Origin of the sequence: Methylomagnum ishizawai, from assembly GCF_019670005.1 — a bacterium.
GTDB classification, from domain to species: Bacteria; Pseudomonadota; Gammaproteobacteria; order Methylococcales; family Methylococcaceae; genus Methylomagnum; species Methylomagnum ishizawai.
Genome location: NZ_AP019784.1, coordinates 57672 through 115342, shown reverse-complemented (window position 1 = coordinate 115342; position 57671 = coordinate 57672). Strand labels below are relative to the sequence as shown.

Sequence of the window (57671 nt, the reverse complement as noted above, 5' to 3'; positions counted from 1 at the left end):
CACACCGGTTCCGCGCCGACGGCGGGCAAATTCCGGGGGGTGTTCTATGGCTATTTGCCCTGCCAGGAGGAAGACTGCAACGGCCTGAAAATGACGCTGTCCCTGAATCCCAAGAATAATTATCTCCTGGTCACCCAACCCGCCAAGCTACTGAACCGGGAATCCTTCGAAAAAGGGAAGTACGAATGGGACGAAGGCAAGGGCATCGTCGTGCTGACCCCCAACAAGGACGCCCCCCAGCGGCGGCTCGCCATCCAGAACGAATCCACCCTGCGCTATCTGGCCACCGACGGCGGCCCCCTGCCGGGCGACCAGGATCAATATCTCCTGCAAAGGAGCGACAAGGCGGGCAACCGGGAAATGCATATCCACTGATTTTTCCATCCCGTCCGGCGGGATTCGCGGTCCACCGGACCCATGGGCGGATGGGGCGCTACACTTCAAGGAAACCCATCCCATCCATCCGCCGGAAAACCCCCATGACCCACACTCCAGACCTCCCCCTCAACACCGTGGCATCCTGGACCCCGCGCAGTTGGTGCGCGGCCTTGATCCGCGTCACCGCGCCGGCTCCCGGTCGGCAGGACGCGCCCATGGACGGGCAACTCAGCTACTGGATCGGATTCCTCTGGCAACCCACCACGCCCCGGTTGCCCTTCGTCTGGCCCGATAAATATTTCCTGACGCGGACCCCCATGGCCTATCTCGCGGGCGAACTCGGGCCGGCCCCCGTCTACCTGCTCAAGGACGACGAATACGAGGGCGCGCCCTTGCTCTCCATCCCCTTGATCCGGGCCAACCTGCCGCCCTGGCTGCGCCGGGCCATCGAATCGCGCCGCCACCAATTGCGGCGGGCGCACCGCAACCGGATTTGGGAACTGTATGACGAACCCCCCGGCAACGCCTTCATGGCGGATGTCCGCCGCTGGGTCGCCGAGGCCCTGGAAACCCGCGCCGGCGACCTGGACTTCAGCGATCCGGCCCTGGAATAGCGCCCGCTAACCGGCGGTGAACATGGTGTAGACGCCGTAGGCCAGTCCCAGCCAGGCCAACATCTTGACGATGGGCAGGCCGAACAGGACCAGCAGGCAAATCACCACCAGGCTCAGGCCGCTCCAGGTGCTTTTTTCCCGTAGCCGGTTCCAGAGCCAGGGAAAGGCGGTGGCGGAATCGTGGGGATTCTGGGTGGTATTCTGTGGCATCTTCCCTCTCCTGGGGTTCCGGGCATAGCGCCCGGCGCGGTCCATCGCGATGGCGTTCCCCCGCCGGGGAACAGGCGGCCGGCCTTTGCGGCCGAGTGGATGGCACCGGCCCCGGACGCGGCGGCCCCGGACGGAAACCCCGGAGCCGCGCCCATCCGGACGGGCCATGATCCATAGACGGCGGACGGCCGGGATTTATCCCGGCCCCGGCCCGTCCCGCGGGAATTAGGCGGCCAGCGCGTCCAGGTATCTCTGGACGCCGGTCGGCTTCTTGATCGAAGCGGCCAGCGTGTCCAGGTATTGTTGGACGCCGGTCGGACCCTGGCGGGGAGCGGGGCGGGCCACTTGCCGCTGGGAAGACAGGTAGCGGTCCACCCCGGTCGGCGGCTGGGGCCGGTTGCGGCGGTTGAAATCGTCCCGTTCCACCTTGACCAGGTACTTCGCCACACCGGTGGCCGGGGCCGGTTCCGCCGCCAACCGCTCCAAATAGGCCTCGACCTTGGTCAGGCCGGGGGTGGCCTGGAAGGCGGGGGCGGGAGCCGGCGCTGCTTGGAGGGCCGGATTCTTCTGGGCCGGGGGGGTGGCGTTGAAAAGCCTGTGCAGTAATCCGCTCATTATGGGGGTTCCTCTCTCGGTAGTTGTGAAAAGGCGGGGGGATTGTGCGGCATCCAGATGGACACGTCCAGAATCACCGCGCGATGGACAGGCCGGACCGGGCGAAAACCCGCCGCTCCCGGCCCCGGCAGTCCCGGCAGTGGGTTTCCACCGGATCGAGACCGTGCGAATCCACGCGGATCCGCTACGGGAAGAGCGGACGGGATCGATGGTCGACCAGATCGCCCGGCGGTTGTCCCAGTCCTTCCGGGAACCGCCCTAGCGGCGGTTTGACCGGCCAGGGAACGGCCCACCCGGATACCGCGCCGCCGATAGCTCCGCCCCTGGCGATGCCCCCATTACGGATTGATGCGGGCCGACAGCGCGTGTTCGCCATAGGCCACGTGGTCGGCCAAACCATGGATTTCACAATAGCCACCGTGCGCCAGGCGGTCGGCGCGGAAGCGGTCGATGAACTCCATCACCGTATGGTCGATCAGGTAGGCGTCGGACAAGTCGAAGATCACCGTCTTGCCGTGCGGCAGGTCCGCCAACTCGCTCTTGAGGGAGAGGAAGTTGGAAAAAATCGCCGACCCCGCCACCCGGATGACACAGGTGCCGGGGGCCGGATGTTCCACCCGGTAGGAGATCGCCAGCAGGTTGCGCAGCGGCACGCCCCGCCCGATATGGAACAGCAGCTTGGCGGCGATGCCGATCACGACCCCCGCCAATAGATTGGTGGCGAGCACGCCCACGAGGGTGATGACGAACAAAGCCAATTGTTCCCGGCCCAAATCGAGGGTCCTGGCGAAACCGGCGGGCGAGGCCAGCCGGAACCCGGTGTAGACCAAGAGCGTGGCCAGGGAAGCCAGGGGAATGGTGCCGATCAGGCCGGGCAGGGCCACCACGAACAGCAGCAAAAACGCGCCGTGGAAGAAATTGGACCAGCCGGTCCGGGCACCGTGGTCGATATTGGCGGAACTGCGGACGATTTCGGCGATCATCGGCAAGCCGCCGATCCACCCCGCCAGCGTGTTCCCGACCCCCACCGCCAACAAATCCCGGTTCAGGTTGGAAGAGCGCTTTTCGGGATCGAGTTTGTCCACCGCCGCCGCGCTGAGCAGGGTTTCCAAGCTGCCCACCAGGGTGATGGCCACCACGCTTTCCCAAAAGGCGGGGGTGGAAATCTTGGAGAAATCGGGAAAATACAGGCTGGCCGAAAGGCTGGCGGGAATCGACACCAGGAAATCCGGGCCGAGGATCACATCCTTGGGCGCGATGAAATCCCCCCCCGGCACCAGGTGGTCCAAACCGGACATCCGGCCCAGGACCATACCGGAAACGACGACCAGGAGCGGGGCCGGGATTTTATTGAACGGGGAGTTCCGCAGCAGGGGCCAGCCGATCAGGATCGCCCAGGCCGCCAGCGAGACGAGGGCGGCTTGCGGCACTAAGAAAGCCAAGGCGTGGGGAAGCTGGGCGATATTGGATAACACCCCGCCCCCGGCGATCTTCACACCCACCATCACCGGAATCTGCTTGACCATGATGATGACGCCGATGGCCGCCAACATGCCGTGTACCACCGAGGCGGGAAAAACCGCCGCCCAACGTCCCGCCCTGAAATAGCCCAACAGCGCTTGCAGCACGCCGGACACCACGATGACCGCCAGGGTATGGCGGTATCCGGCCAGGGCGTCGCCTTGCCCCAGGGATTGCACCGCCGCGAGGATCACCACGATCAAGCCGGCGGCGGGGCCGGTGATGGTGACATGGGAGCCGTTGATGCGGGACACCAGCAAGCCGCCGATGATGGCGGACAGGATGCCCGCCATGGGCGGGAATCCGGAGGCCACGGCCACCCCCAGGCAGAGCGGCAAGGCGATGAGGAAGACCAGGAAACCGGCGGCGATATCCTGGCGCCAGTGGGCCTTGAGTCCATCCAGGCCCGTATGCCGGACGGAATTCCGTGCTGAAGGGTTTGTCATTGTTTCTCCAAAGGGTGTCGAGGCGTTGTGTTGATGGCGTGGGCCTCGCCCATTCCAGCACGGTAGCGGGCCGGTCGGCAATCAATTCGGTCGAAGCAGGCGACCACCCCAGGGAAACGGGGGGCCGCACCCGGCAAGCCCTGGCGGGATTTGGCAAACGATCTGGGGAAAACGGTCATCCTCGAACGGCGGCTTTCGGGAGCCGAACCATGACCGCAAAGGCCGGGGAGTGGCCGTTCGCGAATTTATGCAGGCAGGGACGCGGTCACGAGGATGCGCGGCCGCTTTGTGTCCAATCAGCGTTCGTCCTTGCAAGCCCGGGATCGGGTGGAACCCCCACCAAGGGCACGGTCCTCATCCGCGCCAATGGGGCGGCCAGGTGGCGTCGAGATAGGGCAGGGCTTCCATCCGCGTCCGCCAGTCCGCCAACCCCGGGGGAATCGCCCCCGCCAAGTCCAGGTCCGGGCGGCGGGTCCCCAGCCGGACCAGCAGGGCGGTCAAGGGATACACCGCGTAGTCGGCGAGGGTCGGCAGGTCGCCCAGGAAAAACGGCCCCCGCAGCGATTCCGCCAGCAGCGCCATCTTCTTGCCCGCGATGGCGCGGGCCTTGGCCAGCACCGCCTCGTCGGGCGGGCCGTCCTGGCGCAGCACCAGTTGCTCGAACACCTGGCGGATCGGCGGATAGAGGAAACCTTCGGCCTCCGCCGCCAGCCGCCGCCCGACGGCCCGCAATTGCGGATCGGCGGGCCAGAGCGGCGGGCCGGACTGCGGGAACGCCTCTTCCAGGTACTCCACGATGGCGGAGGATTCGTACAGCACGAAGCCGTCATGGACGATGGCGGGCACCTTGCCGTGGGGGTTGATGGCCCGGTAGGCGGGCGTTTTCAGGTCGCCCGCATCGACGCTCATCAGGCGGAGCGTGTAGGGAATGCGCTTGTGCTCCAGCGCCAGCCAGACTTTCCAGGCGAAGGGCGAACCGGACAGGTAATAGAATTCCAGGGACATGGCGGTATTCCTCGTGATCGGGTCCAGGCCAACGGGCGGAAAGGTAAACCATCCGGCGGCCGATGGGAATCTTGGCGGGGAAATTCAAGCGCGGACCGGGGCCGCCCCGTCCGGCCTGAGGCAGAGGATCAACCCCGTGCCGAGCCAGGCCAGCACCCCGGCCAAGGCGAACACCGGGAGATAATCGCCGAACTGCGCCCGCAGATAACTCGCGCCATAGGCGGCGAGGGCGGCCCCGGCCTGGTGCGCGAAGAAGATCCAGCCGAACACCACGCCGACGTTGCGCCGCCCGAAGCCATCCGCCGCCAGGGCCGAGGTCGCGGGCACGGTGGACAGCCAGTTCAGCCCGTACACCACCGAGAACGCCAGCAATTCCCCGGTGGAATCCACCCAGGGCAGGGCCAGCAAAGACGCCCCGCGCAGCAGGTAATAACCGGCCAAGGGCAAGCGCGCCCCGAAGCGGTCGCAAATCCAGCCCGAGGCGACCGTGCCGACCATATCCGCCGCGCCCATCACGCCCAGCGAGGCGGCCAGGGTCATCTCGGGGAAGCCATGTTCGACGCCATGGGCGATCAAATGGGTTTGGAACAGCCCCGAGGTGGTCAGGCCACAAATGCCGAAGCTCAGGGCCAGCAGCCAGAACAGCGGGCTACGCAAGGCCGCCCGCATCGGTCTGGGATCGGGGCGTTGGGGCGCGGTGGCGGGACCGTCGGCACCGTAGGGCCTGAGTCCTAGCGCTCCCGGATCGTCGCGCAGGAAAGCCCAGGCCAAGGGCCACACCACCGCTCCCAAGGCCACGGCCACGAACAGCGCCGCCGCCCGCCAGCCTTGCTCCAGGGTCAAGCGCATCAGGAACGGGGTGAAGACCAACTGCCCCGCCGACATGGCCGCGCCCAGTATCCCCAAGGCCAAGCCGCGCCGGGCCACGAACCAGCGGTTCGCCACCGCCGCCCCCAGGATCATCGAAGGCCCGCCCGAACCCAGCCCGACCACGCCGCCCCACAGCAGCAACATGTGCCAAGGCTCGCGCATCCACAAGGTTCCGGCGGTGCCCAGGGCGAGCAAACCCAAGGTCCACAGGGCGATGCGGCGCGGCCCGTACAGATCCATCCACCGCCCCAGGAAGGGACCGGCCAAGCCGAACAACAGCATATTGACCGACACCGCCAGGGTGATGGATTCGCGGCTCCAGCCGAACTCGCGTTCCAGCGACACCAGGACGATACCCGGCACCGAACGGGCCACCGCCGCCATCAACAGGACCACGAAGCACACCGCCAGGATGGTCCAGGCATGGTGCGGCCCCGTGTTGCCCGGCTTGCGCAGGGGCAGCGGGGGCGTTCCCCGCTTGCGTCCACGGCTACGGCGCATCTTCGATGGCATCCAGCAAGGCGGTCATGCGGGCGCAGGCTTGCAACAGGATGCCGCCCACCCCCAGCGCGAACCACACGCCGACCACGAAGCCATAATGGATGGGCGCGGCGAAGAACTCCTCGCGGAACCAGAAGGTATGGCCCCATTCGTTGAAGCCCACGCTGACCAGGATCATGAAGGGGCCGAACACCGCCAGGGTCAGCGGCAAGGACACTTCCCGCGCATACTGCGGCAGGCGGGTCCGGGCATACAGCCAAGCCGCGCCACCCAGCATGATGTACATGGGGAAGCAAAAATAAAACACCACGATGTGGTTGGCCGTGAACGGGGTGTCGCGCAGCACCACCTGGTGCCAGGAATTGTCCTGCTCGGCGAAATAGCTCCCGGCCCAGTAGACGGCGAAGGTGTAGATGCTGATCCACATGGTCAGGGCGAACCAACGGCGCAGTTCATCCTTGGGGGGCAAGGCTTCGAGGTTCCGGTCGCGGGTGAGCCAAAGATGGCCCCACAGCCCGGCGGCGGCGGCCAAGAGCGCCACGACCTCCACATAGAACAGCCGCATCCAGTAAATATCGTATTCGGGCAAGGTGGAATCCAGTCCGGTGGCGACGGCATGGGCCCCTTGATAGAGGCGCAGGCCGGTGTAAACCGTGGTCAGGAAGGCGAAAGCCCCCAGGTATTTATAGAGGTCGAGTAGATACCAGGGCAGCCGGGTTGGGGTTGCCGGGCGGGCCGGAAGGATTTCGGAGGTACTGGAGGTACTGATAGCCATGGGTTTGCCTGATGGGGTTGGGTGGGTTTGGGGAACGGCTTCAATCGAAACGCGGGATCACCGCCGCCGACACGCTGGCGACATGGCGCTGGCCGTCCTCCGCGTAGAGGAACAACAGGCCGCCCAGACGGCTATCGGCATCGCGGATCAGTCCATCGAGCTTTTCGGTTTCCCAGCCGGCGTCGCTGGCCGTGATCCGCAGTTGCCGGGTTTCGCCGGGCTGGATCGGCGCGGGTAGGTCCACGCTCAGGCCGTGCGGGGCCGTGAGGCTGTCGGCATCCACCGCGCCGACGACCTGGGGATCGAGGAAGCGCAGATTGGCGGTCGTGAATTCGCCGACCCGGACGGGCTGGGTGCCGCGGTTGTGGATTTCGGCGCTGAGGACCATTTCGCGCCGGGCGATGCGGTATTCCCCTTTGCGCAGCTTGACCTCGACCGCGCCGGTATTCACTTGCGGCGGCAAAGGCTCGATCCGATCCAGGGCCGCCTGCAAGGGAATCGCGCTGGGATAGCGGCTCTGGGCCAGGGCGTTGGCCCCCAGCACCACCACCGGCACCGCCACCAGGATGGCCTTGGCCAAATTGCGGTCCAGCGGGGTCACCAAGCCTTCTTCCCGGCCCGCTTCCACCTGCTTATAGCGCGGCAGGAACAAAGGCCGCCGCACCCACCACAACAGCCAAGCCAAACCCGCCGCCATCCAGAAGCCATGCCAGAGCACGCCGTTGGCGAGGCCGAAGCTTTCCATGTCGATGGTCTCGCCGGTCAGGGTGGTGACCCGGTTGCTGAAATCCGCCGCCGCGCCGCCGACCTCGATCCATTGCCCCGGCCCGGTCACAGGGCCGGCGTCGCGCAGGTTGAAGAACGGATGGAGGTGGTAGCGCCCCGGCATCCGGGCCTTCAGCACCACTTTGAATTCGTAATCGCCGCCCGGTTTGAGCGCCACCGAATTGATCCAGGGCTGGCCGTTCAGGCTGCGTTCGGTGCGGATGAACACCGGCCCCGGCGCGGACATGTTGAGGAACGCCGCCTCCGGCTTGGGCACCCCGACCGGCCAGTCCTCCGCCACATGGAAGCGCCCGGTCACGGTCACTTCGTCGTTGACCTTGACCTTCGGGTCCGACCAGGCCACGTCGTACCATTGGATGGTGCGGGTACGGATGAAGGGTTCCAGGGCCTTCTCGCCATGGGCGCAGGCGGTCGAAATTCCGGCCAGCAACAGCCCCGGCACGCACAAGCGTTTTGCCAATGTCTTGAGCATCGTCGATTCCTCCCTTCAGATTTTTTTCAAGAAGCGCACGGTGGCGAACCACTTGCCCAGGTACCACCAGATGACGTACATCAGCGAACACAACAGGGCCGAGCAGAACGCCGCCAAGGGCGCGGCATACTGGCCGTAGGTGCGCAGGGTGCCGCGTTCGATGATGCGCAGGTATTCGGGCATCCCGGCGCGGATGTATTGGAAGCCGAACAAATCGGCGACGGTGACCTGGGCGTGGCCATACTCCACCGGCAGATGGAACCCGGCGAAGATCGGCCAATTGCTGGGATAGAACAGCAGGGCGAAGGCCGAAGCCCCGAAGATGGCGGTGAAGGTCAGGCTGTTGCTCAGCATCAGGATGGCGTCCAACACCAGGGCGCTGGGCAGCAGGGTGGCGGGCAGCACCATGTTGACCGGGAAATAATTCCAGTAGTGGTAGGCGAAGACGCGGGTGATCCAGGTGCCGATCAGCAAACAGGCAATACACAGCGTCGCCCCCAGCGGCAGGCGGAAGCGCTCCCACATCACCGCTTGCACGGCGGCGGGGAAGGTGATCATCATCAACGGCGTGACCAGGGGCCACCATTGCCGGTCCTTCCAATCCTGCCAGAAATCCCAATCGCCCACGGTCAGGGCGACGTGCAGGTGGAAGGAACCGATGAACAGGAACAGGGCCAATACCAGGATGATGTAGTCGAAGGCGCGGCTGAGCCTGGCCTTTTCCCCGGTATAGGGCTGGGGCGGAAGATCGAGCAGATGGGCTGCCATAATGGTTTTCTCCTTGGAATCGTCCCGGTCGCGCCGGGATTCGGGATCGCCTCTTGGGTTTCGTAGCGCACGGCCCGTCCGCTTCCGGAACGGGGGGATTTGGGGCCGGACCGGGCCATGCGCTACGATGGCGAAACTTTAGGGAACCGGCCCAAGCCCGTGAAATGCTTAGTTTTCATGGCGGTATGGGGGAAATTAATAGGCCAAGCGACCATGTCCGATCTACGTCAATTCGACTTGAACCTGTTGGTGGCCTTCGATGTGCTGATGCGGGAGCTGAACGTCTCCCGCGCGGCGGAGAAAATGTTCGTCACCCAATCGACCATGAGCCACATCCTGCAACGGCTGCGGCAGCAGTTGAACGATCCGGTGTTGGTGCGCACCAACGCCGGGATGCGGCCCAGCGAGCGGGCCTTGGCCCTGGTCGAGCCGGTGCGGGCCATCCTCCGGGAAGTGGAACAGGTGATCCGCCCGCCCGCCGAGTTCGACCCGGCCAACAGCCGCCACCGCTTCGTCATCCACGCCACGGATTACATCGAGGTGTTGTTATTGCCGCCCCTGATGACGCGGCTCGGGGCCGCCGCGCCGGGGATCGATATCCACTTCAAGCGCACCGAGGCGGCGTTCCCGACCGGGAGTTTGGAGGATGGGGAGATGGACGTGGTGTTGGGCTTCGAGGCGGTGTTGAAACCGCCCGCCCAGTTCCGCTGTGAAAAGCTGTTCGACGACCGGATGGTCTGCGTGGTGCGGGAAGGGCACCCGAAAGTGGGCGACTCCCTCGGCCTGGAGGAATATCTGGCCCTGCCGCATATGCTGATCTCGCGTACCGGCGTCGCCACCGGCCTGATCGACGATTGGCTGGCGGAACATGGGCGGGAGCGGCGCATCGCCCTGGTGGTGTCGCACTTCCTGTCGGCGCCCCTGGTCCTGCCGGGGACCGACATGGTGCTGTCCTTCCCCAAGCGTATCGCCGAGCAGTTCGCCCGGCTGGCGCGTTTGAAGACCGTGCCCGTGCCGATCGACCTGCCGCCCTACAACCTGGTCATGGTCTGGCATCCCCTCAACGACAAGGAACCGGCCCATGCCTGGCTCAGGCGGCAAATCCTGGAGGTTTGCGCCGAGTTGTGCGCGGAAGAAGCGGTGTAGCCGCCCCCCGGCGCGAACACGTCGGCGATGGCTACCGGCCCGCCAGCCCCGGTGCCAAGGCATCCACCTTCAGCAGGAAATACGGCGGCTTCGAGGCGTTCTCCCCCGCGTTCAACACCGCCGATTGGTGCAGCCGGTTGACCACGGCGTAGAGCTTGCCGTCCGGGCCGAAACTCAGCGAATCCACCCAGGACAGGTTCGGGCATTGGGCCAGCCGCTTATATTTCCGGTCCGGGGTGATGACCCCGATGGCGTTCTCCGCCAATTCCCCCAGATAGATGTTGCCGTCGCGGTCGATGCTGATGCCGTCGGAAATCGGCTTGTCGGCATAGCGCTCGACCCGCTGGGCCAGGGCCGCGGGCGGCAATTGGTCGTCGGCCAGGTCGGCGGCCTTGACCCGGTACAGGCCGTGGCCGTGCATGGGGCCGAAATAAACCCATTCGTTGCGCACATCCTCGGTGATGGGATTGACGCCGATATGGGGCCGGACCCGGTTGCCCTGGGCGTCCTTCATCTCCACGGGCCGCCCGTCGATCACCAAATCGACGTTCTCCGGCAACACGGAGGGATGGCCCTGCAACACCCGCCGCGCCGCGCCGGTCTCCAAATCCACCACGATGATCCCCGCGTCCGCCCCGCCCGCCGGGTCGCTGATGAAGATGCGCTTATGCGCCAAATCCACCGCGAAATCGTTGACGAACTGGTCCTTGGGCGCGGCTTCGGACCCCAGGTAGATCACCCGTTGCAGCCGGTCCGAGACCGTATCCCAACCCACCAGCTTGGGCGTCATGCCGCCGCGCATCCCGTTGTCGAGCATCCACACCACGCCATCGGCGGCGGCGCGGAGGCCCAGCACCGAATCGAGCTTGAGCGCCGAGGGGCCGCCGCGGTCGTTCAATGCCGCGTTGGGGAAGGGCGTGGGCCCACCCCCGCCTTTGAGTTCCACCACCGAATCGGCGGGGCCATAGAAGGGATGTTGGCTGAAGATGACCCGGCCGGTTCCGGTCACGGTCACATTGCCCGGACCCTGGTCGAGCCGGGCATGGATTTCATAGTTGGAAGGCTCGGCATGGGCGGCGAGGGCCAAGGCCAGCGCGAAGGCGCTGCATAGGGACGATTCGAGGATACGCATGGAGGGACTCCCGTGGGGTGGACTGAAAGCTGTCATCGGCAGGGCCAACGGTAGCGCTCCCGGTCGCCACGGGTGAAATGGCCTTTATTCATGGCGTTATCGAAGGAATCGATAGGCATGGAGCGGTTTGGAAGATATCACCCGGCCTTCCGGTTTTCCCCGCCGCCGGGAAGGTGGCGATCCCGCCGGAGAACGCTGCCGCTGGAAAATACGGAGGGCTCTATATGGATTCCGGGGTCTTTTGCTAAGATGCCGAAATGCGCACATCCCCCATATCAATCAAGCGCTTGGCCGACGAAACGCCCTGCTATGGGACCCTCCATCAACCCCGCCGGCAAAAGGGCAGGGCTTGCCCCCGCCCGGACCGGCACCTACGGCGCTACGGATGCGAATCGCGCGGCAAGCGCTTCGACGACCCGACCCGCTCGCCCCCACAACCCCATTCCCATCGCGCGGCGCTGTCCCAACCGAAGACCCTGCTCCGCGAGTCCAGGAAGCGGACGGCCTAGGCGGCTTGGGAAAGCCGCCGCCCCGTTACCTGCGGGGCGCTGGCCACGCCATGCAGGCAAATATGAAAATGCCCTCAGCACCGTCTCCACCAACCCCACGCCGAACCCGCATGAAAAGCCCCAAAACCGCCCCCAAACGGCCCGCCGCCAAACCCGGTACCGAACCGGACGCGACACCCGCCGCCCATGACGCCCACCCGCCCGTGCTGCCGCCCACGGAGGCGGATTTCGGGAGCCGCCAGATCGACCTGTTCCGCTTCTTCCTCTGCAACGGTCCCGACGAACGGGAGCGGCTCTCCAACACCTTCGACCTGTGGGACAGCCTGCCGCGCTACGCCGTGTCGCGCCAGCAGATGACCAAGATCCGCAAGGAAAAGGGCTTCCTGGGCCTGCAACAGATCACCTTCCAATACCGCGGCCGCCCCTTCGAGGTCCGCATCCAGGCCGCCCGCATCTTCGACGAGAAGACCCGCACCGAGACCGACTACTACCCCAGCGCCAACGAGGAACTCATCGAGGACGCCCTGCGCAAGATCGCCACCGAGCAGCGCAACGCCTTCTTCGACCGGCCCAACTACCGCAGCGGCGTGGTGTTCACCCTGCACATGCTGCGCGAGGAACTCAGGAAGCGCGGCCACGCCCGCTCCTACCAGCAGATCGTCCTCAGCCTCAACATCCTGGCCCGCAGCAATATCGAGATCCGCGCCGTGGACGCCAAGGGCGGGGAAGGCTTCACGGTCAGCCCCTATTTCTCGGGGTTGTCGGCGGTGTCGCGCAGCAAGCTGTCGGAGGACCCGGAAGCCAAATGGATCGTCCAGTTCCATCCGCTCATCACCCAGGCCATGGACGCCCTCGACTACCGCCAATTCAACTACGCCCAGATGATGGCCTACACCACGCAACTGGCGCGTTGGCTGCACAAGCAGCTCTCGCTCAAGTTCACCTTCGCCAGCATGGTCACCACCTTCGAAATACGCTACGGCACCGTCAAGCGCGACAGCGCCCTGCTGGAGGGCTACCAGCAACAGCGCCAGGCGGTGGCCGCCCTGGACGCGGCCCTGGAGGAACTCAAGGCCGGGGGGGTGCTGATGGATTTCAAGAAGCAACCCATGACCGGCACCCGCGGCCGGCTGGAGGATGTGGTCTACACCCTGACGGCCTCCCGCGACTTCGTGGCCCAGACCAAGGCGGCCAACAAACGGCAGGCCTTGGCCCTGGAACCGCCCGCCGAAACTGTGGATAAGTCTGTGGATAACTTCGACGTTCCGGGCAAAAAGCGGTAGTTATAGCTGACGGATCGGGCCATTTTCCGGTAGTTATAGCTGACGGGTCGCGGTAGTTATAGGTGACGGCAGGGTTTTTGGAGGGGGGTCGCTGGTAGTTATAGCTGACGGGTCGCGCCGAAAAACGCTCGTAAGCTATTGATTTAAAAGATAAAAAAAACAAAAAATCCGCGCCTATTCTTCTTTATTCTTCTTTTATCCTTCTTCTTAACCTTCCGGCCAGGAGAAACCCCGGACTGTTGCGCAAGAACAACACGCGGGACCAGCGGGAACGTCCCCCACCAAGCGGCCAACGATACGCCAGCCCGATCCAGCCGGGTTATCCCCCATCCAAGGACGGACCGCCCAGGAAAATCGCAGGTCGGCGGCGAAGCCAGCCACAGAGTGCCTGGCTTCCAAACAGCCTATGGCCGGACCACTCGGCCAAGCCCAAACCCCCGGAATGCGCCACGCCACGCACTCCATAAACATTCCGCCGGTCATTTCGCACACTCCGCCATATCGCGGCATAAGCTACCGCCAATGCCCGCAGCATCGACCGGACCATCCTTCCAAGTCGTTGTTTAAACAAGCGGGTTCCGGCTGGCACGGGTTTTGTGATGGGTCTTGCCCATCCACCGGCCCGACCTCCACCCATGAAATCCAATTCCCACCGCCACCATGGCGGCGGTCCAAACCCAACCGCCCGTTCCGCAGAGCCACGGCGGAAACCCAAGCCCGGTCGCCCCCGCCGGACCGGAACCTTGTTGTGGACGGCTATCGCCTTGGCCGGTTCCATCCCGGCGGGGGCGACCGGGCCGGTGAACTATCCGGCCATCGACGGTCTGCTCAAGGTCCGCAGCCTCGATGTCGTGACCGAAGGCGGAGCGATCCACGCGCTGTTGGCGGGCCGGTTCTCCCAAAGACCGGCCGATACCCTGGCCTACGTGGTTTCCCACAATGGCGGCAAGAGTTGGCGGTCCCCGGTGTTCGTGACCGGCCAGGACGCGGCTCCGGTCCTCGCCCGGCGCGGCAACGACGCCCGCCTGGCGGTACGGGGGCGAAGGATGGTCGCGGTTTGGCAGGCCCAGGGTGAATTGCCCGGCACCGGCCCCTTGCATGCCGCCCTATCCATGGACGGCGGCAAGACTTGGCGATCCGGTACGAACCCAGCCAGCGGCGACAGCACGGGCAACCAAAGCTATCCCGCCCTGGCTTTGGACACAGCGGGCCGGGCGCATCTGGCTTGGCTGGACGACCGCGATGAGCAAGGCGATGCCCAAGGCCTACGCTACACGCAATCCAACGATGGCGGGCAGCATTGGCAGCCGGAAACCACCCTGGACCCGAAGGTCTGTACTTGCTGCTGGAACCGGCTACAGGTCTTACCGGACCGAGCCGTGGCGGTGCTGTACCGCGACACCGAGCCGCACGACATGCGCTTGGCCCTGCGCCCACCCGAATCCGCCCGCTGGCGGACGGACGGCGCGGCGGTGGGCGACTTCTCCTGGCATTTCACCGGCTGCCCCCATTGCGGCGGGGGCTTGGCGGCGACCCGGACCCATCAGGGAACCACGCTGCACGGTTTGGTTTGGACGGGGCGGGAAGCCGCGCCCGGCCTGTATTACCTGAATTCGACCAACGCCGGGAAAACCTGGTCCGCGCCCTTGCGGGTGGGCGACGGCGACAGCCACGGTGGCGATATCGCGGCGCTCACGGCCAGCAAACTGGCACTGGCCTTCATCAAGCGCACCGACCGGGGCAGCCCGGTCTACGCCATGCGCTCCCGCGACGGGGGCCGCCATTGGTCCGAACCCCTGGTCCTGACCCCGCCCGGCACCGAGGCCGACCATCCCAGGGTGGTCGCGACCGAATCCGGCTTCCGGGTGTTCTGGACCGAAGCCCGGCCCGGCGGCGGCAAAACCTGGGCGCTGGCCGATTTCCCAACCTGACGGACGCGACGATGCTCAAACGAATCCTTCTGGTGCTGGCACTCCTGGGCCTGTTCCCCACCGCCCACGCCCACGCCATCCTGGTGAAAGCCCAACCCGAAAAAGAGGCGGTCCTCGCCCTGCCACCGGCGGAAGTGCTGTTGACCTTCAACGACGCCGTGGGCGAGGAATTCCTGGCCCTCGCGGTCATCGACGCGGCCGGCAAGCGGGTGGACAAGCACGACGCCCGGTTGGACTTCACCGACCATTCCCATCTCCGCGCCTCGGTGGAACCGCTTCCGCCCGGCCAATACGTCGTGAGATACCGGGTGCTTTCCGCCGACGGCCATGTGGTCAGCGGCAAGTACTCCTTCCAAATCAAAACCCCCTGAGGAGGTAGCGCAGATGTCCGATAAAACCCGCTTGGCCGGCTTTCCGGCCCTCTTGGCCGCGCTGGCGTTGCACACCCCGGCGGAAGCCGCCACCACGCCCCGCGACCCGTTCAACGGCCGCCAGTCCTATTCCGGCTCCAACATGGATTGCCTGGTCGCCAACGATTTCTACGCCGTGCATTTCTCGGCCCTGCAAGAAGGGCGCAACAAGGGCGAAAGCACCGATTTCGCCAAGTACTGCCAGGAAGTGCCGAACCTCGGCAAGGTCTACCTCAGCATCGACCTGCTGGACCGCGACACCCGGTCCACGCCCATCGCGCTCAGCGTGGTGGAGGAGGACGTGGACCCGAACGGCGGCCGTCCCCCCGAAACCAAAAGCACCCTGGCCGAGGCCCCGGCCAAAATCTACCGGAGCGGCACCGCCGACACCCACATCGAAATCACCCATCCCGGCCACTACGCCCTGATCGCCACCATCGGCGACGGTCCCATCACCGAGGACGACCGTTTGCGCATCCCGTTCAGCGTGGGCCTGCCGCCGCCCACCGACTACAACAAATTCGCGGGCCGCTTCACCGGGGCGGTGGTCATCCTGTTTTTCGGGGTGATGGGCATCATCGGCTTCCGCACCTGGCAGAAATATTGGCCGAAATCGCGCCCGGCGGCGGTCCCGCCCGAAGGCGGGACGACCCAGGCCAAGACCGGCTGAATTTCAATACGGGGCAGGCCGGAAACCAGCCCTTGAATGGAGAACCCGTCCATCCAATCGGTGGGCGGGTTTTTTTGCGTCTTCCACAGCCCGTCGACGATTCCAGGAAATAACTATCCGCTGGTTCGCCACGCTGTTGAATATCCCGGAATACGCCCTATCACGAATACCATTGCGGTATATCGCACAATAACCCCAGTAGCATTCTGATTTAATCCGTCAAATCCCGCGTTATTCCTGCTATATCCATACATGGCATGGAAACTGCAAAATATGGACGGACAGCCTCTCTGTTTGGCCTGCTGGCCTCATGGCGTGTGCCGGTCCAAGGTATCGGCGAATATCCATCCACCTGGATCGACCCGCGCCATGGATTTTCCGATCCATGGCACCAACCGTGGTATCGAAGCCACCCCGGCGGATTTCAGTACCGTGACGCCCAGCGAAAGGAAAAAAGAGAACGCGGTCGCCCAATGAGCGGGAATACCGGATTTACCAGGGTTCCCCATCCACCATAGTCATGAAAATATCAAACGAGGATACGCCCCATGAGAGGCATTATTGTTCAGGCCGCTTCGGTGTTGTTGCTGGGTTCCATCGCGAGCGTGGGTTTCGCGGGCGGGCGTTACGCGAATCCGCCGGTAGGCTTGGTCGAAGTCCAGCAAAGCTGCACCAAGGCGCTGGAAGCCGCGCAGAAAGGCGACACCGCCGCCGCCTTGGAATCCGCCAAGACCGCCCGCAAGACCGCCGTCGCTTCCTACAAGGAAATCAGCACCATGCCGATGGAAGTCGGCTCTTCGACCACCAAGAAGGCCATTGCCGCCCTGGAGGCCAACAACACCGCTGAAGCCGTCACCGAGTTGCAGCACTGTAAGGAAAAGCTGGATTCCGAAGTGGAGTACTACAAGAAAGAAGGCAAACTTTGAGGTTCCGCGTCGGCGCGGGAGGGTTGAAGCCGTCCACCCGATAACGCCTAGTTGGAGCGGAACCGTCCCGCCCGCCAAGTTTTCAAGGCTTGGCGGGCGGGGCTTTTTTATCGGGACGGACCCCGTAAACAAACCCGGTCGACACGAAGCTAGGTTAAGGTTTATACAGGCTTTACTGGAAAGTTAATTACTTGCCAGAAATTTGGGTGGGAAACCCACGATTGCCTTTTTCAGAAATGGAAGTACAATACCCAAACGTCACCCCATGGCGTCTATCAAAATAAATTCTTATCAAAATGAATTCGGAGGTACGCACGATGAAGAAAATTTTGGTTGCCCTTTTTGTAGCCGCCCTGTCCTTGACCGCTGTAGGCTGTGGAAATTCTCCCGACGGCGATAGCGGACGCCTCCCCGCTAAAAGCCAGTAAGTCGGCGTCCAAAAAAGCGGCTTTTGTCAAGGGTTGAACCCCGCTTGGAAAAGCATATATAACTCGCAAGCAACCTTTTAGGGCGGGTCGTCCGATAACACCCGCCTATTTTTTGCGCTACGGGACTGGCACGGACCGCGAGCCTATCCGATAGGCAGCCCGTAAACGGGTGGAAACCCTAGCCAAAACCCACCGATTCCGACCGGTTTCCCTCCATTGCCCTTGGCCCAAGCTTTGCATCCAGTTACCCGCTCCCAGCGCCACTCCCGTCGTTCCGCCATGATGGCTTTCTTCCAACTGCGCCCCCTCCTTGGATTTTGCCTGTCGCTCGCCCCATATCCCGCCGCCGCCGATTGGGCCGGATTTTCCCGTTATGGCGCGGTGGCCGAAATCAACATCGAAGCCGACCGCATCCACCTGGACCTGCGGGTCTTGGACAGCGCCCTGCCCCGCCTGGCCCAGCTCGCGGCTTCCCAGGAAACCGTGCCATCCTGGGAGCGGGTCGCCCCGGCCCTGCTGACGCTCAAGGACCCTTCAGGCCACACCCTGGCGGCACAGCCCACCGGCACGCCCACCGCCCACCCGGCGGAGAACGGCATCCCCGCCTTCCACGAAATGGGCTTGGACTACCCGCTGCCCCCGGCCACGCGGGCGCTGGGCCTCGCGCCCATCGCGGGAGCGGCGGACCACGACCTGGGCATCATCGCCCTGCACCGCGGCGTGCCGGTCAACGATCTGGCTCCCTTGGCCCAAACCGAGACCTTGCGGCTGGACCCGGTCGATCCCTGGCGCTCCCGCTTCGACAACACCGGGTTCGCCCGCTGCCACGCCGAGCCGCGTTCCTATCTCTACGTCGAGCCTTACGAGGTCCGCCACGAACTGCTATTGCGGTTGGCCGATTTGGCCGGTCCCTTGGGACTCGGACCCGGCGCGGCCGCACCGGCCGCCGCCCTGCCCGGCTTGAAACAAAAGATCGGCGCGTTGCTCACCGCGCATAACCCATTACGGATCGACGGCGCGGTAATCGCCCCGCAAATCGACCGGGTGGAATTCGTACACTACACCCGCCAGGGCGTGCAGCCGGTGGCGGAAGGCACCGGCCTCGACCCCGCCACCGCCCTGGTCGGCGCGATGCTGTCCTACCTCACCGAGCGCCCGGCGCAGCAAATCGCCCTGGATTGGGATTTGTTCGGTCCGGGGTTGCAACGCCGCCCGGTCAGCGCCATCCAGGGCCGCGAAAGCTTCGACGGCGAACTGACCCCAGGGCAACCGCGGTTTGAATGGTCCCGCGCCGACGCCCTGGAACCCACCCCGTCCACCGACACCGAACCCGCCCCGGCGGGACGGGCCGACCAAGCCCCCGCGGCGGAAACCCTCGCGGCCTTGCTGCACAACGCCTACCGCGCCTTCGCCCTGCGCGGCGAGGAAGCCGCCTACGACCGTCTCGCCAAGAGCCTGGACGGCGAATTGCTGGCGGATATCTACCTGCAACAACGCCGCGCCCTGCTGCGGCAGACCGATGGCCTGGGCGGCGAGGGCCGGGTGGACCGTATCGAACTCTTGCAAAGCGACATCCAGGCCGCGCCCGGCGGTGGCTACGTGGTCGACGCCCGCTGGATAGCCCATGGCACGGTTTCGCACTGGGGCCACGGCCACGAGCGCCACAACCTCTACGCGGCCCGGTTGAGCCTGAGTCCCGGCGCGGACGGCGGCTGGAAGATCACCGCCATGGATTTCCAGGGCGGGCAACGCTTGGACGCGGGGGCGGGTTCATGATCGAAGCCTTGGATTTGCGTTTCGGCTATCCCGGCTTCGCGCTGCGTATCCCGGAATTCCGGGTCGGATCGGGCGAGAAGCTCGCCATCATCGGTCCCAGCGGCGCGGGCAAGACCACCCTGCTCAAGCTGATCGCCGGCATCGTGCGGGCCGAATCCGGCCGGCTCCGGGTCGATGGCGCGGATTTGCGGGCGCTGGGCGAAGGGGCGCGGCGCGATTTCCGGGCGCGGCGGGTCGGTTTCGTGTTCCAGGAATTGGAATTGCTGGATTACCTCGACCTGTTCGACAACATCGTCCACGCCTACCGGGTCAATCCCTCGCTCAGGCTGGACCGGACGGTGCGTGGACGCGCCCGCGCCCTGGCGGAGGAGGTCGGCCTGGGCGCGAAGCTCGGACGGATGCCGCACGAACTCTCGCAGGGCGAGCGCCAACGCGCCGCCGTGTGCCGGGCCTTGCTGCCGGAGCCGGGCCTGATCCTGGCCGACGAGGCCACCGGCAACCTCGACCCGGCCAACAAGGTCCGCATCCTCGACCTGTTGTTCCGCGCCGCCGACCGCCGCGGCGCGAGCCTCCTGGCCGTGACCCACGACCACGAATTATTGCCGCGCTTCGACCGCGTGGTCGATTTCACCCGGTTGACGGCGGGGGGCGGATGAGGCGTGGCGGGTCCGCGCCGCCAGCCCACCCCCGCGGTTCCACCCCGTTCCATCCACCTGCCGCCACCCTATGCACGATGTCTATCTCGCCTGGCGCTACCTGCGCCACCACAAGGTCCGCAGCCTGATCCTGACCGCCTGCCTCAGCCTGCTGATGGGCTTGCCGCTGGGCCTGCACCGGCTGCTGGACGAGGGCGAAAAGCGCATGACCGCCCGCGCCGAATCCACGCCGCTCCTGGTCGGGGCCCAGGGCAGCGCGGTGGACCTGACCTTGAACGCGCTGTATTTCACCGCCGCCGCCACGCCCATCGCCATGCGCGAAGTGGAACGGATCGCCGCCACCGGCTGGGCCGATCCCTTGCCGGTCTACGCCCGCTTCAAGGTGCGCGGCCAACCCCTGGTCGGCGTGGAACTGGATTATTTCGATTACCGGGGCCTGGTCCCGGAACGCGGCGCGATGCTGGCGCTGCTGGGCGATTGCGTGCTGGGCGCGGACGCGGCGGCGGCGCTGAAGCTCGGTCCCGGCGACACCCTGCTGACCACGCCCGACAACCTGTTCGACCTGGCCGGCATCTATCCCTTGAAACTGCATGTGGTGGGCGTGCTGGGCAAGAGCCACGGCCCCGACGACCAGGCCGTGTTCGTGGATTTGCAGACCGCCTGGGTGATCGAGGGGCTGGGCCATGGCCACGCCGGGCAGCCACCCAGCCCGGCGGGCGCGGGACCGTTCGCGGAGGCCGAGGCCCGCGCCCAGGCCAAGCTGGTCACCTATACCGAAATCACCCCGGACAACCTGGATTCCTTCCATTTCCATGGCGACCCGGCGGACTATCCCGTCAGCGCGGTCATCGCCGTGGCCCACGACGCCCGCTCGGCCACCCTGCTGCGCGGGCGCTACCTCGCCCCGGACGACACCGCGCAGATCGTCCAGCCGCCCAAGATCACCCAGGGCTTGTTGCAGAACATCTTCCGGGTGGGTGCCCTGTTCGACGCGGTGTCGCTGCTGGTGGGCGCGGCGACGCTGTTGGCCCTGGGACTAGTGTTCGCCCTGTCGCTGCGCCTCCGCCGGGGCGAACTGCATACCATCTTCCTGCTCGGCTGCGGACGGCTGACGGTGCTGCGCCTGCTCGCCGCCGAGATCGTCCTGCTCCTGCTCGCCAGCGGCTCGGTCTGCCTGCTCGGGTTGGAAGTCCTCCACCGTCATGCCGGCGATTTGATGCGCCGGTTCTTCATTTCCTGAAACCCGGAGAAACAACCATGTCCCTTCCCTTCCCGCTCCTGGCGCGGTATGGCTTCGCGCTATGCCTGTGGTTCCTCTGCGCGGCCCTGGCGCGGGCCGACACGGGCCGCTTGAAGATCGTCGCCACCAATTATCCCCTGGCCTATTTCGCCGGGCGCCTGGTCGGCGACCGCGCCGCGGTGGAGTTCCCCGTGCCCGCCGCCGACACCGATCCGGCGTACTGGGAACCCAAGGCCAAGGGCGTGGCCGCGCTGCAAAAGGCCGATTTGATCCTGCTCAACGGGGCCGACTACGAAAAATGGCTGCCCCGCGTCAGCCTGTCCAAGCTCAAGCAGGTCAACACTTCCGCCGCCTTCAAGGACCGCTATATCCATACCGAGGGCGTCGTCGTCCACAGCCACGGCCCCGGCGGGACGCATGCCCACGCCGGAACCGTCTATACCACCTGGCTGGACTTCGAGCAGGCGGCGCTCCAGGCCCAGGCCGTGGCCGAGGCCATCGCCAAGAAGCGCCCGGAATGGAAAAGCCTGGTGATGGAAAACCTCGCGGGGCTCAAGGCCGACCTCCTGGCCCTGGACGCCGATTTGCGAAGCGCCGCCGCCGCCCAGCCCAACAAACCCTGGCTGGCCTTCCATCCGATCTACGATTATTTGGGGCGGCGCTATGGTTTCGATATCGCCAGCGTGCATTGGGATACGGACGAGATGCCGCCGCCGCAGGAATGGGAGGCGCTCAAGCACACCTTGGCGGGACATCCGGCCAAATGGATGCTGTGGGAGGCCGCGCCCTTGGCCGAGGTCGCCGCCAAGCTCGAGGCGATGGGGGTGGCAAGCGTGGTGTTCGATCCCTGCGGCAACCGTCCACGGGAAGGCGATTTCCTGACGGTGATGCGCGCGAACGTGGAGAACCTGAAGGCGGTGTTGCGCTGACACCCCTGGAATCCGGGCAACCCCGGATTCCGTCCCCCATCCCCGGCCCGCGCCGGGGATTGGTTTCGGGGCGCGTCTATAGGGGAAAAACCGTAGGAAACCCTGGTGATTTCACCGCGCCGCGCCGCGCCCACGCCGCCGGTCCCGCCCTGCGGCCCTTGCCGGGCGCGGCTTCGCGGCCAAGGCCACCGTTGGCCCGGACCCTGCAATAGCCGCCTGGACTGGTTCTCCAGTCTTGTCCAATCCACACATATACAATTAGGAGATAGCTTTATGTTGATGGGCGCACTCGCCACCTTCACCCTGGTCGCCCTCATGGGCGTGATGATGGTCTTGAGCATGGCCCGCGGCCTGCCACCCGATCCGTACTACCCCAGGCTGCACGCCCTGGCGGCATTGATCGGCTCGGGCTTGGTGATCGCCGACGCGGTCGGCGGGGACGAGCGGCTGTATCTGAACATCGGCCTGGCCGTGGTCATCATCGCGCTGGGCTTGGTCATGGCCCTGGCCTCCAAGAAGGGGAAGAAAATCCCCAAGGCCGTCCTGATCGCCCATGCCGGGCTGGCGGTGGCGTGCTACGGCATCCTGGCCTTCTTCACCTTCAATCCCCAAGCTACCTTGATCTAAGGTCGGCCCCCGCCGGGGAAGGCCGCCCGCCTTCCCCGCCATCGTGGCCGATGGCGTCCAGTCCATGCCACCCGACAAGCAATGGCCGGGAATCCATGGATTCCCGGCGCATTCCCCCCTCAAAAATTCAGCGTGACCGTGGCCCGCACCTGCCGGGGCATCACCGGATGGATCATGATCCCCTCCTCGGCGGCGGCGTTCTGCGGATAGCGCGATTCGTAGTAATAGGCGATGTCGTTGGCCTTGGAGTCGAACAGGTTGAACACGTCCACCTCGAATTTCAGCTTCTGGTACTGGTAGCCCGCGCCCAGGTTGACCAGGGTGGTGTCGCCCATATAGGCGGTCCCGGTCTCGTTCAAGGGGACGTGGCCGAAATAGCGCACCCTGGCCGTCGCGAAGAAGTCGTAGGGCAACAAGGCCACCACCCCGGCCCCGATCACCTGCCCCACCGAGTTGGGGATGTCGCTCTCGCTGTGGGGCACGTCCTGGTAATGGGCCGAGGTGAAGGCGAAATCGGCGTCCAGGGTCAGCCAGTCGTTGGGCTTGTAATAGTTGGTCCATTCCACGCCGTAGCGCTCGCTCTGGCCGGTGGGCTCGGTGGTGCCGGCATCGCCCAGGAACACCAGCTCCGAATCCGAATGCAGGTACCACACCGCCAAAGTGCTGACCAGGCCGGGGATATATTGGGTCCGCAGCCCGCCCTCGGCCCCGCGTTGCTTGGCGAGGCCGGGAGCGCCCTTGACCGGCATCGTGGGATCGAGCGGGTCGTAATGGTTGGTGACGCCGCGGGCGTCGTTGGAGTGGAAGCCATAGCCGAAGTTGAGGAAGAATTCGGTCTCGGCCCAGGGACCGAACACCAGGGACAGCTTGGGGCTGACCATGGACGAGGTCTGGCTACCCGAATCCTGGGGATGGAGCTTGTCGGTCACGTCGAAGAAGAAGGTGTCGCTCCTCAGCCCGGCGATGCTGCGGAACCAGGACAGCCAATGGGTCTGGTTCTTGAAATAGAACGACAGGCTGGTCTCGTCCACATCGTCCACGCTGATCGAGGCGAGGAACCGGCGGTTCACGGTGTGGTTCAGGGTCAGGTTGGAGATATTGTCGTAGCGCACTTGGAAGCCGACGCTGTTGTCCATGTCGAAGCCCAGCACCCGGTTGAACCAGGTCTGTTCCCCGCTGCCGCCCGCCACCACCCGGCGCTCGTGCTGGTTGAGCTGGTCGCCGTTGACGGGATCGTCGAGATAGCCGGTGAAATTGGAATACAGGTCCAGGTCGTAGTACAGGGCGTAGAGGTTGAGTTGGTTCTTATAGCCGTCGCCCTTGCTCCACAGGTTGCCGGACAGGCTGTAGCGGTCGGTCTTGCCGCCGTCGGTGGGGTCCATGGTGCCGTACAGGTCCAGGAGCCCGGCCTGCACATCGCGCTTGGGAATCTGGTTGGTGGCGGTCCAGTTGGAGCGGTAGGCCTTGCCGTTGACCGACAGGCCGAAATCCTCCTCGTCGATGGTGTAGCGGATCATGCCGTTGTATTTGCCGGATTCCTCCGGCTGTTTCCACGGTCCTTCGAAGAACGCCACCTCCCCGGCGTAGAGCAAATCCCCGTTCCCGATCCGGTTGGAATTGGCCAGGACGCCCCGGTAATAGTCGTATTCGCCGCCGGTGAACTTGGCGATGCCCTCCGCCAGGCGGTGGAAGGTGTGGAACTGGGCATAGCCCGCCGAGGCGAAATCGCCCTGTTCGGCGTAATACGGCCCCTTGCCGTAATCCACCTTGTCCACCAATTCCGGGATGATGCTGTTGAGGTCCAGGTAGCCCTGGCCGTGGGCGTGGGTGCGCAGGTTCATCGGCACGCCGTCCAGGGTGGCGTTGAAATCGGTGCCGTGGTCCAGGTTGAAGCCGCGCAGGAAGAACTGGTTGGCCTTGCCCGAGCCGCTGTGCTGGGTGGCGACCGCGCCGGGCACCACTTCCACCAGCTCGCCCACCCGCGACAAGGGCCGGTATTTGAATTCGGGCTGGCCCACCTGGCCTTGCGAGGCCGAATCGGCGACGCCGAGCAAATCGGCGGCGCGGCCCTCGACCTCGACCGCTTCCAGGCCGACCGATTCCGGTTCCTGTTCCTCGGCGGGCTGGGGATGGGCGGAGGCGGGACCGGCCAGCAAATGCAAGGCCGCGCCCAGGCATGGGACGAGCGGGAGCCGGGTTTTGAATCGTTGCATGGGGAGTACCTCGGTATGGGGAAACACCGTTATCTCTACGGGCCGGACGGCCCCGACGGATGTATGAACTTTATAAAAATATTCTTACACAGCCGGCGCAAAAAACCCCGCGCCGCCAGGGCGGAACAGGGCGGCGGTCCTGGGGACCGCGCTCAGTCGTGCGGGTGGCTGTGCCGATGTGTGGGGTCGGCCGGTCCGGTATCCACGGTGATCAAATTCAAGGCGCTGTGCCGCACCCCGCATTCCGCCGCCAGCCTATCGGCGAAACCACGCACCGCCTGGGTCGAACCGCGCAGGAACAGCACCTCCAGGCAATGCTCGTGGTCGAGATGGACATGCATGGCGGACAGCACGAGGTCGTGGGCGTGGTGCTGCATTTCGGTGAGGCGTTCCGCCAAGCGGCGCTCGTGGTGGTTGTAGACATAGGACAGGCTGGCCACGCAATGGAGGGATTGGCCCGAAACCTGGCGTTCCGCCTCCAATTCCCGGCGCAACATATCGCGCACGGCTTCGGAGCGGTTGGCGTAGCCGCGGGCCTGGATCAGCGCGTCGAAACGCTGGGCGAGCAGATCGTCCAGCGAAATCGTGAAACGTTCCATGGGGGACGGGCGGCTAAGGCTGTTTTTGCGGGGCTTCCGCCGGGGCGGGTTCGGAGGGGGCGGTTTCCTTTTTCTTCATCCATTCCGGCCGGCCTTGGGGCGGGGTATTCCCCAGCGGCCCTTCGTTGCCACAACCGATGAGGAACAGCGCGAGCTGCGCCGACACGAACCCGAACAGATATTTCTTGAACAAACCGACCTCCCGGAAAATCAAAAACGGCCAAAATCCAGGGTCCGGTAGCCATCCGCGAACGCGGTCCGACGATTGCCGCCCGGAGCCCTCCGACCGCTATCTAGCAAATCCGATGCCCGAGGTCGCGGCAGCCCTCCAAAAGGAGGGCGGTTTCCGGCCCGCTTGGGTGGAACCCATGCCCGGCGCGGATTGTCGGGCTAGCGCTGTGTGGGTATTTGGCGGGTGTAGATGCGCCTTATCACGCGGTATGTTCCAAGCTTCATCGGACTCCGCTTCCCGGATTTCCCCGAGGGGGCCAGGCGCACCGGCGGTCGTCGTAGGGGGGTTCGGTGGAAAGGCCGGGCCCGGTTGCGGAGGCCCGCCAGCCTTGGGGCTTGGGGCTCAAGCTTCAAGCCTTTTTCCCCGCGCCCGGCGCTTGTCCAGCCAGATCAGCACCCCGGTGAGCGATAGCCCGGCCACGGCGAGTCCGGTCGCGGCGACCGCGATCCGGCCCGGCCAGCCCGCGATCCGTCCGCTGTGCAAAGGCAGTTGCAGGGATTCGAACACATCCCCCGCCGTGCCCGCGCCGGGCCGGTAATCGCCCAATAAACGCCCGTCGTCGCCGTCGAAATAGAGGTAGGAAGGCCCGAGCCCCGCCGCCCGCGCCGCGCCGAATCCGACCCCGTAGATGCCATAGCCTGGATTGTAGAACAAGTCGGCCGCGGGTTCGGTCCAGCCGCGCCGGGCCGCTTCCGGCTCGGCCCGCGCTAGGATGGTGGCGAAGGATTGCCGGGGTTCCGGTGGCGCGCCGTCCGGTTTTTCCACGCGCTGGTCGAAGGGCGAAGGCGTCAAGGGCGAGAACAAGCCCACCACCGGCTCGAACACCGCCTCCCGCAGGTTGAAGGATATCCCGCTGACGGCCAGGATCAGCAGGGCGGGGAACAGCCACAGGCCACCGGCCCGGTGCCAATCCAGATGCAAACGCGGGCCCCGCGCCCCGCGCTTGATCTTCCAGGCCACGCCCCAGCGCTCCCGCCAGGAGCGGTTTCCAGCGCTCCTCCACTTGGCCGGGAAGCTCAGATAGACGCCCAGCAGCGCGGCGCATATCCAGGCCAGCGCCATCCCGCCCATGATCCATAGGCCGGTTTCGCCCGGCGCTTGCAGGCTGTAGTGCAGCACGTACAAACAGGGCACCAAGGCGTCGCGCCGCCAGTGGCATTCCCCCCACAGCCGCCGCCCTAATATCGCGCCGCTGGCCGGGTCGGCGAATACCTCGTCGAAATCCAGCGCGAACGGCTGGCCGGTGGCGGGGTCGAGGCGGGGTCCGACCCCTAGGCGGGCCGTTGCCCCGGATTCGATGCGTAGGGGCAGGGCGGCGACGGCCAAACGCGGGTCGGCGCGTTCCACCCCGGCCACGAGTGCGGTGGGCGGCAAGGCCGGGCCACCCGGCGCGGCGCGGAACAACTCCGGGTTGAGCCAGGCGTCCAGTTCGGCTTGGAACACCAATACCGCGCCGCTCAGGCCGGAGAAAACCAGGAAGCCCGCCAGCGCCAAGCCCACATAGCGGTGCAGGCGGACACACAATCCCCTCATGCCCCGCCCCGCTAGAAGTCGTAGCGCAGGCTGGCCAGCACCGAGCGCCGGTTGCCGTAATAGCAGAAGCCATCGCCGCAGGTGGCGACATACTCGCGGTCGAACAGGTTGCTCAGGTTCACCGCCAGCCGCGCCCCCTTGAGGCTGCTGTCCAGCTTGCCGAGATCGTAATGCACCACCGCGTCGATCAAGGTGTAGGACGGTGCCCGCAGGCTGTTGGTCAAATCCCCGTAATTGGACCCCACATAGCGGAAACCACCTCCCAGCCCGAAACCCGCCGCCGGACCGACCGGCACGGTGTAGTCCAGCCAGGTCGAGGCTTGTTGGCCGGGCGTGTAGGGCAGACGCTTGCCGAGCTGGTCGGCCTCGGTGGTTTTGGTGGTTTCGGAATCGTAGATGGAATAGCCCGCCGTCAGGTCCAGACCTTCGGCCAGGCTGGCCTTGCCTTCCAATTCGATGCCCATGACCCGCGCCTCCCCGGTCTGGATGCTATAGCCCTGGTGGGCCGGATCGGGATCGGCGGTCACGATGTTCTGCTGGGTGAGGTGGAAGGCCGACAAGGTGAGGAAGGCGTTATAGCCGGGCGGCTGGTATTTGATGCCGACTTCCCATTGCTGGCCGGTGGTCGGCTGGAACGGCGTGCCGGAGAAGTCGGTGCCGGGCACCGGCTCGAACGAATCCGAATAACTGGCGTAGGGCGCGAAACCGTTGTCGAACAGATAGTTCAGGCCGATCCGGTAGGTGAAGGCGGAATCGTCCTGGTGGGTGTCGGTGAGGGTGGAATACAGCAGGTCGTTCTCGTGGGTGAACGACTCGGCCCAGTCGTGGCGGCCGCTCAGGGTCAGGCCGAAACGATCGTATTTGATCTGGTCCTGGAGGTAGAGGCCGAACTGGTCCAAATCCTGATGCCGCTTGAGGTCGATGGCCGGGCGGTCGAAAGGCTGGCCATAGACCGGGCTGTACATGTCGATATTCGGGGCCGAACCGATGCCGCTATTGTTGTCGCCGCCCAGGTTGCGGTAATCGGCCCCGAACAACAGGGTATGCCGCACCGGGCCGGTGTCGAAATCGGCCTGGGCCTGGGTGTCCAGGGTGAACACGCCCGCGTGCGCTTGGTACAGCCCGGCGGAACGGGTGACGGTGCGGTAATCGACCGGCAAGCCGTTGGCCCCGGTGACGAAGCCATCGACGAAGATCACCGGATAATCGGTCTCGACGTGGGCGTAGCGGAGGTTTTGCCGCACTTGGAAGATTGGGTTGAAGCGATGCTCGAAGGCATAGCCGACGGTGTATTGCTCGCGGTCGAAACGGTCGTAATCCGGTTCGCCGAGGAAGCGGTTGGTGGGTATCCGGCCATTGGGATTGGGTTGGAGCGAGCCTTGCGGCGGCAGGAATTGCATCGAATTGCCCGCTTCGTCCTTCTGGTAATGGGTGAGCAGGGTGAACGAGGTATCGGCGTCGGGCCGCCAGGTGAAGCTGGGCGCGACGAAATAGCGGTCGTCCTTGGCATGGTCCACCTGGGTGTCGCTGCCACGGCCCAGCGCGGTCAGGCGGTAGAGGAACTGGCCGCTGTCGTCGAGCGGTCCGCCCAGGTCCAAGGCACCTTGCACCCTGCCGAAACTGCCGCCGAGGAGTTCGACCTGGTGCAAGGGTTCGAGGGTGGGCCGCTTGCTCACCAGGTTGACCAAGCCGCCGGGCGGGTTCTGGCCGTACAGCACCGAGGACGGCCCGCGCAGGATTTCCACCCGTTCCAGCCCGTAGGGTTCGGTGCGGATGTTGGCGTAGCCGATGCCCAGGAGCCGCAGGCCATTGAGGTATTGCGGCACGTCGAAGCCGCGCAGGTTGAAATAATCGTCGCGGGTGCTGGGACCGAACATCTCGGTGAGCAGCCCTGGGGTGTACGCGGTGGCTTGGCTGAGGTTCTGCGCGGCCCGCGCCGCGATTTCGTCGCGGGCCACGACGTTGATGGTCTGCGGCGTCTCGATCAATGGGGTGTCGGTCTTGGAACCCGAGGCGCTGCGCTTCGCCACATAGCCCCGCACCGGACCCCAGGCGGTTTCGGTGGATTCCGTGGCTTCCCCCGTCACCGTGACCGCTTCCAGTGACACCGGCCCGTCCGTCCCGGATTCCGGGGTTTCCGCCACCGCCCGGCCCGCCACCACGCCGCCCAACATCAACACCATCGCCCGGACCACCGCCGCCCCGGCCCTGTCCGCACCATCGTCACGCCATCGTCGTTTCATCTCGTCCTCCAGGAAATTCGTGTGCCGGATCACACGGCATGGCGCGAGCATAGAGGATTGTGGTAGCTTAAAGCAAATGAGAATCACAATCGTTTATATGAATACTGTGTCGCATATGCGGGCGGACCGCGCTTTTTCCGAAGGGGGAGCCGGGCAATGAACTTGATCGGTTTGATGTTCCGGCGCTTCCGCCTGGGTTTGCTGGGGGTATTGCTGCTCAGCGTGGCGAGCGCGGGTTTGGCGGTGCGGGTCATGGCCTTCGTCAACGAAGGCATGGTCCAGGGCCGGATCGATTTGGAGACGGCCCTGCCCTATTTCGCGGGCTTGCTCGCCGCGCAATTCCTGGTCGCCACCCTGGCGCAAACCTGGATGACCACCCTGGGCCACCGGCTGGTTTATGAGTTGCGCCGCACCTTGGTCAAGCGGGTGCTGGACACCGACCTGGAACGCCTGGAAACCCTGGGACCGGCCCGTATCCTCGCCAGCCTGGGCAGCGATACCGGCCACTTGACCTCGGCCTTCATCGGCCTGCCCACCGCGCTCTATGGCGTGGTCCTCAATGTGGGGGGGTTCGCCTATCTGGCTTGGCTATCGCCACCGCTGTTCCAGGCCACCCTGGCCTGGATGGCCCTGACCGTGGCCGTGGCCTGGATGCTGCTCCGGCGGACCCACGCGCGGGTGGCGCGGGCGCGGGAGGTCGAGGACCGGTTGTATGCGGATTACCAAGCGGTGATCGAGGGGCGCAAGGAACTGGCGCTGAACCGGGAACGGGCGCGGCGGCTGTACGAGGAGGATTTCGAGCGGGACGCCATCGCGGGCAGGAACGAGGAAACCCGCGCCGATCTTTACAACGGGTTGAACGAGAACTGGGCCAACAGCATGATCCTGGGGGTGATCGGGCTGTGCTTCTTCCTAGCCCAGGGCGCGGGCTGGGCCGATGCCGGCGTGGCTACCACCTATGCGCTGACCCTCCTGTTCCTGCGCACCCCGTTGGCCGGTTTGGTGACGGCGGTTCCCGGCCTGATCGGGGGGAGCGTGGCCTTGGCCAAGCTGAAATCCCTGGAACTCCCCGAATATTCCCCGGCGTTCAAGGTCCGGGGGTGGCAGCCCCCCGCCACCTGGGCCCGGTTGGAATTGGACGCCGTCACCTACCGCTATCCCGGCGAGGACGGCTTCGGCGTCGGTCCTTTGCACCTGAGTTTGCGGCGGGGGGAAACGGTGTTCCTGATTGGCGGCAACGGCAGCGGCAAATCCACCTTCGCCCGCTTGCTGACCGGGTTATACCGTCCGCACGGCGGCGAAATCCGGCTGGACGGCGTGCCCATCGGCGAAACCCGCCGCGCCGGGTTCCGGCGCTTGTTCGCCGCGGTGTTCGCCGATTTCCATTTGTTCCAGCGTTTGCTGGGACCGGACGGGTTTGAGGCCGACGCGGCGGATGCCCGGTCCTGGTTGGAAACCCTGGCCCTGGCCGACAAGGTCGCCATCGACGGGGGACGCTTGGACGACACCCGCCTGTCCCAAGGCCAGCGCAAGCGGCTGGCCCTGTTGCTGGCCCTGTTGGAGGAACGGCCCATCCTGGTGTTGGACGAATGGGCGGCGGACCAAGACCCTGGGTTCCGGCGTTTCTTCTATACCGAGCTATTGCCCAGGCTGAAGGCGGCGGGCAAGACCGTGGTGGCCATCACCCACGACGAACATTATTTCCATGTCGCCGACCGGGTGCTCAAGCTGGACCTCGGGGAAATCCGGGAAGCCCATACCGGGTAGACCGCCTATCCCCAAGGGCGGATGGGTTCTTCCGCCGGTTCGGCTTCCCCTTGCCCGGCCCCGCCCAGCGCCTTGTAGAGCGCGATCAGATAGGCCGTGGTCCGCGCCTGGGAATCCGCCAGGGCCGATTCTTCCGAGAGGCTGGCCCGTTGGGCGTCCAATACTTCCAAATAGGTCGCCAGCCCCGCCCGGTAACGCGCATCCACCTGCCGCAGCGCCTCCTGCAACTGGCCGACGGAAACGGCCAGTTGTTCCCGCCGCCGTTCTTCCTTGAGGAACCGGGCCAGCGCCGTTTCGGTTTCGTGCAGGGCCGACAGCACCGTGCGTTCGTAGTTGAAATAGGCCGCTTGCTGCCGGGCGTCGGCGAGGTCCATGCCCGCCCGGATGCGCCCGAAATTGAAGATCGGCTGGGCTAGGGAAGCGCCACCGGCCCAGGCGAAGGCCGACGAGCGGAACAAGCTTTCCAAATCGGAGTTATGCAATCCCGCGAAGGCGGCGACCGAGATTTTCGGGAACAACTCGGCGAAAGCCGCGCCTTGCAGGGCGGTCGCCGCCGCCAGGGCGCGTTCCGCGCCGCGCACATCCGGGCGGCGGCGCAAGGTTTCGGCGGGCGTGGTCAGCAGGGTGCGGGCGTCCGAACCCGGCACCCCGCCCGGTCCCGCCAACCGGGACGCCAAGGCTCCGGGCTTGGCCCCGACCAGGATTTCCAGCCGGTGTTGGGCTTCGGTCAACTGGGCTTCCAGGGCCGGGACGCGGGCCGCCGTGTCCCCGGCCTGGGCTTCGGCCCGCGCCACCACATCGCCGGTGGCCAAGCCTTCCCGGTACAGTTGCCCGGTCAGCTCCAGGGTATGGCGCTGGGCGGCGAGATGGGCCTGGACAATATCCAACTGGCGGCGGAGGTTGCGGTATTCGGTGTAATCGCGGGCCAGTTCGGCGCAGAGGATCACCCAGGTCTGGCGATAGTCCTCCGTTGCGGCCTCGGCCTCCGCCGTGGCGGCTTCCAGTTTGCGGCCCAGGCGCCCGAACACATCGATTTCCCAAACCGCGTCGAACCCGGCCAGGAAGAAATCCAGCGGCTTGGACCCGCCCGGCTGGCTCACCGGGAACAGGTTGTCCAGGCGGGCGCCGACGGCGTTGGCGGAAACCTGCGGGAACAGCCCGGCCCGGCTGGCGTGGCGCTCGGCGCGGGCTTGCCCGACGCGGGCCAGGGCTATTTTCAGGTCGAGATTGCCGGTACGGGCCGCCGCCATGAGCCGGTCCAGCACGGGATCGTGGAAGCTGCGCCACCATGTTTGCAAGCCGGCGTCCGTGGCCGGTTCCAGGGCGGCGGCGGGATCGCGGGCGGCCTGCCAATGGGCCGGCAGGATGGGCCGGGGTGGATGGTAGTCCGGTCCCACCGCGCAGCCCGGCAACAGGGCGCATAACGCGAGGACCGCGCTTGGGGCGGGGTGGGCGCAGCTAAGTTTCGCGGCCATGCCTTTCCCCCTCATTGCAGCTTGCCGCGCACGAACAGCGTGGCGGTGGACAGGGTGGCGACGGCGATGACCGCCATCGGCCAGGCGTGGGCGAACACCTCGGCGGGCGGCAGCGCCTTGAGGAAACTGCCTTGCAGGATGATGAGATAGTGTTTCAAGGGGATGGCCTCGGCCAGCCATTGCAAGACTTCCGGCATGTTCTCCACCGGGGTGGCGAAGCCCGACACCAAGACCGCCGGCACCCCGACGGCGAAAGTGCCGAGGATGGCCTGTTGTTGGGTGTCGCAGATCGAGGAGATCATCAGGCCGATGCCGACGATGGAGACGATGAACAGCAACAGGCTGGCGAACAGCAGCGGAAACGAGCCGGTGAAGGGGATGCCGAAGCCGAAGACGCCCGCCGCGGCCATGAACAGGCCCAGCAGCGTGCCGATGAGCAAGGCGGGGACGATCTTGGCCACGATGATTTCGGCGGGCGTGCAGGGCGACACCAACAACTGGTCGAAGGTGCCCAATTCGCGCTCGCGGGCGATGGACAGCGCCGTCACCAGCAAGGTCACGAACATCACCAGGACGCCGCCCAGGCTGGGCACGATGAACCAGCGGTAGATGAGGTTGGGATTGAAGCCATGGCGGACGGCCACATGGCCGGTGTCGAGGCTGGACCCGGCGTCCAGCCCGGTCACGATGGCGTTGAGGTAGCCGAGCAGGATTTGGGCGGCGTTGGCCCGGCGGCCATCGAGGATCACCTGGACCCGTGCCGGATGCCGCGCGGCGATGTTCCTGGAAAAGTCTTCCGGGATATCGAGGGCGGCGATGACTTCGCGCCGGTCGATCACATCCTGGATTTGGTCCAGGCCATGGACCGGGCGCACAGCGCGCACGAAGCCCGCTGCGCCCACCCGCGCCGTCAATTCATAGCCCCAGCGCCCGGCGTCGCGGTTGTGGATGGCGATATCGACGTGCTTGAGTTCCAGGGTGGCGGCGAACGAGAAGATCAGCAATTGAAACAGCGGCGGGATGGTCAACACGGCGCGGCTCTTGGGGTCGCGCAGCACGCTGAGCAATTCCTTGACGATTTGCGCCTGGAGGCGCGGCGATAACAGGGCCATGGCTCATACATCCAGGGATTTGCGGGTCTTCAGGCGGACCAGGGCGAACAAGGCCAGTCCGATGGCGAGCAGGGCCGCGATATTGGGCAGCAGCAAGGCCCATACATCCCCGGCCAGGAACACGGTCTGCAAGGACGACACGAAATAGCGGGCCGCGACGATATAGGTCAGGGCGCGGACCGGGGCGGGCATGGAATCGATCTCGAATAAAAATCCCGACAGCAGGAAGGCGGGCAGGAAGCCCGAGAACAAGGCCAACTGGGAGGCGATGAACTGGTTCCGCGCCAGGGTCGAAATCAGCAAGCCCTGGCCCAGCGCCGGGAACATGAAGGCCAGGGACAAGGCCAGCAAAGCCAGCCAGGAGCCGCGCAAGGGCACGCCGAACACCGTCACCGCCATCGCCGCTGACAGGAACGTGGCCCCGAGGCCCAGCGCCAGATAGGGCAACAGCTTCCCGGCGATGATCTCGCCCACCGAGGCCGGCGTGGACAGGATCGCCTCCATGGTGCCGCGTTCCCATTCCCGCGCCACCACCAGGGCGGTCAACAAGGTGCCGATGATGGTCATGACCACGGCGATGGCCCCCGGAACCAGGAAGCGGCGGCTCTCGATCTCCGGGTTGAACCAGAACCGGGGTTCCAGGTCGATGCCGCCGCCGGCCGGCCCGGTCCGCCGCGACGCCCGCCAAGCGTTCACCACGCCCTGGGCATAGCTGGCGACGAAACTGGCGGTATTGGGCTGCGAACCATCGGTCACCACCTGGACCCAAGGGCCGGGCGTCCCGCCTTGTAGCCTGCGCTCGAAATCCTGGGGGATCACCACGAAACCGCGCAGGCGTCCGCCCACGAGGTCTGCGGCCACCGCCCGCCGGTCCCGGGCCGGCACCGCCACGAAATAACGGGTCGAGGCGAACGCCGCCGCCAAGGATTGCGCCTCGCCGCCGTCGGATTCCAGGACCACGCCGATGGGCACGGTTTTAATATCCAGGGACACGGCGTAGGCGAACAGGAACAGCATCACGGCGGGCAACACGAAGGCGACCAGGATGACCGAAGGATCGCGCACGATTTGCAGCGCTTCCTTCCAGGCCAGCGCCCACACCCGGCGCGGGTCCGGTCCCGGCCACCGCTTCATGCCGCCCCCCGTGGGGTGTCCGCGGCGGCGTCCACGGCTTCGATCAGGTGGATGAACGCCTGCTCCATGGATGGCTGCTCCAGGCCGGGCCGGGCGGCTTGCCGTTCCAGCGCGGTGGGCGTGTCGAGCGCGATCACCTGGGCCTGGTACATCAGGGCCACCCGGTCGCAATATTCGGCCTCGTCCATGAAATGCGTGGTCACCAGCACGGTCACGCCCTTGCGCACCAAGCCGTTGATATGGGTCCAGAATTCGCGCCGGGTGATGGGATCGACGCCCGAGGTGGGTTCGTCCAAGAACAGCACCGGCGGTGCGTGCATCACCGCGCAGGCCAGGGCCAAGCGCTGCTTATAACCCAGCGGCAACTGGTCCGGGGAGGCTTTGAGGTAGCTTTCGAGGTGGAAGATTTCGATCATCTCCGCGACCCGGTCGCGTTTCGCCGCCCCGGCGAGGCCGTAGACGCCCGCCGAGAATTCCAGGTTCTGCCGCACCGACAACAGCCCGTACAGCGAGAATTTCTGGGCCATGTAGCCGAGGCGGCTCTTGGCCGCGCTGGTCGAGGTGCGGAGGTTCAAACCCGCCACCAGGGCTTCGCCGGAACTCGGCTTGAGCAAGCCGCACAGCATCTTGAAGGTGGTGGATTTGCCCGCGCCGTTGGGACCGAGCAAGCCGAAAATCTCGCCCTGGCGCACCTGGAAATCCACCCGGTCGGCGGCGAGGAACGCGCCGAAGCGGCGGGTGAGCGCCCGGCATTCCACCGCGAACCCGGATTCCAGCGCGACCGGACCGAAGCGTTCGGCCAGGGCCGAGGTGCCGCCCGGTCCGCCGCCCAGGAGATCGATGAAGCCGTCCTCGAACCGTGGGGCCACCGGGACCAGTTCGGCCTCCACCGCGTCCGCCAGGGTTTGGATTTCGGCGCGTCCCGCGTCCCGCCGCAACACCACCCGCACCGAATCGCCCTGGATCGTGCCATCGCAGACCGAGGCCAGGTCCAAGGCCCGCGCCAACACCAGGCGGCGGTCCTGCCGGGGCGCGGCGAGACAGAGGCTGCGCTCGGCCAGCCGGGCGGTCAAGGCGGCGGGTGGGCCGTCGAACTCGATCTTGCCCTCGTTGAGCAGGACGACGCTATCGCAGCGCTCGGCCTCGTCGAGATAGGCCGTGGCCCAGACCACCGCCACGCCTTCGGCGGTCAGGGCATGGACCATGCGCCATAGATCCTGGCGGCTGACCGGATCGACCCCGACCCCCGGTTCGTCCAACAGCAACAGCCGGGGGCTGGCGATCAAGGCGCAGGCCAAGCCCAGCTTTTGTTTCATGCCGCCCGACAAGCGCCCGGCCAGCCGTTCGGTGAACGGCGCGAGCCGCGTGAAGCCCAGCAGGCGGTCGAAATGTTCCCGGAGCGACCGCGCCTCCAGGCCGCGCAGCCGGGCGTAAAGCCGCAGGTTCTCCAGGACCGACAGGTCTTCGTAGAGGCCGAAGCGTTGGGGCATATAGCCGGTGAGTTCGGGGATGCGGGCCGCGTCCCGCGCCACGTCCAGGCCCAAGACCTTGAGGCTGCCACCGCTGGGCCGCATCAGGCCCGCCATGAGCCGCATCAGGGTGGTTTTGCCGGCCCCGTCCGGGCCGACCAAGCCGGTCAGGCGGCCGGGGTGGATTGCCAGGGTCAAGCCGCGCAAGGCTTCGGTCTTGCCGAAATACTTGGTCAAGCCGGTGCCGGCGACGGCGGGGGGCGGTGCCGTCTCCATTTCAACGGCCCGCCGCGCCGCCGCCGACCCGGACCGTCACCGGCATCCCCTGGCGCAAGCCCGGGTCGGCGTTGGCGACCACGATGCGCAGGCGGTAGACCAGATCGGTACGGAGTTCGGTGGTTTCCACCGATTTGGGCGTGAATTCGGCGCGGGGCGAAACGAAGCCGATCCGGCCCCGGTAGATTTTGCCCGAAGAATCCGATTGGAGGCTGACTTCCGCGCCGGGTACGACCCGTCCGAGATGGGGTTCGTCCACATAGGCGCGGACATAGACCGGATCGCGCAGGGACAGGGTATACACCGGGGCGCTGGCATTGACCATGCTCCCGGCCTCGCGGACGCGGGCGAGGACGATGGCCGGGGCGGGCGCGGTCAAACGGGTGTCGGCCAGGGCCGTCCTGGCCTGGGCCACCGCCGCTTCGGCCCCGGCCAGCTTGGCCTCGGCGATGGCGATATCCTCGCGGCGGTAGCCTTCCTTGCGCAGGGACCACACCGCCCGCGCCGCCGCCCACTGGGCGGCGGCCTGGTCCCGCGCCGAACGGGCCAGGTCGTAGCTATGCCGGGTGGTGGCCCCGGAACCGACCACCGCGCCCTGCCGCCCGAGTTCGCCCGCCGCGTATTCCAGCGCGGCCTCGGCTTGGCGGACGGCTTGTTCGGCCTCGGCGATTTCCTGCGGGCGGTAGCCCCGGCGCAGCTTTTCCAATTCGGCCCGTGCCTGCCGCTCCCCGGCCTCGGCGGCGGCGAGGGCGTCCCGGAACGGCTGGGCGTCGAGTTCGGCCAGCCCTTGGCCGGGTTCCACCGCGTCGCCCTCCTCGACGGCCAGGGTCGCCAGCCGTCCGGCTTGGCGGAAGGCCAGTTCCACTTCCCGGATATCGACGTTGCCGTAGAGGACGATGTCGTCCTTCCCCCGATCCTGGCGGCGGTCCAGCCAATCGCCACCGACGGCGATGGAAGTGGCCAAGCCCAAGGCTGTCCATATCAAGCTTTTGGCGTGTTTCATTCCCGGTCCGGCTCCCATGGTGATCGCCATCATTATGGCAGACCGGGCCGGTGCGGGAACGGAGGGTTACAGGATGGGTTTGGCCGGGAGGGATGCCGCCGGATTTCCGCTGGGGACGCGGTTCGGCGGCGTATGGATGGCCGGTCCCCGATGGCCGCGCTGGAAACCGCTATCAAACCCGCCGTTCAAACCGCCGGGTCATGCGGCATCCGGTTTCGTGGCCGAGAACCGTAGGCGCACATAGTCCGCCCACCAATCGCCGTTGGCGTCGCACAAGGGGCCGCGCAAGGCCTCGACCAGCCCGGCGATGAAATCCCGCCGCTCCGCCCGCGGCAAGGCGGCGGTGTAGGGTTGGGCGAACGTCTCCAACCAGCCGCCCACATCGCCCGGCAACAGGGTGGGGCGGGGAATCAGGTCGAGGCGTGCCACCTCGAAGCCGTGGGATTCCAGGCGCTTTTGGTATTCCTCCGGGCGGGGGAAATACCACGGGTTCGGGACCGCCATGCCCCGCGCGGCCAGGGCCGATCCGAGCGCCGCGACGATAACGGCCACGTTGCCATGGCCGCCGAATTCGCCGACGAAGCGCCCGCCCGGTTTCAAGGCGCGCCATACCCCGGCGATCACCCGCTCCGGCGCTTTCATCCAGTGCAATGCCGCGTTGGAGAAAACGGCGTCGAATTCATCGTCGAAGGCCAGGGATTGTCCATCCAACACCCGGGCGTCCAGCCCGAGGCCTTGGGCCGCCGCGATCATGTCCGCGCTCGCATCGACGCCGACGACCTCGCAGCCCCTATCCACCAGTTTGAGGGACAACGCGCCATCCCCGCAGCCGAGGTCGAGGATCCGCTCGCCCGGCCGGGGGTCCAGCCAATCCACCACGGGCATGCCGAGGTCGGAGACGAACCGGGCATGCTCGCGGTATTGCGCCGGGTTCCAGTGTTGGGTATTCGATGATGGCATAGGCAACTCCATGGAAGGTGGACGGGAACCGCCGATTTAAACGGCGGGGTATGGTGCCCCCGGATTGGCACGTTATTCCGCGCCGGTTGAGGCCGCCGACGATGGCCTTGGGCGGGGCGGTGACGGGGTTGGCGTCGAGGGGGCCGTTGCCTTCCCCGGTAAGCAGGTGGGTACTTCTGGACACGGGGATGACGGAGCCATGTTAGGCGATTCCAGCCCGCAGGCGCTTGCGTTCTTGCATGCAAAATGCGCTGGTTCGGCAATCAAATTGCGCCTATTTGGCACTAATCGGATTAATATTGCCGATTAAAATTGGAGGGAAAATCCATGGCACTCGACCGCTACGACCGCATGATCTTGGAAGCGCTGCAAGCCGACGGACGCATCAACAACCAGGACCTGGCCGAGCGCATCGGGCTGTCGCCTTCGCCTTGCCTGCGCCGGGTGCGGGCCTTGGAGGCGGACGGGCTGATCGTCGGCTACCGCGCCCACCTGGAGGCCAAGAAGCTGGGGCTGACGCTGATGGCCCTGATCGGCATTTCCATGGACCAGCACACCCCGGAGCGCTTCGCCAATTTCGAGGCCGGCATCGCCGATATCCCCGAGGTGCTGGAATGCCTGCTCATCGCCGGCCAGCAGGCCGACTACCAGCTGAAGGTGGTCGTCCGGGACATGGAGGCGTACCAGGAACTCCTCTTGAACCGGATCACCCGCATCGCCGGGGTGGCCGGGGTACATACCAGTTTCGTGCTGCGGCGGGTGGTCGACCGTACCGCCTTGCCGCTGCCGGGATGATATCCGGTCGGCGCGCGCCGACCCATGGATAGGTCCGGCTTTGTTCAAACCGGGAAAACCGCCAAACCGTGGAGATGGAACTTCCTCCGGGCGGACCCCGAGTTGCCCTGGGGAGCGGAATACGCCGGTTTATCGGGAATCGATTGAAGGAGGCAGGTAGGGCTCGCGGCTTTTCGATGTCCCGTGCCGCTCGGCGGGCATATATCCGATCTTGTCGGCTCACCGCCGCGCCAAAAACTTATCCAGCGCGTTGGCGAATGCTTGAATATCCTTGGGCTTGAGCGCGCCCGGCCCCCCGGACTGGATGCCGCTGGCCCGGAGGGTATCGAGGAAGTCGCGCATGTTCAGGCGCGCGCCGATGGTGTCCGCCGAGAAGGCTTCGCCGCGCGGCGAGAGCGCCTGGCCGCCCTTCCTCAACACTTCGGCCGCCAGGGGAATATCGCCGGTGACCACGAGGTCGCCGGGCGCGAAGCGCGCGACGATCTCGTTGTCGGCCACGTCGAATCCCTTCTGGACCCGCATGGACCTGATGTATGGGGACGGTGGGATGGGAATGGTTTGATTGGCGACCAGGGTGACGGTCACCTGGGTCCGGTCGGCGGCCCGGAACAGGATGCTCTTGACGGCGGCGGGACAGGCGTCGGCATCGACCCAGATCATCATTGTTCGGTCCATGGGTGCAAAGTGGGGGGAACTACCAAAGTGGCTGGCCGGTGGCATCCAGGTGGCTGAGGTAGGCCCGGACATCGAACTCCAACTGGTGGTAGGCGGGTTCCATGCGCAGGCAGAGCTGATAGAAGGCTTTGTCATGGTCCCGCGCCTTGAAGTGCGCGAGTTCGTGGACCACGATCATCCGCAGGAACGCTTCGGGCATGTCCTTGAAGACCGACGCGACCCGGACCTCGCGCTTGGCTTGCAGCTTGGCGCCCTGCACCCGCGCGATGGTGGTGTGCATGCCCAGGGCATGCTGGATGATCTGGAGCTTGCCGTCGAACATCACCTTGCTCAACGGCCCGGCATTCCGCAGATGGGTGTTTTTGATCTCCGAGACATACGCGTACAGCGCCTTGTCGGTGCGTACTCCATGGGGGGCCGGGTACTTGCGCAGCAACACCCCGGCCAGCTGGTCCTGGTCGATCAGGCGCTGGACTTGCTCCACCAGGGCCAGCGGATAACCGGCAAGATACTTGGAAGGTGCGTTCGGTTTCATCGCGACGGGGTATCGGAACAGCGGGGGCCGGGCATTCTAGCAGACATCGTCCCGCGTTCCAGGGAACGGCCCGCCGCTAGCCAAGGCAATCGCGCTATCTGGCGCTTGATGGGGCGCTGGGTTAAGGAAACGCCGGGACTGTGGGGCGCGTTCGGCAGGCCGACCGGGGATTAGCGCCGGTTCACCCCGGCCCCGGCCTGCGATATGCTCCCCATGCGCTGGGCACCCCTGGCGACCGGGGAGAGGGTCGAGCGGGAACGGGACATCCCCCTGGGTTTCCTGGTTCCGGGGCCGTCCGGCCTGGCGGAGGACTTCTGGGCCAGGGTGCGGGATTGCGAATGGCTGGAAGGGCGTTGGTCCGGGCCAGGAAAAAGATGCGACTGCTTGGCGGTCGAGCGCTTCCCGGCGGTATGGGATGCCGCCCGGTACGGGCACGGTCCGGCCAGGGCCGCGGCCATCGCGCGATACTCAATTTCAATAAGAGCGGATCATGAAAAACAACTCCCCGGCTTCGGATCGCCACTGGATCAGGCATCTCGCGCTACCCGCCCTCGGTGTGGTTTTCGGCGATATTGGAACCAGCCCGCTGTATACCCTCAGGGAATGCTTGAACGCCGCCGGGACCGCCCCGGTCGAACCCGTGATCCTCGGCGTGCTGTCGATGCTCTTCTGGACCCTCCTGTCCGTGGTCGCCCTCAAGTATGTCGCCTTCGTCATGCGCGCCGACAACCAGGGTGAGGGCGGGATCATGGCCTTGCTGGCCCTGGCCCAACGGTCCTTGCAAGGGCCGCCTTGGCGGCGCTGGCTGCTGGTGATGGCCGGTTTGTCCGGCGCGGCCCTGTTCTACGGCGACGGGATGATCACCCCGGCCATTTCGGTGCTGAGCGCGGTCGAGGGCTTGGAGGTCGCCACGCCCCTGTTCCAGCCCTACGTCATCCCGACCACCCTGGCGGTGCTGGTCGGGCTGTTCGCGGTCCAACGCCATGGCACCGCCGGGGTGGGGCGCTACTTCGGGCCGGTCATGCTGGTTTGGTTCCTGGCCCTCGGCGGCATGGGATTGTTCAGGATCGCCGAGCATCCTGGGGTGCTGCGCGCCCTGAACCCTTGGCATGCCGTGGAATTCCTGGCGGCGCACGGGCACGCGGCGCTGCTGGTGTTGGGCGCGGTGGTGCTGGCGGTGACCGGGGCCGAGGCCCTGTACGCCGACATGGGGCATTTCGGCGCGCGGCCGATCCGGGCCGCCTGGTTCTGCCTGGTCCTGCCCGCGCTGGCGCTCAACTATTTCGGGCAGGGCGCGACCGTGCTGGCGGTTCCCGGCGCGGCCCGCAACCCGTTCTTCCTGATGTTCCCCGAGGCCGCCCAGGTGCCGATGGCGCTACTGGCGACGGCGGCGACGGTGATCGCTTCCCAGGCGGTGATCTCCGGCACCTATTCGTTGACCCAGCAGGCGTTCCAACTGGGCTACCTGCCCCGGATGCATATCCTCCACACCTCCGAGACGGAACGGGGGCAAATCTTCCTGCCCGGCCTCAATGCCTGGCTGTTGATCGGCATCCTGGTGTTGGTGCTGGGTTTCCAGAGTTCCAGCCGCTTGGCTGCCGCCTACGGCATCGCCGTGACCGGCACCATGCTGATGACCAGCGTCCTGTTCTACGTGGTCGCCCGGCAGGCCTGGGGTTGGAACCGGGCCTTGCTGCTGCCGCTGGTGGGTATCTTCCTGGTGATCGACGGAGCGTTCTTCGGGGCCAACCTGCTCAAGGTCGTTGAAGGGGGCTGGCTGCCTTTGGCCATCGGGCTGGCGGCTTTCGTCGTGATGTCCACTTGGCGCAGGGGCCGGAGCCTCTTGTTCCAGCGCCTCTATCCGCAGAAGGCGTCGATGGAGCGGTTCATGGCCGACACGGTGCCCGGCATGCCGGGCCGGGTGCGCGGGACGGGCGTTTTCCTCGCCGCGCCGGGCGAGGGGATTCCCAACGCGCTGTTGATGAATGTCAGGCATAACAAAATCCTGCACGAGGAGGTCGTCGTGCTGGTCGTCCTGTTCACGGAACAGCCCAGGGAGCCCGAGGCAGACCGCTATTCGGTCCAGGATTTGGGATTGGGGTTTTTCCAGGTGACCGCCCGGTTCGGCTTCATGGAGCTGCCCGCGGTCCCCCGGATATTGGAGGAATGCCGGCGGCGCGGCTTGCTGGATTCCGGCCCTGGGGACACGTCCTATTTCGTCAGCCGCCTGCGGCCTTTGCCCACGCCCGCCCCCGGCATGGCCCTGTGGCGGGAAAAGCTGTTCGCCTTCATGCTGCGGAACGCCGCCCACGCCCCGGATTTCTTCCAAATCCCGGCGGAGCAGGTCATCGAGATCAACGTGAGGGTGGAAATCTGATCGGAACCGGGCCGGCCCCGGCATCGCGCGGTTTCCAAGGGTGCCGGAAAGTCCCGCTTCAAACGCAGCCTTCTTGCGCGAGGCGGCGCTGCGCGGCCAGCAGTTCGGCCAGGTACGGCGCGTCGGCCACCCGCCGCAACCCGCCCTGCCCGTCCGGTTCCACGTTCCACAGGCCGCTGTTATGCCAGTGCTGGTCGTTTTCCCAATCGGTGCGGTCCACGATGGGATAGAGGCAGACGCCTTCCAAGGGCACCCCCATCCGCCGCGCCGCGCAGACCTCGTCGGCGATTTCCCGGACCCACTGCGCCCGCCCGCCGCCGACATGGCTGGTCTCGCCGACGATGATCGGTACCCGGTAGCGTTCGTGGACCTCGCGCAGCAAATCCCGCAGGGGAACCCGCCGGGGGTCGCCCAGGTGCCAGAACAAACGGTCGTTGGTCAGGTATTCCCATTGGTTGGAGTGGTAATAGTTGACACCGATGATATCGAGGTATTTGGGCGCGCCGCCCAGATCGCCATCGCGCGAGCCCCGCAGCATATCCCAGGCCTCGAACATGGAATCGCGCTGCCGCCGCGCCGCCTCCGCCAAATCGGGCCGTCCCGGCGGGGCGATCACATGGATGATGGGATCGACATGGACGATACGGGCGCGGGGGTCCACCGCCCACACCGCCTCGATCGACTCGATGCTGGCCCGCACCAATTGGCGCTTGAGTTCGTCGTCGCGGCCATGGCTGCCCACCGAATAGGGAGACATCAAATCGCTATGGCACACGGCCCAGCAGATGAACGAAATCTCGTTGATCGGCGAATAGAACGGCTCGGCATTGCTGTGGTCGGCGATATAGCCCGCCACGGCGGCGCAGAACCGGGCGAACCGCCCCGGAAATTCCGGCGAGAACAGTTCCAAATCCTCCGGCCAGCCGTAATGGCACAGGGTCCACAACACCTGCACCCCCTGGGCGTTGGCCGCCCGCAGCATGGGCGCGAGGGTGGAAAAATCGAACCGCCCATGGCGCTCGATCAAATGCCAGCGCACGCTTTCCCGCACCACCCGGATATGGGCCTCGCGCAGCATGGCATAGTCCGCCTCCACCAGCCGGTCGTGCTGGGTGGCCTGGACCATGTCCAGGCGCTTGCCCGAGGAATTGATATGGCTGGCCCCCTCGAAGCCGGCCATCCAGAACGATTTGAACAAGGCGGGGGTGGAATGGGATGGGGTCATGGCGCTGCTCCTGGGTCGGGTCACACCAGCGCCCGGCCCTGGTGGCCTTGGGCGGCGTAGGCGGTCAGGACCGCGGTTTTCACCTCCTGCCCCAGTCCGGCCCGCGCCAGCGCCACGCAGGCACCGCCGAAACCGGCCCCGGTCAGGCGCGCCCCATAGACCGCCGGATGCCGTTGCAACAGCCCCACCAGCGTATCCAGTTCCGGCACCGAGACCTCGAAATCATCGCGCAGGCTGGCATGCGAGGCGTTCATCAAAGCGCCGAACTCCTCCGCCGAAGCGGTCGCCACCGCCCGCAACACCCGCCGGTTCTCGCCGACCACATGGCGGACCCGGCGGCGCAAAGGTTCGGGCAAAGCCCCGGCCCGGCCCTCGTCCCCGACCTCGCGCAGGGAAGCGACGCCCAGCCGCCGGGAGGCTTCCTCGCATTCCTCGCGGCGGCGGTTGTAGGCGCTCCCGGCCAGGCGGCGCGGCACGCCGCTGTCCAGCACGATCAATTCGCTGCCTTCGGGCAAAGGCAAGAGCCGCCGCTCCAGGCTGCGGGTATCGAGGAATAACATATGCCCGGTGTCGGCCAGGCTCGCCGCCATTTGATCCATGATGCCGCAACGGACCCCGGCATACCGGATTTCGGCCTGCTGGGCCAGTTGGGCGATGGCCACATCGTCCAAGGACAGGCCGAACAGGGCGCGGAGTCCGCGCAACACCGCCACCTCCAAGGCCGCGCTGCTGGACAGGCCGGCGCCTATCGGCACTTCCGAGCGGATCAAAAGATTGACCGGACCCAGCACCGGCCAGTTGTCCCGCAACATTTCCAGGCAACCGGCCACATAGCCCACGTAGCCCGGCGGCACGGCCTCGCCTGCCCGGTAGCTCGCCAGCCCATCGAAATGGACCGAATAGAAGCGGTTCCAGCCGTCCAGGCTACGGCCCAACTGCACCCGCGTGCGCTGGGGGATCGCGGTGGGCAACACGAAGCCATCGTTATAGTCGGTGTGTTCGCCCAACAGGTTGACCCGGCCCGGCGCACTGGCTTCCAAGGCGGGCGGGCCACCGAACAAATCGGCAAATTCCGGCATGGGTGCTTCCTCAAAAAATGGCGTCCACCGCCTGCAATTCCCTGGCCTTGTCTTCCGGCAGGGCGTCGTTGGCGAACATCCCGGCGGCCAATTCGGTCCCGGCCAGGTATTTCAGGCGGTCGGCGCTACGGTAGGGGGGATAGAACTCGGCATGGAGCTGGCAGCCGGGATGGGCCTGGCCGTCCAGCGGGGCTTGGTACCACGCCATCAGATAGGGGAAGGGCCGTTGCCACAGGCCGTCGTACTTGAGCAGGACGGTTTTCAAGGCGCGGGCGAGGTCGGCGCGTTGCGCCCCGTCCAGGGCGGCGAACGCAGCGACCGGGGCGGTCGGGACCACCCAGGCTTCATAGGGGTAACGCGCCCAGGCCGGCACGAAGGCGATGGCTTCCGGTCCCCGGTACAGCACGCGCTGGCCGCTGTCGGCCTCCGCCGCCGCCAAGTCGCACAACAACACCCGGCCCGTCCGCCCGAAATAGTCCGCCTCGTTCGCCAGCGACCGCGCCGGGACGGGCGGCACGAAGGGATAGGCGTAAATCTGGCCATGGGGATGGTGCAGGGTGACGCCCACCTCCGCCCCCCGGTTCTCGAACGCCAGCACATAGCGGATATCGCCCCGCGCCGCCAGCCGTTCGCTGCGCCGCGCCCAGACTTCCAGCAACAGTTCGATATGGTCCAGCGGCAAGCGGCCCAAGGCCCCTTGCGGGTCTTGGCTGAACACCACGACCTCGCATTGCCCCTGGGCGGGCCGGGTTTCGACCCAACAGGCCGGGGGATCGTGGGCCAGGGCGGTCAGGGCCGGGAAACGGTTGTCGAATACGGCGATATCGTAATCGCCGGGCGGCAGTTCGGTCGGATGCCCAGGGTGGTCCGAAGGCGCGAACGGGTTGTATTCCGGCGGTGGATGGAAAGTGCGGGTCTGGCGGTAGGCGGCATAGGCCACCCATTCGCCGCGCAAAGGATGCCAGCGCAAATGCGGATTCACATCCGCCGGGGCTTCCAACAGCGAAGGCCCGATGGTGTCGGCGATGGGCCTGCGGCTGTAAAGGCTCAAATGCCGGCCATCGCGCTTGGCGAATTCACGGATGTACATAGAAATCCCCGTGGACCGCGTGGGCGATTTCGGCCAAGGGCAGCTTCGGCGTGCGGTCGTCGAACAGGAGGCCGTTGGCTTCCTGGAAGGTGTCGGCGAATTGGGTATAGCAAAAGCCGCTGAACATCGCGGTACACCGCGCCGCCTCGATCAGGGCCAGCACCCGCCGCCGGTATTCCTCCGGGTCGTCCACCCGCTGATAACCCCAAGCCCCGCGCCGCTCCCCATCCTCGGGCCGCACATAGGCCACCCCGCCGAATTCCGACAGCAACACCGGCTGGCCCCGGTGCGGATGGCCGTCCAGGGTCAGGATGCGCCCCCCGGCCCAGCGCCGGTCCACCACTTCCTGCACCTGGACCTCGGGACCGTAGCGGGCGCGGATATGGGCGGGATCGCCATCGTAATCATGGATGCCGATGATATCGGTGGCCGAGCTTTCCCAACCGTCGTTGCCGATCACCAAGCGGTATGGGTCCAGGGCGCGGGTGAGGTGGTAGAAGGATTGCACCGCGTCGCGGGCGGCCGGGAGCGTGGACAGGTCGGGCACGCCCCAGGATTCGTTGAACGGCACCCAGATCAGGATGCAGGGATGGCTGATATCCCGCTCGATGACCTCGGTCCATTCCCGCAGCAACCGATTGACCGCCTTGCCGGTGAAGCGGTAGGCGCTGGGCATTTCGCTGAACACCGCCAAACCCAACGTATCAGCCCAGTACAGATAGCGCGGGTCTTCGATCTTCTGATGCTTGCGCACCCCGTTGAAACCCATGGCCTTGGCCAGTTCCACATCGCGCCTGAGGGCGTCGTCGTCGGGGGCGGTCATCAGGGAATCCGGCCAATAGCCCTGGTCCAGCACCAAGCGCAGCCCATAGGGCCGGCCATTCAACAGGATGCGCTCGCGCTGCACCCGGATCGAGCGCAGCGCGGTATAGGAGCGCACCTCGTCCACCACGGTTTGTCCACGGTAGAGCCTGAGTTCGGCGTCGATCAGGGTGGGCCGCTCCGGCGACCACAACAGTTCGTTGCGGTAATCGTCGATGCCGGGATCGGACAGGCCGATATGGTGGTGGACCTCGCCGCCGATGACATGGTAGGTATCGTCGGCCAGCACGCGCCGCCCGCAACGCAACCGTACCCCGACATAGGCATCCTCGACCGGCGGGCCACCGATCTCCAAATCCAAACCGATCTTCCAATGGTCCAGGTCGGGGGACCAGCGCAGGGCGCGGATATGGCTCTCGGCCACGATTTCCAGCCACACGCTCTGCCAGATGCCGGTGGTGCGCGGATACCAGATGCTATGCGGTTCCAGCCGCCAATCCTGTTTGCCGCGGGGTTTTTCCAGGTCGTGGGGGTCGTCCTCGGCCCAGACCGTGAGGGTTTGGCGCTCGCCAACCGCCAGGGCGAAGGTGATATCGGCGCCGAACGGCGTATGTCCGCCCTCATGCTCCGCCACCTTGGCCCCGTTGACCCACACCCGCGCCTGCCAATCCACCGCCCCGCAATGCAGGATCACCCGCGCGCCGGGGGCGCGGTGGGCGGGCAGGTTGAAATCGCGCTGATACCAGCAGGCCCGGTGGAAGCCGGTGTCGCCGATACCGCTGCGGCGGCTTTCCGGGGCGAACGGCACTTCGATGGTCAAGGGCCAATCCGGTACGTCTTCCGGCAGGTGGAACCCGAGTTCGTCGTCGAACCGGAACCGCCAGGGACCGTTCAGCAGCATCCAATCCCCGCGCCGCAACTGGGGCCGGGGATAGCGGGGATCGATCTGTTCCGCCATCGCGCCACCCCTTAGGTTTTGGTGGGCAGTCCGGCGCGGATCGCCACCGGCTCCGCCGCCGCCAGGGCCACGGTACGGACCGGCCCCGCGGCTTTGCCGGGTTGGGCGGCGGCCCGTTCCGTGGCGCGTTGCCGGACGGCCTCGGCGGCGCGTTTCCCGGCCAGGAAGGCGTGGTCCGAGTTGTAATACTCCCATTCGCTATAGCGCCCGGCCAGGAGGATATCCCGCTGTTCCAACCACGCCCGGATCAGCTTCACGTTCTCGGCCCGGCGATGGTCGTAGATCACGTAGGCATGGGGCATATCCACCTGATGCGCGGCCCAGATCGGGTCTTCCGGCCGGAACAGGCCGACCCGGTGGCAATCGCGGAGACATAGCTCGATCAACTCGCGGCCCTCGCAGGGCAAGGGCTTGTCGGGGGAATAGGTGATTTCGCAGATCAGCCCGAAACCGCCGGGTGGATTGCAATGGGGGCTGGCGTTGCCCTGGACGAAGATGCGATGGAACACCGTGTCCTCGGGGTAATAAATCCAGTGCTTCTCGGTCAGGCCGGGCCGGCCGATGCCCAGGTTGACGCAACGCACCGAGACGTGGCGCAGGGCTTGGGCGGCGCGGCGGACGGCGGGCGGGGCTTCCCCGCCCAGGCAACGCACCAACACCGGCAAGGGCATGGTGCTGATGAGCTGGCCGTAGTCCACCGCGCTCCCATCGGCCAATTGCAGGCGATGGCGGCGCGGCGACACCGCCACCACCGGGGCGTTCAGCCGCAGCCGGTCGCGGACATGGGGGATGAAACCGTCCATCAGCGCCTGGAACCCGCCCCGCAAGGGATAACCGAAGCGGGCGTTCGGCCCCATGGGTTTCGGCACCGGCCTCAACGCGCCTTCGATCATCTCTTCCAGGTCGGGCAAGGGCACCCGCCCGCCCAGCCAGGAGGTTTCCATCTCCTTCAGGTCCACCGCCCACAGCTTGCGGTTGTAGGGCAGGGCGAAATGCCGGGCGATCCCCGCGCCCCACACCCGGTGGATGAAATCCTCGAAATGGGCATAGCCCCCCGTACCGTTCCCCCGCGCCGCCGGGATGCCGCCCAGCTTGGCGGTGCTTTCCAGGATGCCGTCGGCGCAGCAATCCTTCACATCGCCGCTCGGGCATCCGGCCCGGACGGCACCCTGTCCCCCCGCGGGTTCGGTCCCGTTGAGCGGCCCGAACCGCGCTTCGATAGCCCCGACCAGGCATTCCTGGATGGTCTCGGGCGGCAAGCCATACAGCCCGCCCTGGAACGGATAGCGGGTATAGACCTGCTTGCTGTAAATCCAAGCCTCGCGGTCCTGCCAATGCAGGTTGTCGCCTAATAATTCGCGGTACAGCGCCTGCACATAATCGTCGTTGGAAAACATGATGTGCCCGGCGTAATCGAAGGTGAAGCCGTTCTCCTCGATGGAGCGGCACCACCCGCCGACGCTGTCCCCGGCCTCCAGCAACAAGGCTTCCGGCAGGTGATAGGCCGCGCTCAGGCCGGTGGGACCGGCCCCGACCACGACGGCGCTGTGATAACCCTCGCGGTCGCGGGAAGCGGAGCGCGGCACCCGGTCGCGCCCATGCAGCACCTTGGCGATTTCGCGGGCCATGGCGCGGGCGGTGGCATCCCAGGAGGTATTCAGCAACACCTTGCGCATGGCCCCGACCCGTCCGGCGGTTTCGGCCTCCGGCGCGGCCAAGGCCCGGTCGCAGGCGGCGACGAAGGCATCGATGCCCTCGCCCAGATGCACGATAGCGCCATAGGGTTCGGCCACATCGGTGATCGGCGTCGAAACGATGGGCTTTTCGGCGGCCATGTATTCCAGGGTCTTGGTGGGGCTGATGTAGCGCGTCGATGCGTTGAGCGCGAACGGCAGCAGGCAGACATCCCAACCCGCCAGGAAGGCAGGCAACTCGGCATAGGGCCGCTGACCGAAATAGTGCAGGTTCGGTGCCTGGGGCAAATCCTCCGGGCTGATCTTGGCGACGGGCCCCACCATCATCAGCTGCCAACCGGGCCGGGCGCGGGCCAGCGCATCCAGCAAAGGGAGGTCCAGCCGCTCGTCGATCACCCCGAAAAACCCCAGCCGGGGCCGGGGCTTGCCGGCCTGCCCGGCATGGTCCAGGCCGGGCTGGCGGGCCTGGCCGAAATGGGCCAGATCGACGCTGCTGGGGAAGCAATGTACATTGGGATGGCGGTCCCGTTTGGCCCGGTGCAGGCTGGGACCGCCGGTGAATACCAGATCGACCGTGCGGTAGGCTTCGGCCTCGCGTTCCAAAAGGCCGGGCGGAGCGCCCTTGAAGGCGGATAATTCGTCCATGACATCGTAGATCAGGCCCAGGGGCTTGAGTCCACGGGCCAGGGGCAGGGCCATCGGGGTATAGAGCCAGACCAGGCGGTTGCCCAGGTTTTCCTGCTCGACCAACCGCGCCAACAAGGGTTCCAGCGCGGCGCATTGGCGGTCGTTGAAGCCGGGCTCGGCGATGGCGGTCACGGGGGTGGCGACCCTGACCCCAGGCTGGGGCCGGGCCAATTCCCAGCGGGGTTCCAAGGCGTCCGGGTCGAATATCGGCTCCTCGACATAAACCACGGGAAAGCTTTTAGACAAACGGGACAATAAGTGTTGCGGGCGTTGCCAAACCCAGTTCCAGCGTAGATGGGAAAATACAATCAGGGCGGGCGTCCTTTTCATCATCGACTCTCCATATCAACATCGGTAAATATCCTTATAAACCCCCGCCGACGGCGGATCCATCCGGTTTTCGCTCCCCAAGTTTCTTGAATCGGTAGACTGGCTCCGTCCGCGATGGTTCCATGCCGGGCCTGGTCCAGACCCAAGCCGATCGGACCGGGTCGGACGGGCCGATGGCTCCGGGAATTCCATATATATCCTGTGGCTTAAAATGGCCATCCCGCGATATTCCAAGCCCGCCGGAGACGCCATCCAGGTTGGAGAGGGGCTGCCGTTCTCGTAGAAAACCCAATATCCATCGGCTATTAAAAAGGGTAATATGGTGCTATTCAAAAGCCAATGGTATACCGGGCGTTCCAAGCCCAAGCCGTCGGTCGTCGCTTGGCGATCCGGGCCGGTCTGCTGAATAGAATCCATGGCGGGATAGCCACGGCGATATCCGGGCCGGTCGCTCGCGGTTAAGGATTTGCCAAGCCCACAGCCCCTATGAATTAATACCTATGTCGAACCACAAGGAAAAGCGGAAAGCGGGTCATGCACGTCCCGCGTCTGATATACACGAAATCGGAAATACACCTTTGTCCAGCCAAGCTTTAAGCCAAGCCCCACCCCTTCCCTATTCCGCCCGGCCCGGCTTCGATTTCCTGGCGGGCGGCGGCGAAACCGGCCGGCTGATCCGCGCCCTGGATTGGTCCCGGACCCCCTTGGGGCCGGTCGAGTCCTGGCCACCAAGCCTGCGCACCTCGGTCAGCACTTGCCTGCATTGCCCGTTCCCCATCCTGATTGGGTGGGGGCCGGAATTGGTGATGTTCTACAACGACGCCTACCGGCCCATCCTCGGTATCCGGCACCCCGGCGCGGTGGGCCAGCCGGGCCGGCAATGGGGGGCCGGAATTTGGGACAGCATCGGGCCGATGTTGGAACAGGCTTTGCTGCGCGGCGAGGCCGGCCCGGCGGACGATTTGTTGCTGCTGGTGGAGCGCGATGGCTATCCAGAAGAGGGGTACTTCAGCTTTTCCTACAGCCCCATCCACGACGAGGGCGGCGAAATCGCCGGGGTGTTCTGCCCGGTGATCGAGACCACCGCCAAGGTGGTCGGCGCGCGCCGTTTGCGGACGCTGCGCGATCTGGGGGCGCTGGGCTGGAGCGGGTCCGGGGCCGACGCCTGCGGGGCCGTGGCCGCCGTACTCGCCGCCAACCCTTACGATTTGCCGTTCGCCCTGTTCTATCTATCCGACCCGGAACACAAGACCTTGCGCTTGGCGGGCAGCGCCGGTATCGCGCCGGGCGGTCCCGCCAGCCCTTGGGAGCTTCCCCTGGACGGCGCGAAGGGCTGGCCCCTGGATGGATGGCTGCCGACCGGGGGGCGGCTGATCGAACCACTGCCGGCCTTGTTCCCCGGACTGCCCACGGGCGCGTGGCAACGCCCGCCGGACCAGGCCCTATGCCTGCCGGTGGTCCCGCCGGGAGCGGCCCGGGCCGGCGCCGTCTTGATCGCGGGACTCAACCCCCACCGGCGTCTGGACCGGGATTACCGCCAGTTCCTCGACCTCGTGGCCCAGCAATTCGCGGCTATCCTGCCCCTGGCCGACCAGCGTGGCGACCCGGCCCGGCAAACCGCCCACCGCCGCCTGCAAGCCCTGATGAAGGCCCTGCCGGTCGGCGTCAGTTTTTCCGACGATCCCTCCTGCCAACACATCACCGGCAATCCGGCGGTGCTGGCGCAATTCGAGGCCGCCGCCACCGACAACCTGTCCGCTTCCGCCCCGGACGCCACGGTGCCGGGCCGCCAAGTCCGCTTCTTCCAGGACGGCAGGCCGGTCCTGCCCACGGAACTGCCCTTGCAGCGGGCGGTGGCGGAAAACCGCGCAATCCCGCCCATGGAATTGGAAGTGTGGCTCCCGAGCGGCAAGCGCTGGTTCGCGCGGGCCTCGGGCGCGCCGTTGCGCGACCCGGCGGGCCGGGTCATCGGCGGCGTGGCCGTGACAGAGGACATCACCGAGCGCAAGCGGGCCGAACGGGCGCTCGCCGCCAGCGAGGAGCGGTTCCGGGCGATCTTCGAATACGCCGCCATCGGTATCGCCATCATCGACGTGGAAGGCCGCTTGATCCGCTGCAATCCCGCCTATTGCGCCCTGCTGGGCCATACCCAGGTCGAACTGGCCCACCGGGTGTTCCTGGAACTGGTGCATCCCGAGGACCGCGCCGACAACCTGCTCGGAATCCAACGCCTCCTGGCCGGGGAACTGCCGCATTTCGAGGTCGAGAACCGCTATCTGCGCCAGGACGGCGAACCGGTCTGGGTACGCAAGTTCGTGTCGCTCCTGCGCGGCCCGGCCCAGGAAGCGCCCCATCTCATGACCCTGGTCACCGATATGACCGAGCGCCGCCGCATGGAGGACGCCCTGCGCGAGGGCGATAGGCGCAAGGACGAATTCCTGGCGATACTGTCCCACGAACTCCGCAACCCCCTGGCCCCGATCCGCAATTCCCTCTACGCGCTGAGCGGGGCCGGCGGCCACGGCCCCACGACCACCAACGCGTTGACGATGATGATCCGGCAGGTCGACCATCTGGTCCGGCTGGTCGACGACCTGATGGAGGCTTCCCGCATCACCCGCGGCAAGGTCGAATTGAAAAGGCAACGCATCGCCCTGGCCGGCGTGATCGAGCAGGCCATCGAGACCAGCCGCCCCTTCATCGAGGCGGGCGGGCACCGGCTCGACGTGGCCTTGCCGCCGGCCCCGCTCCACCTCGACGCCGACCCGGTCCGGCTCATCCAGGTCTTCACCAACCTCTTGAACAACGCGGCGAAATACACCGGACCCCATGGCCGGATCGGCATCGCGGTGGAACGGCAAGGCAACGAGGCCGTGGTCGGCGTCAGCGATACCGGGGTCGGGATACCCGAGGCGATGCTGCCCAGGGTATTCGACCTGTTTTCCCAGGTGGACCACAGCCAGGGCCGCGCCCAGGGCGGGCTTGGCATCGGGCTGGCCCTGGTCCGCCACTTGGTCCAGTTGCACGGCGGGCGGATCGAGGCCCGTAGCGGGGGCGTGGGCCGGGGCAGCGAGTTCGTGGTGCGGATACCGCTGGCCAGGACGTCCCCGGCCGGGCTCCAGGCCAGCGCCGATCCGCCCGCCCCGGAGTTCCCGCGCCGCTTGCTGGTGGTGGACGACAACCGCGACGCCGCCGACAGCCTGGCCTTGTTGCTGGAATTGCTGGGGATCGAGGTGCGGGTGGCCTACGACGGGGCCGCAGCCCTGGCCCTCCTGGCCGGGTCTCCGCCGGACGTGGTCCTGCTCGACCTCGGGATGCCGGGCATGGATGGCTACGAGGTCGCCCGGCGCATCCGGGGCCAGCCCGGTGGCCGGGATATCGCGCTGTTCGCCCTGACCGGCTGGGGACAGGCGGCGGACCGCCACCGCACCCGCCTGGGCGGTTTCGACCAGCATTTGGTGAAGCCGGTCGATTTCGAGGATTTGCGGCGGCTCTTGGCGGAGGTGGGCGCGCGCCGCGGCGGGGCGCGGGCCGCCGGGCCCTAGCCGTCCCGGCGGGCTGGACACCCTCCGTCCGGCGGCGATAAGCTCCGTCCCAATGCCCAGACCCGGCCATCCGCGATGGCTGGCCTCCATCCATGATCATCGGGAATCCTTATGCCACAACTCCAATCCGCCCTGTTGGGCCGTGCCGACGTGCCCACCCGCGCCCAGCTGCAAGAAGCCCTGCGCGAATTCAAATTCAAGCTCGACGTGGACGCGGCCTACGCCCCGTTCCAAAGCGTGGATTACCTGCCCTGCACCCTCAATGGCGAGGACGGCGGCGTGAAGCTGCGGTTCGATGCCGTGGAACCATATTTGGCCCAGTTCCCGGAACTGGACGACCCGCCCGGCCAGCGCGATACCCTCGTCACCCTGCGTTCCGGCGGCGATCCCAGGGAGGATGTTTGCGTGTTGATGTTGGCGGCGGTGCTGGCGGCGAAATTCGGCGCCCTCGTCCACGACCCCAAGAAGAACGCCACGATCCCCGCCGACAAGCTGTTGGGCTTGGCGCGGAGCCGGTTCGCCGAACTGGATTGACCGGACCGCGCCCGCGGCGGGCCGTTTCAGCCCGCCAACAGCAAACCGGCCAGGCGCTGGGCCTGCACCCGCAATTCCGGCACCGCCGTGGTTTCCCACAACATGCCCTTGCTGGGCGGGCCCAGGGTGAACAAGCGGTCGGAAATCACGCCGTGGGCATCGACCAAGCCCCCGTCCATGGCGACCTCGATCCCCAGGGACAGGGGATCGGGCCGGATCAAGCCCTGGCCCAACAGATTGCGGACCAGGGCGCTTTCCAGGCGCCGGTAATTGCTCTCGGAACCGGAGCAATTCACCACGGCCTCGACTTCCAGCGTCTCCGCCCGTTCCACGCCGCGCGGACGGATCGTCACCTCGACCCCCGTTTCCGTTTCCCGGTAGCCCTGTACCCGTCCGGCATGGCGCACGAGCTGGCCGGATTCGGCTATCGCCTCCAACCGCGCCGCCACGCCGGGGGCCAGCCGGTGCCGGTGCAAATCCCAGAAGGGCCGCGCATGGCGCATGAACCGGCGCTTCTCGGCCAGGGGCAGGCTTTGCCACAGGCGTTGGTTGTGGGGGCGCAAGGCGTCGATCACCGCCCGCCAATCGCAGCCGGTCTTGGCGACATAGGCCCGGATTTGGCGCAACCAAGCCCGCACCGAAGGATCGCCCGTTTCCAGGTCGAGGGCGAAACCGACCGGGTCCGCCGCCTGGTGGGCCTTGGGCCAGAAGCCCCGCCGCGAAACCACATGGACCTGGCCGGTATAACCGTATTGCCCGAGGCTCACCGCCCAATCGACCATGGTCAGGCCGCTGCCGACCAACAGGCAGGAGCGCGTCTCCAGGATTTGTTCCAACACCCCCGGCAGCCAGGGATTGCGGTGGTAGCGCGGGCTGCGGTAGAAGTTGGGATCGGGGATGGGCAGGTTCCCCGGCGGGAAATTGCCCAGGGCCAGCACCGCGCGGTCCACCCGGAACACCTGCCCCCCGGCCAGGACCAGCTTGATTTCGCCGTTGGGTTCCGGGGACAGCTTGGCGACCTTCTCGGCCCGGCGGACCAGGGTGACGCCGGGGGCGGCGGCACGTTCGGCCTCGGCCAGCACCCAGGCCAGATAATCGCCATAGGCGCGGCGCGGCAGGAAGCTTTTGGGGCCGATTTCCACGACCCAGGGCGGATTGAGCAACTGGGCCTCGCGCTCTTTGGCCCAGCGCAGGAAATGTCCGGGATCGTCCGGGAAGGCGCTCATATTGCCGGCCGGCACGTTGAGGAGCTGGCAATCCAAGGGCGTGGCATAGGCGATGCCCCGCCCGAACTGTTTGGGGTCGCGGTCGAACAAGCGCACCGTGAGCGGTGCCTTGGATTCCTTCAGCAAATGGGCCGCGACCAGGGTGCCGCTATAGCCGGCACCGATGATGGCGATTTCGGAGGGTTTGCTTGGCATGGGCATGGGGGGTTCCTTCTGGGTTATGCGGTCGGCATCACAAGAAAGCCGACGGCCTCGGGGCGCATCGGCTTCCGGCGGAATGGATCGGGGCGCGGCGCGGGCCGTGGCTGATGACCGGCCTCCGGCGCGTGGCTTCGACAGGGCGTCGATTTCCCCCGTGGATATTGTAGTTTCAATCCGCGCCCGCCGGCGCGATATCCGCGCACCGGGGCAGCCCTGGCCGCCGGACCCGCGGCTTTTCCCCCCGGCGATCCCTCCCGCTCGAAATCACAACCATTTTTCTCCTACCATACTGATCCAGGCCACGCCGAGACCGTGGCTGCTGGCCAAACCAACGGTCCCTCCGTTGGTCCTATCCCTCCTTCCTTTGCCACTGCACAGACGCTCGCTATGAAAACCAAATACATGCAATCCGCCTACGCCCTCGCCTGCGCCGCCTGGTTGGCCGCCATCCACCCGGCGGCGGCCTTGGCCGCCCAGCCCGACCTCGACCAGGCCGTGCCGCAACGCCTGCTCATCGACACTTCCAGTCCCACGGCCCACGCCTCGCTCCGCGCCTCCCTGGAACAACAGGGGATGCAGGTGGTGAGCGACCATCCCGGACTTAATTTCATGGTGGTCCAGACCGCCCAGGCCGGCACCGCGTCGGCCCGGAGCGCCCTGGCGGGCCTACGCGCCGACAGCCGGGTGGCGCGGGTCGCCCACGACCGGGTCAAGCGGCTGATCAATCCGCAAATGCAGCGGGAAATGTTCGGCACGGCCCCGTTCCGCAAAAAACTCGCCGCCCTGGGCGCGGGCCAAGCCGCGGCCCGCGCCGCCGCCGATCCCGCCCTGGGACTCGCGGGGTTGATGTGGAACGCCCAGCGCATCCACGCGCAGCAAGCCTGGAACCAAGCCCTGGGGCTGGGCTATCAATTCATCAAGGTCGGCGTGGCCGACACCGGGCTCGACTACACCCACGCCGAACTGGCCGACAAGGTGGACGGGGTGGTCGATTTCACCGTCAACGAACAGCCCAACCTCTGCGCCTACTACGGCTACCCGACCGACGCCGATCTCGCCAAGACCCTGGGCGCTTCGGCGGATTTGGACTTCCACGGCCATGGCAGCTGGATCGGCGGCAACATCGCCGCCGCGCTGGACGGCAGCGGCATCAACGGCATCGCGCCGGGGGTGCAATTGGTGTCGTTGAAGATCGCCCAGAACTGCGGCTACGCCTACGATTCCGAAATCCTCAACGCCTTCGCCTACGCCGCCGACC

The 57671-nt window shown here is 66.2% G+C and carries 47 protein-coding genes (2 of these 47 cut by a window edge); 19 read left to right on the top strand and 28 right to left on the bottom strand.

Going from position 1 to position 57671, the window contains the following annotated elements; translation table 11 throughout:
- Both K5658_RS21235 and K5658_RS21230 read left to right on the top strand, forming a co-directional pair.
- Positions 1–375, top strand: partial view of a copper resistance protein NlpE gene (locus K5658_RS21235; RefSeq protein ID WP_246628688.1) — the 3' portion only. It extends 144 nt beyond the left edge of the window; only the last 375 of its 519 coding nucleotides appear in the window; the start codon falls outside the window, past its left edge; it ends in the stop codon at positions 373–375.
- Positions 376–479: 104 nt separating this feature from the next.
- Entirely contained in the window at positions 480–992 is a 513-nt protein-coding gene (locus K5658_RS21230; RefSeq protein ID WP_221067223.1) for a hypothetical protein, read from the top strand.
- 6 nt (positions 993–998) lie between these two features.
- Here K5658_RS21230 and K5658_RS21225 read toward each other — a convergent pair whose 3' ends face one another.
- The 8 genes from K5658_RS21225 to amoA all read right to left on the bottom strand — a co-directional run bounded on the left by K5658_RS21225 (position 999) and on the right by amoA (position 8961).
- Entirely contained in the window at positions 999–1202 is a 204-nt protein-coding gene (locus tag K5658_RS21225; RefSeq protein ID WP_221067222.1) for a hypothetical protein, read from the bottom strand.
- A 225-nt stretch (positions 1203–1427) separates the two neighbouring features.
- Complete coding sequence (locus K5658_RS21220; protein WP_221067221.1) at positions 1428–1817, bottom strand: hypothetical protein; 390 nt, start codon at positions 1815–1817, stop codon at positions 1428–1430.
- Between the two features lie 338 nt (positions 1818–2155).
- Positions 2156–3784, bottom strand: coding sequence for a SulP family inorganic anion transporter (locus K5658_RS21215; RefSeq protein ID WP_221067220.1), 1629 nt, complete (start codon positions 3782–3784; stop codon positions 2156–2158).
- Between the two features lie 354 nt (positions 3785–4138).
- Positions 4139–4789 carry a glutathione S-transferase family protein gene (locus tag K5658_RS21210; RefSeq protein WP_221067219.1) on the bottom strand — a complete coding sequence of 217 codons (651 nt, stop codon included), beginning with the start codon at positions 4787–4789 and terminating at the stop codon, positions 4139–4141.
- 84 nt (positions 4790–4873) lie between these two features.
- Positions 4874–6160, bottom strand: coding sequence for an MFS transporter (locus K5658_RS21205; RefSeq protein WP_221067218.1), 1287 nt, complete (start codon positions 6158–6160; stop codon positions 4874–4876).
- Positions 6150–6935 carry a bacterial ammonia monooxygenase, subunit AmoC gene (amoC, locus tag K5658_RS21200; protein ID WP_221067217.1) on the bottom strand — a complete coding sequence of 262 codons (786 nt, stop codon included), beginning with the start codon at positions 6933–6935 and terminating at the stop codon, positions 6150–6152. The genes K5658_RS21205 and amoC overlap by 11 nt, the downstream gene beginning before the upstream one ends.
- A gap of 40 nt (positions 6936–6975) precedes the next feature.
- Positions 6976–8193, bottom strand: coding sequence for a bacterial ammonia monooxygenase, subunit AmoB (gene amoB, locus K5658_RS21195; RefSeq protein WP_221067216.1), 1218 nt, complete (start codon positions 8191–8193; stop codon positions 6976–6978).
- A gap of 15 nt (positions 8194–8208) precedes the next feature.
- A complete protein-coding gene (gene amoA, locus K5658_RS21190) occupies positions 8209–8961 on the bottom strand; it encodes a bacterial ammonia monooxygenase, subunit AmoA (RefSeq protein ID WP_221067215.1) in 753 nt (250 codons plus the stop codon).
- A gap of 213 nt (positions 8962–9174) precedes the next feature.
- Here amoA and K5658_RS21185 point away from each other — a divergent pair, with 213 nt between their 5' ends.
- Positions 9175–10107: a LysR family transcriptional regulator gene (locus K5658_RS21185; protein WP_221067214.1), complete on the top strand. Its 933-nt coding sequence runs from the start codon at positions 9175–9177 to the stop codon at positions 10105–10107.
- A 31-nt stretch (positions 10108–10138) separates the two neighbouring features.
- On the opposite strand, the gene K5658_RS21180 is transcribed toward K5658_RS21185, so the two are convergent.
- Positions 10139–11239 carry an L-dopachrome tautomerase-related protein gene (locus K5658_RS21180; protein ID WP_221067213.1) on the bottom strand — a complete coding sequence of 367 codons (1101 nt, stop codon included), beginning with the start codon at positions 11237–11239 and terminating at the stop codon, positions 10139–10141.
- Between the two features lie 619 nt (positions 11240–11858).
- Between K5658_RS21180 and K5658_RS21175 the strand changes: the two genes are divergently transcribed.
- From K5658_RS21175 to K5658_RS21130, 10 genes are all read left to right on the top strand, one after another.
- A complete protein-coding gene (locus K5658_RS21175; protein ID WP_221067212.1) occupies positions 11859–13031 on the top strand; it encodes a replication protein in 1173 nt (390 codons plus the stop codon).
- Between the two features lie 743 nt (positions 13032–13774).
- Positions 13775–14962 (top strand): sialidase family protein, encoded by a 1188-nt coding sequence (locus K5658_RS21170; protein WP_246628687.1) that lies wholly within the window; start codon positions 13775–13777, stop codon positions 14960–14962.
- A gap of 11 nt (positions 14963–14973) precedes the next feature.
- Positions 14974–15333, top strand: coding sequence for a copper resistance CopC family protein (locus tag K5658_RS21165; RefSeq protein WP_221067210.1), 360 nt, complete (start codon positions 14974–14976; stop codon positions 15331–15333).
- 13 nt (positions 15334–15346) lie between these two features.
- Positions 15347–16042 carry a hypothetical protein gene (locus K5658_RS21160; protein ID WP_221067209.1) on the top strand — a complete coding sequence of 232 codons (696 nt, stop codon included), beginning with the start codon at positions 15347–15349 and terminating at the stop codon, positions 16040–16042.
- A 548-nt stretch (positions 16043–16590) separates the two neighbouring features.
- Positions 16591–16968, top strand: coding sequence for a hypothetical protein (locus tag K5658_RS21155; RefSeq protein ID WP_221067208.1), 378 nt, complete (start codon positions 16591–16593; stop codon positions 16966–16968).
- Between the two features lie 707 nt (positions 16969–17675).
- A complete protein-coding gene (locus tag K5658_RS21150; protein WP_221067207.1) occupies positions 17676–19172 on the top strand; it encodes a hypothetical protein in 1497 nt (498 codons plus the stop codon).
- Complete coding sequence (locus K5658_RS21145; protein ID WP_221067206.1) at positions 19169–19828, top strand: ABC transporter ATP-binding protein; 660 nt, start codon at positions 19169–19171, stop codon at positions 19826–19828. The genes K5658_RS21150 and K5658_RS21145 overlap by 4 nt, the downstream gene beginning before the upstream one ends.
- A gap of 70 nt (positions 19829–19898) precedes the next feature.
- Positions 19899–21068 (top strand): ABC transporter permease, encoded by a 1170-nt coding sequence (locus tag K5658_RS21140; protein WP_221067205.1) that lies wholly within the window; start codon positions 19899–19901, stop codon positions 21066–21068.
- Positions 21069–21085: 17 nt separating this feature from the next.
- A complete protein-coding gene (locus K5658_RS21135) occupies positions 21086–21997 on the top strand; it encodes a metal ABC transporter substrate-binding protein (RefSeq protein ID WP_221067204.1) in 912 nt (303 codons plus the stop codon).
- A gap of 273 nt (positions 21998–22270) precedes the next feature.
- On the top strand, positions 22271–22624 hold the full coding sequence (locus K5658_RS21130; RefSeq protein WP_221067203.1) for a hypothetical protein: 354 nt from the start codon (positions 22271–22273) through the stop codon (positions 22622–22624).
- A gap of 119 nt (positions 22625–22743) precedes the next feature.
- Here the strand turns inward: K5658_RS21130 and K5658_RS21125 are convergent, their stop codons facing one another.
- The 5 genes from K5658_RS21125 to K5658_RS21105 form a co-directional block, all read right to left on the bottom strand.
- Positions 22744–24837, bottom strand: a complete 2094-nt coding sequence (locus K5658_RS21125) for a TonB-dependent receptor (protein WP_221067202.1) — start codon at positions 24835–24837, stop codon at positions 22744–22746.
- A 152-nt stretch (positions 24838–24989) separates the two neighbouring features.
- On the bottom strand, positions 24990–25436 hold the full coding sequence (gene nikR / locus K5658_RS21120) for a nickel-responsive transcriptional regulator NikR (RefSeq protein WP_221067201.1): 447 nt from the start codon (positions 25434–25436) through the stop codon (positions 24990–24992).
- 13 nt (positions 25437–25449) lie between these two features.
- The gene (locus tag K5658_RS21115) at positions 25450–25629 is read right to left on the bottom strand and encodes a hypothetical protein (protein WP_221067200.1); all 180 of its coding nucleotides are present in this window, start codon (positions 25627–25629) and stop codon (positions 25450–25452) included.
- A gap of 381 nt (positions 25630–26010) precedes the next feature.
- Positions 26011–27201 carry a PepSY-associated TM helix domain-containing protein gene (locus K5658_RS21110; RefSeq protein WP_221067199.1) on the bottom strand — a complete coding sequence of 397 codons (1191 nt, stop codon included), beginning with the start codon at positions 27199–27201 and terminating at the stop codon, positions 26011–26013.
- Positions 27202–27212: 11 nt separating this feature from the next.
- Positions 27213–29444 carry a TonB-dependent siderophore receptor gene (locus tag K5658_RS21105; protein WP_246628686.1) on the bottom strand — a complete coding sequence of 744 codons (2232 nt, stop codon included), beginning with the start codon at positions 29442–29444 and terminating at the stop codon, positions 27213–27215.
- Between the two features lie 156 nt (positions 29445–29600).
- Between K5658_RS21105 and K5658_RS21100 the strand changes: the two genes are divergently transcribed.
- On the top strand, positions 29601–31211 hold the full coding sequence (locus tag K5658_RS21100) for a multidrug ABC transporter permease/ATP-binding protein (protein WP_221067197.1): 1611 nt from the start codon (positions 29601–29603) through the stop codon (positions 31209–31211).
- A gap of 5 nt (positions 31212–31216) precedes the next feature.
- Here the strand turns inward: K5658_RS21100 and K5658_RS21095 are convergent, their stop codons facing one another.
- The 6 genes from K5658_RS21095 to K5658_RS21070 form a co-directional block, all read right to left on the bottom strand.
- Positions 31217–32686, bottom strand: a complete 1470-nt coding sequence (locus K5658_RS21095) for an efflux transporter outer membrane subunit (RefSeq protein WP_221067196.1) — start codon at positions 32684–32686, stop codon at positions 31217–31219.
- An 11-nt stretch (positions 32687–32697) separates the two neighbouring features.
- Positions 32698–33798: an ABC transporter permease gene (locus tag K5658_RS21090; protein ID WP_221067195.1), complete on the bottom strand. Its 1101-nt coding sequence runs from the start codon at positions 33796–33798 to the stop codon at positions 32698–32700.
- 3 nt (positions 33799–33801) lie between these two features.
- Positions 33802–34932, bottom strand: a complete 1131-nt coding sequence (locus K5658_RS21085; RefSeq protein ID WP_221067194.1) for an ABC transporter permease — start codon at positions 34930–34932, stop codon at positions 33802–33804.
- Positions 34929–36677 (bottom strand): ATP-binding cassette domain-containing protein, encoded by a 1749-nt coding sequence (locus K5658_RS21080; protein WP_221067193.1) that lies wholly within the window; start codon positions 36675–36677, stop codon positions 34929–34931. Before K5658_RS21080 ends, K5658_RS21085 begins: the two co-directional genes overlap by 4 nt.
- Position 36678: 1 nt before the next feature.
- The gene (gene hlyD / locus K5658_RS21075; protein WP_221067192.1) at positions 36679–37680 is read right to left on the bottom strand and encodes a secretion protein HlyD; all 1002 of its coding nucleotides are present in this window, start codon (positions 37678–37680) and stop codon (positions 36679–36681) included.
- A 198-nt stretch (positions 37681–37878) separates the two neighbouring features.
- The gene (locus tag K5658_RS21070; protein WP_221067191.1) at positions 37879–38640 is read right to left on the bottom strand and encodes a class I SAM-dependent methyltransferase; all 762 of its coding nucleotides are present in this window, start codon (positions 38638–38640) and stop codon (positions 37879–37881) included.
- 327 nt (positions 38641–38967) lie between these two features.
- On the opposite strand from K5658_RS21070, the gene K5658_RS21065 reads away from it, so the two are divergent.
- Positions 38968–39435, top strand: coding sequence for an Lrp/AsnC family transcriptional regulator (locus K5658_RS21065; protein ID WP_221067190.1), 468 nt, complete (start codon positions 38968–38970; stop codon positions 39433–39435).
- Positions 39436–39654: 219 nt separating this feature from the next.
- On the opposite strand, the gene K5658_RS21060 is transcribed toward K5658_RS21065, so the two are convergent.
- The gene (locus K5658_RS21060; protein ID WP_221067189.1) at positions 39655–40098 is read right to left on the bottom strand and encodes a YaiI/YqxD family protein; all 444 of its coding nucleotides are present in this window, start codon (positions 40096–40098) and stop codon (positions 39655–39657) included.
- A 31-nt stretch (positions 40099–40129) separates the two neighbouring features.
- Positions 40130–40645: a YgjP-like metallopeptidase domain-containing protein gene (locus K5658_RS21055; RefSeq protein ID WP_221067188.1), complete on the bottom strand. Its 516-nt coding sequence runs from the start codon at positions 40643–40645 to the stop codon at positions 40130–40132.
- 490 nt (positions 40646–41135) lie between these two features.
- Between K5658_RS21055 and K5658_RS21050 the strand changes: the two genes are divergently transcribed.
- Positions 41136–43022, top strand: a complete 1887-nt coding sequence (locus K5658_RS21050) for a potassium transporter Kup (RefSeq protein ID WP_221067187.1) — start codon at positions 41136–41138, stop codon at positions 43020–43022.
- Between the two features lie 58 nt (positions 43023–43080).
- Here K5658_RS21050 and K5658_RS21045 read toward each other — a convergent pair whose 3' ends face one another.
- From K5658_RS21045 to K5658_RS21025, 5 genes are read right to left on the bottom strand one after another with little or no spacing between them, the layout of a single operon-like run.
- A complete protein-coding gene (locus K5658_RS21045; protein ID WP_221067186.1) occupies positions 43081–44247 on the bottom strand; it encodes a glycoside hydrolase family 1 protein in 1167 nt (388 codons plus the stop codon).
- Positions 44248–44267: 20 nt separating this feature from the next.
- A complete protein-coding gene (galK, locus tag K5658_RS21040; protein WP_221067185.1) occupies positions 44268–45326 on the bottom strand; it encodes a galactokinase in 1059 nt (352 codons plus the stop codon).
- 10 nt (positions 45327–45336) lie between these two features.
- A complete protein-coding gene (gene galT, locus K5658_RS21035; protein WP_221067184.1) occupies positions 45337–46416 on the bottom strand; it encodes a galactose-1-phosphate uridylyltransferase in 1080 nt (359 codons plus the stop codon).
- On the bottom strand, positions 46403–48196 hold the full coding sequence (locus K5658_RS21030; RefSeq protein WP_246628685.1) for a glycoside hydrolase family 2 TIM barrel-domain containing protein: 1794 nt from the start codon (positions 48194–48196) through the stop codon (positions 46403–46405). The genes galT and K5658_RS21030 overlap by 14 nt, the downstream gene beginning before the upstream one ends.
- Before the next feature lie 11 nt (positions 48197–48207).
- Positions 48208–50832: an FAD-dependent oxidoreductase gene (locus tag K5658_RS21025; RefSeq protein WP_343223327.1), complete on the bottom strand. Its 2625-nt coding sequence runs from the start codon at positions 50830–50832 to the stop codon at positions 48208–48210.
- A gap of 653 nt (positions 50833–51485) precedes the next feature.
- On the opposite strand from K5658_RS21025, the gene K5658_RS21020 reads away from it, so the two are divergent.
- Complete coding sequence (locus K5658_RS21020; RefSeq protein ID WP_221067183.1) at positions 51486–54452, top strand: hybrid sensor histidine kinase/response regulator; 2967 nt, start codon at positions 51486–51488, stop codon at positions 54450–54452.
- Between the two features lie 111 nt (positions 54453–54563).
- A complete protein-coding gene (locus tag K5658_RS21015; RefSeq protein WP_221067182.1) occupies positions 54564–54986 on the top strand; it encodes a hypothetical protein in 423 nt (140 codons plus the stop codon).
- Positions 54987–55012: 26 nt separating this feature from the next.
- Here the strand turns inward: K5658_RS21015 and K5658_RS21010 are convergent, their stop codons facing one another.
- Positions 55013–56413 (bottom strand): FAD/NAD(P)-binding protein, encoded by a 1401-nt coding sequence (locus K5658_RS21010; protein ID WP_221067181.1) that lies wholly within the window; start codon positions 56411–56413, stop codon positions 55013–55015.
- Positions 56414–56800: 387 nt separating this feature from the next.
- Here K5658_RS21010 and K5658_RS21005 point away from each other — a divergent pair, with 387 nt between their 5' ends.
- A protein-coding gene (locus K5658_RS21005; protein WP_221067180.1) for a S8 family serine peptidase crosses the window boundary here: on the top strand, positions 56801–57671 show its start. 962 nt of this gene lie beyond the right edge of the window; 871 of the gene's 1833 nt are visible here — the first part of the coding sequence; its start codon is at positions 56801–56803; its stop codon lies off the right edge, out of view.

Excerpts from the sequence above, each read along its gene's own strand:
- K5658_RS21230 (WP_221067223.1), top strand. The coding sequence starts at position 480 with ATGACCCACACTCCAGACCTCCCCCTCAACACCGTGGCATCCTGGACC.
- K5658_RS21225 (WP_221067222.1), bottom strand. The coding sequence starts at position 1,202 with ATGCCACAGAATACCACCCAGAATCCCCACGATTCCGCCACCGCCTTT.
- K5658_RS21220 (WP_221067221.1), bottom strand. The coding sequence starts at position 1,817 with ATGAGCGGATTACTGCACAGGCTTTTCAACGCCACCCCCCCGGCCCAG.
- K5658_RS21215 (WP_221067220.1), bottom strand. The coding sequence starts at position 3,784 with ATGACAAACCCTTCAGCACGGAATTCCGTCCGGCATACGGGCCTGGAT.
- K5658_RS21210 (WP_221067219.1), bottom strand. The coding sequence starts at position 4,789 with ATGTCCCTGGAATTCTATTACCTGTCCGGTTCGCCCTTCGCCTGGAAA.
- K5658_RS21205 (WP_221067218.1), bottom strand. The coding sequence starts at position 6,160 with ATGCGCCGTAGCCGTGGACGCAAGCGGGGAACGCCCCCGCTGCCCCTG.
- amoC (WP_221067217.1), bottom strand. The coding sequence starts at position 6,935 with ATGGCTATCAGTACCTCCAGTACCTCCGAAATCCTTCCGGCCCGCCCG.
- amoB (WP_221067216.1), bottom strand. The coding sequence starts at position 8,193 with ATGCTCAAGACATTGGCAAAACGCTTGTGCGTGCCGGGGCTGTTGCTG.
- amoA (WP_221067215.1), bottom strand. The coding sequence starts at position 8,961 with ATGGCAGCCCATCTGCTCGATCTTCCGCCCCAGCCCTATACCGGGGAA.
- K5658_RS21185 (WP_221067214.1), top strand. The coding sequence starts at position 9,175 with ATGTCCGATCTACGTCAATTCGACTTGAACCTGTTGGTGGCCTTCGAT.
- K5658_RS21180 (WP_221067213.1), bottom strand. The coding sequence starts at position 11,239 with ATGCGTATCCTCGAATCGTCCCTATGCAGCGCCTTCGCGCTGGCCTTG.
- K5658_RS21175 (WP_221067212.1), top strand. The coding sequence starts at position 11,859 with ATGAAAAGCCCCAAAACCGCCCCCAAACGGCCCGCCGCCAAACCCGGT.
- K5658_RS21165 (WP_221067210.1), top strand. The coding sequence starts at position 14,974 with ATGCTCAAACGAATCCTTCTGGTGCTGGCACTCCTGGGCCTGTTCCCC.
- K5658_RS21160 (WP_221067209.1), top strand. The coding sequence starts at position 15,347 with ATGTCCGATAAAACCCGCTTGGCCGGCTTTCCGGCCCTCTTGGCCGCG.
- K5658_RS21155 (WP_221067208.1), top strand. The coding sequence starts at position 16,591 with ATGAGAGGCATTATTGTTCAGGCCGCTTCGGTGTTGTTGCTGGGTTCC.
- K5658_RS21150 (WP_221067207.1), top strand. The coding sequence starts at position 17,676 with ATGATGGCTTTCTTCCAACTGCGCCCCCTCCTTGGATTTTGCCTGTCG.
- K5658_RS21145 (WP_221067206.1), top strand. The coding sequence starts at position 19,169 with ATGATCGAAGCCTTGGATTTGCGTTTCGGCTATCCCGGCTTCGCGCTG.
- K5658_RS21140 (WP_221067205.1), top strand. The coding sequence starts at position 19,899 with ATGCACGATGTCTATCTCGCCTGGCGCTACCTGCGCCACCACAAGGTC.
- K5658_RS21135 (WP_221067204.1), top strand. The coding sequence starts at position 21,086 with ATGTCCCTTCCCTTCCCGCTCCTGGCGCGGTATGGCTTCGCGCTATGC.
- K5658_RS21130 (WP_221067203.1), top strand. The coding sequence starts at position 22,271 with ATGTTGATGGGCGCACTCGCCACCTTCACCCTGGTCGCCCTCATGGGC.
- K5658_RS21125 (WP_221067202.1), bottom strand. The coding sequence starts at position 24,837 with ATGCAACGATTCAAAACCCGGCTCCCGCTCGTCCCATGCCTGGGCGCG.
- nikR (WP_221067201.1), bottom strand. The coding sequence starts at position 25,436 with ATGGAACGTTTCACGATTTCGCTGGACGATCTGCTCGCCCAGCGTTTC.
- K5658_RS21110 (WP_221067199.1), bottom strand. The coding sequence starts at position 27,201 with ATGAGGGGATTGTGTGTCCGCCTGCACCGCTATGTGGGCTTGGCGCTG.
- K5658_RS21105 (WP_246628686.1), bottom strand. The coding sequence starts at position 29,444 with ATGAAACGACGATGGCGTGACGATGGTGCGGACAGGGCCGGGGCGGCG.
- K5658_RS21100 (WP_221067197.1), top strand. The coding sequence starts at position 29,601 with ATGAACTTGATCGGTTTGATGTTCCGGCGCTTCCGCCTGGGTTTGCTG.
- K5658_RS21095 (WP_221067196.1), bottom strand. The coding sequence starts at position 32,686 with ATGGCCGCGAAACTTAGCTGCGCCCACCCCGCCCCAAGCGCGGTCCTC.
- K5658_RS21090 (WP_221067195.1), bottom strand. The coding sequence starts at position 33,798 with ATGGCCCTGTTATCGCCGCGCCTCCAGGCGCAAATCGTCAAGGAATTG.
- K5658_RS21085 (WP_221067194.1), bottom strand. The coding sequence starts at position 34,932 with ATGAAGCGGTGGCCGGGACCGGACCCGCGCCGGGTGTGGGCGCTGGCC.
- K5658_RS21080 (WP_221067193.1), bottom strand. The coding sequence starts at position 36,677 with ATGGAGACGGCACCGCCCCCCGCCGTCGCCGGCACCGGCTTGACCAAG.
- hlyD (WP_221067192.1), bottom strand. The coding sequence starts at position 37,680 with ATGAAACACGCCAAAAGCTTGATATGGACAGCCTTGGGCTTGGCCACT.
- K5658_RS21070 (WP_221067191.1), bottom strand. The coding sequence starts at position 38,640 with ATGCCATCATCGAATACCCAACACTGGAACCCGGCGCAATACCGCGAG.
- K5658_RS21065 (WP_221067190.1), top strand. The coding sequence starts at position 38,968 with ATGGCACTCGACCGCTACGACCGCATGATCTTGGAAGCGCTGCAAGCC.
- K5658_RS21060 (WP_221067189.1), bottom strand. The coding sequence starts at position 40,098 with ATGATGATCTGGGTCGATGCCGACGCCTGTCCCGCCGCCGTCAAGAGC.
- K5658_RS21055 (WP_221067188.1), bottom strand. The coding sequence starts at position 40,645 with ATGAAACCGAACGCACCTTCCAAGTATCTTGCCGGTTATCCGCTGGCC.
- K5658_RS21050 (WP_221067187.1), top strand. The coding sequence starts at position 41,136 with ATGAAAAACAACTCCCCGGCTTCGGATCGCCACTGGATCAGGCATCTC.
- K5658_RS21045 (WP_221067186.1), bottom strand. The coding sequence starts at position 44,247 with ATGACCCCATCCCATTCCACCCCCGCCTTGTTCAAATCGTTCTGGATG.
- galK (WP_221067185.1), bottom strand. The coding sequence starts at position 45,326 with ATGCCGGAATTTGCCGATTTGTTCGGTGGCCCGCCCGCCTTGGAAGCC.
- galT (WP_221067184.1), bottom strand. The coding sequence starts at position 46,416 with ATGTACATCCGTGAATTCGCCAAGCGCGATGGCCGGCATTTGAGCCTT.
- K5658_RS21030 (WP_246628685.1), bottom strand. The coding sequence starts at position 48,196 with ATGGCGGAACAGATCGATCCCCGCTATCCCCGGCCCCAGTTGCGGCGC.
- K5658_RS21015 (WP_221067182.1), top strand. The coding sequence starts at position 54,564 with ATGCCACAACTCCAATCCGCCCTGTTGGGCCGTGCCGACGTGCCCACC.
- K5658_RS21010 (WP_221067181.1), bottom strand. The coding sequence starts at position 56,413 with ATGCCCATGCCAAGCAAACCCTCCGAAATCGCCATCATCGGTGCCGGC.